Below are 55,839 nucleotides of genomic sequence, written 5' to 3' on the forward strand. Positions count from 1 at the left end.
AACTACCCGAAAATCGCGCATCTGCACTCCAATCCACACGACAGCAGTGACGTATTGGCGGACTACAGGGTTCGGATTGACAGGTTCAGGAAACTCATCAAAGACACCGGTAAAAAAACGACCTTCATCTACTATCGCAACGCGGCAGTGGCGGAAGAAAATTCGATAAACGACTTTCATGCAGAAGTTTCGCATCTGAAAAGCGAAACAACCCTTTTTGAAGAGATGATGGCGCGTCTTCATCCAGACAAAACATTTTCTCTGGTCAGTCTTCTTGCAATACCCGCGACCTGTTTTGACAATCACGCTCTCAGGGAAAATTTGCGACACACCTGCTCGTGCAACCGGTCTGCAAGAACGACATTCGAAATTGTCCCGATGCGTGACGATCGCTACCCGGAACAATTCAATGCATGGACAGACGAGTGGACTGCGGCGCTCAGACGAGCCAAGGCTGTTTCGCCACTGGACATAATGCGCGGAAAGATGTCGAAACGGAAAATTCGCACCCGGAAGAAACTGACCAGGCTTCTGCCCCGGGCTTCTGCCAGGCTGCTGGGTTAGGGAACGTTTTTCCTGAGGTGGTTCATCGCGCTACCAGAAAGTCTCAAACCCTTCTCGCATGATGATTGACTGGCCTGCCGCCGTCTGCAGGAACAGATCCAGTTCCCGTCTTCCCCTTCATAATTCAGCCGCAGTCCTCTGGTGCGATGGACATTCTTCAACTTGGCCGGGTATCGGAGAAGTGCCATAGCCGAGCTCGCCCCTCCGACGCATCTGACACGGTTTGTCGCGGAAAGGTTTCCGTGGATCTGTGCGCTCTGGCTGCACCTTGCGCTCTATGCGTTGTTGAGCGATGCGGCGCTGTGGCGGACGATCCTGCCAGAACCGCCCGAGCCTGTCTCCGTCGAGATCATTCCCGAATACCTGCCGCCAAGTCTGCCGGAAACCGCGCTGGAAGAAACCGACGAGAGCCAGTCGCAAACTGCGGCAATCTCCCCGCAATCCAGTGCTGATCCGTTGTCAGGTTCGAACGCGTCTTCGGAACAGATGCCTTCTTCGAATGCCACCTTGCCCGCGCCGACGGACCCATCTTCTTCGAGGACCAGGCCCGATCAGGAATGGGTTACTGCAAATGCCTATTTTGCCAATGATGTCCTGAACGACCCACGTTCCGCACAGGCACGCGAGTTTCTGCCAACCTTGACCAGTGAAGACGGACGCGAACAGATTTGCGCGCTGGAGGCAATGGAGCAAGTTCGTCATGCGCGGCCGGGATTCAAGCCGACACGGCTTGCGCCACATGCTTTCCGCAATTCATTTCAGAAGGAAGATATGATTGTCGTGCCCGCCGGAGCCCTCAGAAGCAACCGGGTCTGGTACGAGATCGCCTATCGATGCCGGCTGGACGCCAGCGGCAAGATCGTCAGCGGGTTCGAATATGCCCTTGGTGCACCAATCGACCGCTCGATCTGGGATGAGTACGGTCTGGCGCCGATCCATTGACTGGAGCGGTCCCGGCAAGGGGCCGGAAACTGGACGCGGCAGAAAACTGTGCTGCCGCGTCAGGTTGTGGATACCGGTTCAGGTGCCGTTCGGCCGGCAGCCTTGATCCGGTTCAATGCATCGACAGCCATTCACGAGCCGACCGCTGAGCTTCGGCGATTTCGGAAGTGGACATTTCACCGGAAATTTCCTTGCGGTAGCGAGCTGCGTCCTTGTTGCCTTTGAGGGCGGCAATGTTGAACCACTTGTGCGCTGTGATGAGATCGGTCATGCCGTGACGGCCGCAAGCGCTATCCAGACCCATCTGGAACAGGATGTCCGCGGTAACCGGCTTTTCGCCCATGATGGCCATATCGGCCGAGTGCATTTCAAAACGAGCCATAACGCTCCCCTTTCTTCTGTCTGACTTCTGCGGAACAGCTCCGATCCTTCTGGATCCACCGTTCCGGTTCCCTACTGCCAACCGGTCACTTTGCTGAACACAATGGCTTGGCAAGGACCGATCTAAGAAACACAAGCTTTCGTGAAGCTTTCCCCGTTGTTTCTTGACGTCTACTTCATCAGCAGCAGTTAAAAGGGGCGTTAAAAGACAGGTTTAACGTAATGCGAACAAAATTTTAAATAAGTCTGAAATTCATATTGCGGTAAGTATATGATTGCGATTTTCCCTTTTTAATCAGTCACATTCTCCGAAAATTTGACAAGGCCCATCAACCTTCTGTTCACCATGGATTCGTTTCCACAATTCTTTGTCCGGCTTTATTTCGTTCCCTTCCCTTCACAAAACCAGACTTTACCTCCCTTCGGCGTTCAGGAGGATTTTCGGACGACCTGACGTTGGGTGACGGCTTTTCAGCACGTTTCCCGGGCTATACATTCCCTTTCCGTAAACGGAAGGCATTCCGCTTTGGGAGGAACTTATGCTGAAAACCATTCTGTCGTCCGCACTTCTTGCGGGCGCCATCATCACCGCATCCGCAACAATGTCTCTCGCAGGCGATGCCAAGGGAGACTGGGTCCGTCCGAACGGGGCATCCAAGATCCGGATAAGCTCCTGCGGCAGCTCCTTGTGCGGCAAGCTGATATGGCTGCGGGAGCCGCGAAACGACACCAGGAACCCGGACGCGGCCAAGCGGGACCGCCCGCTGCTGGGAGTACAGATCGTTCAGGCCATGAAACCCACCGACAAGGAAAACCAGTGGAAGGGCAAGGTCTATAACGCCGAGGACGGCAAGACCTATACCGGCTTCATCGAGCTGACGTCCGCCAACGCGTTGAAACTGGAGGGCTGCGTGATGGGCGGCCTCATCTGCAAGGGCGAAACCTGGAAACGGGAACAATAAACGGCTGAACAAAGTCCGAAATCGCCAGATCCTGTCGATTTGGCCTTTCCTCCGTCGCAATTGCCGGTCAGAGATTGTGGCGCAGTCGTCACCAGCATTGCGACGGGGGATAATCGTGGTTCCTGTTTCTTTCTTTGTTTCTGCGTTTCCGACTTCCAGACTGTTATCGAAAGCCGGTCTGTTCGCTCTCCTGCTTGCAGGCACGGGGGGCCAAGCCATTGCAGCCCCGGACATCAACGGCAAATGGCTGACACCGGCAGGTGCCGTCATCCAGATTCAAAAATGCGGCAAGGTGCCCTGCGGCAAGATTGTCCGGTTTCCGGCCCCCAAAGGCTATTCAATGGAAAACACGCCGGATCTCAAAAACAAGGACGAAAGCAAGCGCAAACGGAAGGTGCTCGGCCTGACCGTGCTCTGGCGCATGGCACCGCAGAAAGATGGCTGGAAAGGACGGGTCTATGATCCGCGTCGCGGCTTCAGCGCGGATGCCACTCTGCGCCCGAAGAACGCCTCCGCCCTGGAAGTACAGGGCTGCGTCCGCGTCGTTTTCAATGTCTGCGAAAAGGAAACCTGGCGACGGGTCGACTGACATCGCCGGTTTACCAGGTCAGCCCGGATCCATGTCTGACACGTGCCTCACGCCCGACGATATCGAAACGCTCACCAGACTGGAGGAAAGCCTGTGGCGAGCGGAAACGCAGTACGATCCGGTCCTGATGGACCGGATCTTTGCGGATGGCTTTTTTGAGTTCGGCCGATCCGGCCGTATCTATCCGCGTGAAGACCTGATCCTGCCCGCGCGTGCCGCACGACCTATCGACGTACGCCTGCCCCTGCCCGGCCTCAAGTTCACCGTGATCGACACGAATTCGGTTCTCGTGACCTATGTCAGTGAGGTCAGGCGTGAGCTTGGTAACGTTGAAAGGGCAAACCGCAGTTCGATCTGGAGCAGACGAGACGGAGCCTGGCAGTTACGGTTCCATCAAGGCACAGCGCGCCAGACACCGACTGATAAATGATGGCTCAGACGAACATCTTCTTGTAGCCGTGATGGCTCTGGTCGTAGCCAAGCCGCTTGTAAAAGTGATGTGAGCCTTCGCGTTCCTTGTTCGACGTCAGCTGCACCATGCAGGCGTTGCCCTGCCGTGCCAGGTCTTCAGCCCTTGCCATCATCAGTCGCCCGACACCGGACCCACGCTGGTCTGCCCGCACGTGAACGCTTTCCAGTTCAACCCTCGGACGCCCCTGGAAGGCGAGCCCCTTCATGAAATGGATCTGGAAGGTGCCGACCACTTCTCCGCTTTCGGCAAGCGCGACGTAGATATCGCACTCGGGTGCGGCGACAAGTGCGTCAAATGCCGGGCGGTAGTCCTGCCAGTCGGCAAATTCCCTGTCCTTGCGGACACTGGTCGCCCCCGCATTGATGATGGCGACGATCTCGCGAAGGTGCTCCGGGCGGGCTTTTTCGATGGAAACGGTCGAGGCAATTGTGACCGGCATCTTCGGTTCGCGCCTTTGGTCAGGAAAGATTACGGTCAGCGGCAGATTGGGCTCTCGGGCGGGAGCTTGGCTACGCCCCACCAGCTTGTCCGCCAGCCAGGCGGCTTCCACAAATGCGGCCAAGCGCCGGTGAGGTAGGTTGCCTCAAGCGCCTCGCCGGCATCCCAGAAGGCGACCTGACTGAAGCGCTCCATTGCAGACGTGTCCGGCTCCTTGTCCCCCTCTTCCCAGATGAAGAAGCAGCTTTGTCGCGGTGGCGTTCTGGCCGGAATGGCCTTGGTCACCAGCCGGGCATCGGGAAACAAAACCCTCAGATTGCCGCCTGTATAGCCATCATCGGCAATCAGTGTGGCGTCTGCTGCACCCAGGTCAGCCAGAGGTGCCTTCAGGTCCACGTAAGGCTTCATGTGCCGGCACTTGCCACCGCACCATGTCTTGTCCGGCGCGACCAACCCTGGTACCCGGGCGAGAAAGGCAACCGCGACAACCGCCAGAACAACGGCCGTCAGCCAGCGCCATTGCTTTTCAAATCCAAAGCGTTCCAGGTCGGCGAACAGCCACACCGGCAGCAGCAGAAGCAGCGGGTGCATGTGCCGTTCCTTGACGTAGGTCGCACCTGTGATCGCAATCATCAGCGCCGTCAGCAGGATCATCAGGAGAACCGTGCGCCCGCACAGGCGCGCTGCGTCACTCACGGCAGGTGTTTCGGGCTTTTTGCGGCCAAGATAGCGCGGCCAGAACAGCAGGAGCAGCAGCGGGACCAGCGGAACCGAGAAACCGACAAGTCCGAAGGCAAGTTTCCCGAGCCCCTCGCCTGCGCGCATCAGATGCGATGTTTCAGCACTGACACCCATGGTGTCGGAAACCGATGCCAGCAGCTTCAGTCCTTCGCTGAAGATCCAATAGGCATAGGGGCTGTAGATCAGTGCCATCGCGAAAGGCACCAGCAACAGGCCCGAAAGGCGCAGCCGGGTGCGCCATGCCGGGTCGCTGGCCGCCGCCAGGATCAGGGCAAGTACAAAAATCGGGTAGGAATGCTTGCCCAGCAGTCCAGCCCCCGCCGCCATGCCAAACAGCACGTAGTAGCCGAGCCGCTGTGTCTCCAGCGCCTTCAGGAAGAAGAAGGCGCTCATGGCGCAGGCTGTAGTCAACACCACCGTGTGGGTGACGCCTTCATGAAGGTTCCAGCCGAACTGGTAGAAGAGCGAATAGGAAAAGACACACAGGGCTGCAAGGCGCGTGTCGTGAATGGCCTTGCGTGCGATCAGAAACAGAAACAGCGCGGCAACCGAGATCAGGGTATATTTGACGAAAAGCGCTGCCCAGATTGTAGGGCCGAACAATTGCTGCGCAGACCAGAGCAGCCACTCGTAAAGCGGCGGCTGACGCAGCATGTAACCGGGCTCCAGTGTCTGCACCAGAACGTTCTCGAACATATCGTCCGTACCAAGGACGGGCGTGTTCAACGCCCTCAGCAGGATATGCGCGAGCCCCCAAAGGGCGACGACGCCCCAGACCCCGAGGGGCGTGGCATAAAACGGAGCCGGCCCTGTACCGGCGGTCGAACTGCGAAACATCATGGCAGGGGGATACTAGATTTTCAGAAGCCTGTAACCTCGCATTTTCCCTTGCGAAAACAAAAACGCGCGGCTCGACGCCGCGCGCTTCAAGCGTTCAGCCGGCAGGCCTTAAAGTGCAGGCAAAGGCGGCAACGGCGTCTTCAGCCACTTCTCTGACAGCTCGCCCAGCTTGCCGTTCAGCTTCTTGTGCAGAACGAAAACGTTGACCCATTGCAGAAGGTCGATGTTGCCCGTCTTCACACCGATGAAAGACGGCGAATTGGCGATGATGAACTTGTTTTCCAGATTGAAGTCCGGGTTGTCATTGGAAATGCCCAAAGCCACCATGTTGCCGGTCACGATAACGTCGGCCTGGCCGGAAACATAAGCCGCAATGGTGGCCGCGTTGTCGCCAAACCTGATGATTTCCGCATCTTCCGGTGCATCCGCCGTGATTGCCAGATCTTCAAGTGTGCCGCTGGTCACCGCTATTTTCTTGCCGGAAAAATCCGCGATGGTGGATACGGCCACGTCAGGCTTGGCAAAGGCTCCGGAAAAGAACGGAGCATAGGCGTGAGAGAACCAGATCGACTTTGCGCGTTCCGGATTGGCACCGAGTGTTGCAATCACGAGATCAGCCTTGTCGGTTTCCAGAAACGGAATGCGCTGCTTGGAAGTGACGGGCACCAGCTCCAGCTCCACGCCAAGGTCTTCCGCGATCATCTTTGCGACGTCGATATCGTAGCCTTCATATTCGCCTTCGCTGCCCAGCGAGCCAAAAGGCGGAAAATTCTCCGGCGTAGCGATCTTGATCTTGCCGGCTTCCAGAATGTCCTTCAGCTCTGCAGATGCAGGACTAGCAATCATCAATGCGGCAGAAACTGCCAAGCCTGTCAGCCCCAAAATTTTTTTCAACATTACGCGACCCTCCTTCGGTTGTTCTTGAAGCGCGATTTGTCAGGCGGCGGCGGCAGCCCCGCCCTTGGACGATGTGGATCCGAGGCGCTTTTCAAGGCGCCGCGACCACACAGACAACGGAAAACAAAGAGAAAAATAGATCATCGCCATCAGCGGATAGATGACAAAGGGTTGGGTGCCCGGCACGGGCGCGTTCGCCCAGCGCTTGCCGACCGTCATCAGGTCGTGAAAGCCGATGATATAGGCAAGCGACGTGCCCTTGATGATCTGCACCATGAAGCCGACCGTGGGCGCAATGGCCAGGCGAAACGCCTGTGGCAGAATGATCAGGAACATGATCTGGGCGAAGGTCATGCCCAGCGCCTTGCCGCCTTCATGCTGGCCTGCCGGTATGGCCGTCAGTGCCCCGCGCCAGACTTCGGCCAGATAGGCACTGGTATAAAGCGTCAGGGCAATGCCGGCCGCTCGCCACGGGTCAATCTGGATTTCGAAAAGATGCGGAATACCCAGCCCGAGCAGAAACAGCAGCATCAGCAAGGGCACTGACTGGAACAGCCAGGTGTAGGCGGTGAAGATCTTCCGCAATATCTTGACCGGTGAGACCCGCGAAGCGGTTACGCATGCGCCGATCAAGCCCCCACCGATGAAAGCGATCAGAGACAGATAGATCGTGTATTGGGTGGCTTCCAGAAGCTGGAACAGGACGATGCCGAATGGTTTGCCAAGGATGGCCACGAAGGCGTCTTTCATCGAACCACCTTCCATTTGAACAACCGGTCATGCAGCAGCGCCAGAAGGGTTTTGAACCCCAGCGACATCAACAGGTAGATCACCGTCAGGGTGAAGAAGATCTCGAACGAGCGAAAATTCCGGCTGTCGATGAAGAGACCTGCCCATGTCAGGTCCGTCACGCCGATTTCCGAAATGATGCCGGTTGTCAGGAACAGGAAGATGAACTGGCTGTTGAGCGAAGGATACATGGCGGCAACGGCCTGCGGCAGGCACACTTTCACGAAGCTGAGCCAGCGCGGCAGACCGAGTGCATCGGCGGCTTCCGTTTGCCCCGCGCCGAGGGACGCCAGGCCCGCGCGCAGGATCTCCGCAAAATAGGCGGAAAAATTGATGGAGAGTGCCAGCAGCGCATGGGCCCAGAAGGGCCATTGGTACCCAAGAAGCAGCGGTAAACCGAAGGCGACGAAAAACATCTGCACGATCAATGGCGTGTTGCGGATGAATTCAACATAGGCTGCCGCCAGTTGGGCAAGAACCGGCACCCTGTAGTGGCGGACTGCCGCCAGCAGCACGGCGAGGAGAAACCCCAGGATGCCGCCGCCGATTGTCAGCGCAGCGCTGATCAATGCGCCCTTGGCGAGCAGCCACAAATATTCCGGATTCCGGTAGATCTCGAAAAATCTAAGGTTGGACATTGATACCAACCAGAGAAACAAGGCCGTGCTTCATCAAAAACTTCCAATGGTTCAAACCAGAGTTGGAAGAGCAAGGCTTGTGCCAAAGGAAAGAATTGCAGGCGTTCGCCATGAACCTGCAGCTGAACTTCAATGATGCGCGAACAACGGAGGCACTTGCCTCGATATTGGGCAAAATAACAAGGCAGTCCGACCTGACAACCAGGCATGACTGGTGGTCACGCAGATACCGTGCTGCCTGGAACAACTGATCAAGCACCGGGTTGAGGCTGTGCATCGTGCAGCTATTACATCTTCAAAGCCCCTGGGAATGTAGGGATGCTCAATCTGTAACGCTTGCCTGACGGACACTGCCTCGATGGATGCGACAGGCTTGCTGGATCGCTGTTATCGGGGCCGGTTTGCCATTGCCCTGAAAGCCTCGACACATTGGTCGGCTGCAGCAAGCAAGGCGTCCTCGCACACGCCATCACGGGCCAGAACCGACATTCCCGTTTGCATCGAGAAGAGCATCGTTGCCGCGGCTGCGGTATCGAAGTCACCGGGAAGTTCACCTTCCTCCTTTGCCTGCTCGATGCGTGCCTGCAGTTGGAGAAGATTGTTCTTCCGCATCTTACTCAAGCCCGCCGGAACGGACTGGTCCTCGGTGCAACTGTGTTGAGCTCCCAGTACGACCATGCAGCCAGGTGGTTGTCCGGTCATGCAATAGGCTTCTGCAGAGCGTGTCAGGAAGAACCGGACCGCATCGAAAATTGAGGGGGCCTCGTCCAAACCGGTCCAGATACCGTTGTGATAGTTCTCGACGTAGTGAGCCAGGGCTTCGCGGAAAAGCTCCTGCTTGCTGCCGAAGGCAGCGTAAAGGCTGGGTGTGTTTATTCCCATGGCCGATGTCAGATCGCTCAGCGATGTTCCCTCGTAGGTCTTCGACCAGAAAACACGCATCGCCCGTTCAAGAGCCTCTTCCCGGTCAAATTTTCTTGGACGGCCTCTCGTTGCCATTCAAACCCTTTCTGTATCGATCGATAAATAAATCACTTGACCCTTGAACACAAGCAGTCCATCTAATTTTGTATCAATCACTACAAAAAAGGAATCGACGATGACATTGATTGGAAAAACAGCCTTCGTGACAGGGGGAAGCCGGGGCATCGGTGCAGCAATCGCCCGCAAGCTCGCCGAGGATGGAGCTGATGTAGCGATCAGTTATGCATCAAACGAGGACGCGGCCGCAGGGACGGTTGCGGCGATCGAAAAGACGGGCCGCAAGGCACTGGCCATTCGTGCCGACAACAGCAAGGCCAATGAGTTGCAGGGCGCGATCAACAAGGCTGCATCCACCTTCGGAAAGATCGATATTCTGGTGAACAACGCCGGCGTCTTTCTCGTTGGCCCGGTCGACCAACTGTCCCTGGAGGACTTCGACACATCCCTGGCAGTCAATCTTCGTGCTGTGTTCGTTGCATCAAAAGCCGCGGTCACGCACATGCCGGACGGAGGCAGGATCATCTCGATCGGCAGTAATCTTGCAGCTCAGGCGCCCATGGCCGGACTGGTGGCCTATAGCGCAACCAAGGCAGGTGTCACCGGATTGACCCATGCGCTTGCGCGTGATCTCGGCTCCCGGCGGATAACGGTAAACGCCGTGCATCCGGGCTCCACAGATACGGACATGAACCCTGCCGACGGTCCGTTTGCCGACGGGCAACGGGCCCTCATGGCACGGCAAGCCTATGCACAGCCTGAAGAAATTGCCAATGTTGTCGCTTTTCTCGCCTCGGACGCTGCACAGTCTGTTACAGGAGCAGACTGGTTGATCGACAATGGTGCCAACGCTTGATGACAAGAGGTTCTTCCAAAGCCACAGCCCTGACAATCGGGCTGTCGGCACTGGTGCTGGTGGCGACGGAATTCGTCGTCATCGGCCTTGCGCCTGCAATGTCGGCGCAGCTGGACATGACACCCTCGCAATCCGGCTGGCTGGTGACGTGGTTTGCCATTGGCTCCGCCCTCGCCGCGCCGTTCCTTTCCGCGTATCTGTCTGATACATCTCCGGCGAAGGTGCTCGGCTGGATGATGCTGCCCAACTCCGCCAACCTGATATTGATCGTATTGCCGAATTTCGAGCTTGCCGCCGCTCTCCGGGTCGCTCAGGGAGCGGCATTGCCGGTCTACATCAGTTTCGCAAGCTCTCACCTCTCCCAGGTGTATGGCGCCGGCAAAGGCGTCGCGAAAGTTTACATCGGCGTTACGCTCGGTGTCGTCCTGGCGCCGTCTTGCGGAACATTCTTTGCAGAACGGTTTGGCTGGCAAACCCCTGTCGCAGGCCTTGGTTTGTTGTCAGTGGTCCTGCTGTTCGCCAATCTGAGGCTTCATTTGCCACCTTTCCAGGCAAAGACAGCCAGCGCACTTTCCCTGCTTCGCCGTCCATCGTTTCTCTGTCAGCTTTTCCTGTCTGTCTGCGTTTTCTCGGCAATGTTCGCTGGCTATTCGTATCTCACCAGCCTGTTGGCCAACGCCGGGCTTGAAGGAGATCAGATGTCCATCGCGCTGCTGGTTTTCGGTGCAGCCGGCCTCGCCGGGAACTGGGTCGGAGGAAGGACTGCCGACCATGCGTTGGCCGGCGCCATTGTCGTTCCATTGCTTGTTTCAGGCGGAGCCATGGCCTTCGGCCTTCTGGCGACTGCTCCCATCCTGCTTTTGACAGTCGTCCTGATTGCCTGGGGCATGGCCCACGCTGCCGGCTTCGTGCTGTCGCAGGTGCGCGTGATGACGGCAGGGCCTGATCACAAGAGTTTCGCGGCATCCATGAACATTGCAGCCGCCAATGTCGGCATTGCACTTGGTACCTTCGTGGGCGGATGGATGCTTGAAACGGGTGGCGTAGCCTCAATGAGCGCAACCGCAGCTCTGTTTGCATTACTATGTGTCGCAACGGTCATGTTGCTCGCAGCACTGCCCAAGCGGTTTCGCTCACCTGCCCCGGAGGCCGCAGACCGGATCTGAACCAAGCGCACCAACTGAACGTCACCGAGAACCTGTTGTCTGCTGAACAGTTATGTCCACTGAGCTTCAGTGGAAATTGTCCTGAAAGCTTGAAACAGGCAGTTGGCAGCGAGGTCTTTCCGCTCAAGGCCGGAATGTAGCCAGTTTGTAGGCTGCGAAGGAGAAGAAGACGCCCAGCGTTGCACTTATCCAGCGCTGACTGCGCCGATAGAAGCGGATGACGGGTGCGCTTGAAAACGTTACTGCATAGGCGACATGCCCGATGATGGAAATTGCCGTACTCAGGCCAATCAGCAGCAGACCGCCCCATAGCGGCGTATCAGCGCCCAGGCCTATCCCGACAATCGCGATCCAATGCAGTGCCGCCTTCGGGTTGGTCATCTGTATAGCGAGCCCCTGCAGGAACAGATTGCGTCCCCTTGCACCGGTCACATGCATTGCGTTGGCCGGCCTTGAAGCCGCACGGAATGCCTTGAATGCCAACCACAACAGGTAGGCCGCCCCGAAAATCTTCAGAACGGTAACGGCCTGGGCATAAGCGGCAATCAGTGCAGTCAGTCCGGCAACCGTGAAGGTTGCCCATAGACCGGAGCCTGCGCCTACACCCAACGCGAGCTGGGTGCCGGACTTGCGACCACGTTCCATCGACGTCCCGATGATGGCGAGGATGTTTGGTCCAATGCTGATGAAACCAAGAGAGAAGATGCCGAGAGCCAGAAAAAGGCTCGCAAGATGATCGTTCATTGCCCCTCCCGGGTGTGGATGGCATTACGTGCGCAACAGCGCTTCGGCCCGATCAGAGCACTCAACGTGCCTTCAGTCCAGAAAGGTCCAGCTATCCGCGCCATCGAAGTGACGCAGCCCGATGGCCTCGATGGTTCCAGGAGGCGCTAGCCGGAGGTTGACTGCCAACCGATCGGGAAACTCAGCCGACAGGCTTTGCCAGTGGGTGGTGCAGCCGCAAGTGCTGCAGGTGTGGAAAGCCAGTCCCTTGTCGCCCCAGACGTAGCTGAGTGTTGCTCCGGGGGCCGCCTTGATCTCGATATCGCCAGCTTCGCCATGCCCCCAGACGGTGCCCAGTCGGCGGCAGATGGAGCAGTTGCATTCGACGGCTTGTCGAGGCGGTGTCTTCATTTCGTAATACACCGCCCCGCAATGGCAGGAACCGGTGATGGGCAGCTCAACTTTCGGCGCTGTCCCCTCACCGCTCATGGTCTTACTCCAGACCGATCTTCTGCTTCAGCATGTCGCTGACGGCCTGCGGGTTGGCCTTGCCCTGGGACTGTTTCATCACCTGGCCGACGAACCACCCGAGAAGACCCGGCTTGGCGATTGCCTGCTGAACCTTGTCCGGGTTTGCGGCAATGATTTCGTCGACGATGGCTTCAATCGCACCAAGGTCGGTCACCTGCTTCATGCCACGTTCTTCGACGATCTTCGCCGGGTCGCCACCTTCGGTCCACACGATCTCGAACAGGTCCTTGGCGATCTTGCCGGAGATGACGCCGTCCTTGATCAGATCGACGATACCGCCAAGCTGCGCCGCGGAAACCGGGCTGGTCGAAAGGTCCTTGCCTTCCTTGTTCAGGCGGCCGAAGAGCTCGTTGATCACCCAGTTGGCAGCCAGTTTGGCGTCGCGGCCCTTGGCGACTTCCTCGAAGAAATCGGCAGAAGCTTTTTCGGCAATCAGGATCTCGGCGTCATAGGCGGTGAGGCCATAGTCGCCCATGAAGCGGTTCTTCTTGTCGTCCGGCAGTTCCGGCAGGTGCTGTGCCAGTTCGTCGACGAACGCCTGCGTGAACTCCAGCGGCAGCAGGTCGGGATCCGGGAAATAGCGGTAGTCATGCGCTTCTTCCTTGGACCGCATGGACCGTGTTTCGCCCTTCACAGCATCGAACAGGCGGGTTTCCTGATCGACGGAGCCGCCGTCTTCAAGAAGTGCTACCTGGCGACGTGCTTCATATTCAATGGCCTGGCCGACAAAGCGGATCGAGTTGACGTTCTTGATCTCGCAGCGCGTACCGAATTCACCGCCCGGACGGCGGACGGAAACGTTGACATCGGCGCGCATGGACCCCTGGTCCATGTTGCCGTCGCAGGTGCCGAGATAGCGCAGGATAGTGCGCAACTTGGTCAGATAGGCTTTTGCCTCGTCGGAAGACCGCAGGTCCGGCTTGGAGACGATTTCCATCAGCGCCACGCCGGAACGGTTCAAGTCAACGAATGACATGGTCGGATGCTGGTCGTGCAGAGACTTGCCGGCGTCCTGCTCAAGGTGCAGGCGCTCCACACCGATCTCGACCTGTTCGTCCGGCATGTCGAGAAGGATCTTGCCTTCTCCGACAATCGGCTGCTTGAACTGGGAGATCTGGTAGCCCTGCGGCAAATCCGGATAGAAATAGTTCTTGCGGTCGAACACGGACTTCAGATTGATCTCGGCCTTGAGACCGAGGCCGGTGCGGATCGCCTGACGCACGCATTCCTCGTTGATCACCGGCAGCATGCCCGGCATGGCCGCGTCCACGAGGCTGACGTTATCGTTGGGGTCCTTGCCGAATTCCGTTGAGGCGCCGGAAAAGAGCTTGGCTTCGGACGTGACCTGGGCATGGACTTCCATACCGATCACGATTTCCCAATCGCCCGTCGCGCCCTTGATGAATTTCTTCGGATCGGGTGTGCGTACGTCGACAATCGTCATAGTCGTCAAAAATCCTGTTCGTTTTGATTTCGCGTCTGGTCAACCAGCTGGAAAGACATGCTGCGGCGCGAATTTGTAGCCGTTTGATGACCTAGTCGGGAATTGTCCTGGCTGCAAGGTTTTCCTTGCCTGAAGCGTCAGCTTTCGCACAGCAGGACGCGCCTTTCCTGTCTGCTTGCCTGGCAATCGCGCATTGCGAAGCGTTGCAACAAGCATCCGTGTCGCCACGGACGAGCGGAATGCCCCCCCGGCCTGATCATTTCCAGAGCCAGGAAACACGACCAACATGCGTGCAACGGAAGGTCACAGTGGCAATTGCTTTGTCAGCGCGACAAGACTCAGCCTTGCGCCATCATTCCTGCGGCGGGTGCTTGGCCTGGCCAGTCCGCATGATGAAGCCGATCAGCACGGCGACCGCCTGATAAAGCTCGATCGGAATTTCCTGGTCGACCTCAATCTGCGACAGGGCCTCAGCCATCATCGGGTTCTGTTCAATCGGCACGCCAGCTTCCCGCGCAAGACGTTCGATCTGTTCAGCCATGGAGCCCGCGCCTTTGGCGGTAACAACGGGAGCGCCCTCGTTCTCATATTGCAGTGCGACCGCAAGCTTCTTCCCGGATTTGTCCTTTTCACTCATTGCCGGTTCCGTCTCACGATTGCCTGTCGATCAATGCGCCGTATTTGGCCGCTGTTCTGGGTGGGAGCCCCCGGATCAGCCGCAGTTCCTGAAGATCCAGCCCCGCATCGGCAAAAGCGGCTTCCATGGTTTCGCGAACAGCGTTCAGGCTGTCGAAGGTTTCCTTGCGATCCACCCACAAGCTGGCATAGGTACCGCCGCCGCGCAGACTGATGGCAGCTTCCAGCGGTCCTGTCGCGGTCAGATCGAGTGCAAACCGCAGCCGCCAGGCGGGTTCCCCCTCATCATCTTCCTGGTTTCCGGCCCCATCGCGGCCGACCTGCATTTGCATCACGGCCGTTTCATTGCCAAACGCGAGCGGCAGCTCAACCACAAGATCCATCGGACGGGACGCTGCGCGCGGTCCATCGTCCCTGGACAGTTTCGTATTGCTGAGCTGCGTCAGCCGCAGGCGCGCCAGGGCCGAATCCGTTTCCTTCAGAAGTGCCTGCAGATTTTGCGAAGCAGCTCCTGCCCAGAACCCGCTGCTGGTCTGTTGCGCCTGGCCTTGTGGTGCACCATGCCGGGATGGCGCCGGAGGCTGTCCTGCGGGGTGGGTGATTTCAGAGCGGGCACCCAACTGCTGAAGCAGTGCCTTGAACGACAAAAGGGCGGATTTCAAATCCGGCAGCGCGACTTGACCCTGCGGCTGCGCTCCGGAAGGCAGGGACAATTGTGCTTCGCGAAACTGTCCGGACAATCTTACAGCCTGTTGCAGATCCTGCGCGGTCGGTGCCTGGGCCGACGACAAGCGTAGACCAAGAATCTGCTGCATTGCCTTGACCACGGGATCCGGCAAAGAAACGTTCCCGCTGTTCTGCGCGGACATCAGGCTTCCTATCTGGGCGAAAAGGCTCCCAAGGCCGGCCTGCTGCTCACTGAGCGGTTGCTTCAGCAATTCGGCAATCTTATTGGCAGGCTGCTGCCCCACCCCTGAAGCCTGCGCGGTTGGGTTCGGGGCTCCCGCAGTCGGCACGGATGCACCAACGGATGCAGGATAAGTCTGAGGGATCGCCGTTCGCGTCAGGACTACGGGCTGTCCTCCAACTGTCTGAAATGCGCCGTTTGACTGCCCTGTAGCTTGATTGGGCACGCCTGTGCCAGGCAGGCTTGCAGCTGGAGGAGAAGCGGAGTTGGCACCCGCCCCCGCGGCGGTTGATGCGAATTGCGAGCCCTGGACAGGCGTTGATCCAGGCGGCCCCCCCGACTGGGTATTTGCCTGCACCGTGCTTGATACCGGCGCTCCGGCCCCTGCACCTGCCGGAACCTGACCGGGCGCTTTTCCGGGGACTGCACTTTGCACACCAGCGGCGCTTGTGGCAGGTGCAGGCGCGTTTCCTGAAGCAGCCCCCACTGGAGCTGCCGGATTACCTTGTAAAGGCGGCGGTGCTGGCGTTGCCAGCGTGCCCGCAGAAACCGTGGATGGTGGTGCCTGAACAGAACCAGCGGCAGGTGAAACTGCGGCAGCGTTCGCTACGGGCTGGTTCACCGATGTTCCGGGTTGCGTGGGCATGCCTGTAACCGTTGAGGCAACTGCTGCCGGCTGCGAAACCGGTTGTCCACCGGTCAGGTTCGACAGGCTCGCCGCACCTTGTCCGGTAGCAGCCGTAACAGGTACGCCTCCCCCCGACGGCACTTGCCCAGCCGCAGACCCTGCCGGAGGTGCAGGCTGTCCCGGTTGAGAGATCCCGGAAGATGGCGTGCCCACCGGTGGCGCGGTAGCGACTTGCGGCTGCGCGGGCCCACCCGAAAGGCCATTTGGCGCAGGTGCGGAACCCTGGGACGGGGCAGCAGCTGGCTGCGTCGACGCCGAGTTCTGCGTAGAAGCCCCTGCCGGAGGTGTCACTCCAGCGATTGTTTGTCCAGATGCTCCTGTCGGCGGAAGAGGCTGACCGGTTGCGACGTTTCCTGAAGCCGGAGGCTGCGCGGCGCCGGCCGCCGGCGGAGCGCTGGTTGGCGAAGACGCCCCCGGCAGAGGTGTTTGCGGCAAGGTCTGGGGATTGCCGGCAGTCTGGCCCGGAGCCGTGTTGACCGAAAGGACCTGAACCAGATGCGCCAGAACCGGCGACGGCCGCGGATAGGCGGTTGCCGTTGAAGGTTGCGGTTGCAGGGGCGCTCCGGATTCGGATTGCCCAGGAGCCTGGCCGGTCTGGCCCTTTGACGCCTGTACTTGGGGTGCTTGAGCTTGGGATGCTTGGGCTTGGGATGCTTGGGCTTGAGAAGCTGTCGCCGGCGCGGAAGGTTGCTGCTGCGGCTGCTCCTTGCCCACAGTGATCAGGATCGCAGGTTGCTGTTTGGAGCCGCTGACGGTAACTGTAACCTCGCCGCCTTCAGGAAGTGGTGCGGGAACACGCAGCTCCAGTTTTGCGTCGGGTGTCGCAAGGCGCACCACACCACCCGGCAGGTTTGCCTCAACCTTGGCCTTGAGTTCCGTTCCCGGCACAAGTCCCTGAGTTACTGTGCCATTGCCGGTTGCCTGGGGCAGCGGCGAGGCGCTTACCGTTTCAACCATCCCACCGTCTCCAGGTGTTGCGGCGCTCCGATTTGCAGGAGGCGGCCTGGCAGGGGTTCAGAATCATGAACCTGCAGTATGGCTGGTTTCGCAATGCTTGCCCAGAGTTGACCCTGATCAAGGTAACGCAGGTGTTTCTGCTGCATTGTGTCCTTCATAACCGGTGCCGGAAACCAGAGCGGCATCAAGAGACAGAAGGCCTTGGCAGACAATGTCTGCACATGTCCCGTCGGAAGGAGAAACGGCTTGAACTGGATGGATCGCCTCAACGAACGCGCGGAACTGATGGGCAGGATGCTGGACACAATCGGCGCGATGAACCACGTCCCGACCGGTGTGCACACGGGTGCGGCGTTAAGGTCTGCCGCCTATCGATGCATCAACTGCAGCGAAACCGAAGCCTGTCGTGCCTGGCTTGAACGCCATCCCGATGGCGCGGATGAAGCCCTGCCGAACTGTCCCAACGCTCCCCTGTTCAACAGCTGGATCGACAGCTGAAAACGCGGCAGCACCGGCTTCAGGCGCGCTTCACGCGGCGGCTGAGCCAATAGGTCACGGCAGACGCAATCAAACCGCCGACAAAGCGGAACGGAAAGACAGCCAGCGCACCGGCATCATGCGCAAAAGGCTGCGGCACGGGCAGCGCGCCAATCGCCACATCCAGAATGAGCGTCAGCGCTGCCGCCGCGAATCCCGCGATCCAGAGCTTTTGCAGCCGGTCGGCCTTCCACCCCAGATACCCGCCGATCAGCAGCGCAAACGGGTTGAGCAGGCCAGCAAGGCCGAAGAGGTCGTACCAGGTTTCTGAAAGCGTCATCATGGCTTCCTCATAGCCTTGTGCGGGACAAAATGCGAGCCGGTTTCCAAGTTTAAGGACATAAGTCCGGCGGCAAATTGCTGCAGTCTCGTCTCAGCAGTTGGGCGTAAAGCCATGTAATTGAATGAAACAGTCCCATTTTCCTGGCATAACGCGGGGACATGACCCTCAGCTCACCTAAATTTAGACGGTTTTGTACAGCAAAACTCTGTGCTACTTTTGTGAATGCAAGTATTTGACATGCATTGCCTCTGGCAGCTCCCATTCCTTAAATTAAGTTTTAAAGGCCATGACTTTACTCTCATCTATTGAAACAGACGACCCAACAGTCGACACGCTCTTCAAGACCGACCGACGCCTTGCCATATTGTGCAATCACTGTGGCCGGTTCCGTTACATGAACTTTTCACGGTTCACCGGAGACCAGAAAGTCTCGTCCTTGAGCGAAACACTTACTTGCGCTTCCTGCGGCTCGCGGGATGTCGAGGCCATTGCGGTTTCCCGCAACCCGGACAACGGCTACTGGCCGGCTGAACACAGCTGAAGCGTTTTCACCCGGTCGAACCAGGAAATCGAAATCCTGCGTTTCCAGATCGCAGCAGATTTGCAACAGCCTCTGCAAATCTCCCAGCCTCACCGCTGCATTGAGCCTCGGCGCGTTGTCGCGTTTGGCAGCGTGTGCTAAGGGCCTTCCCTCCAACTGAGAGGTTTTATGCGCGGATTGCAACAGTCCCGGTAGACCCCGGCTGACGTCAGTCGGGGCCAGTCACATCAGCACTGCAGGCGATTAGCTGCGGTGACTGAAGATCTGTGCATACTTTCAGGCAAATTCAAATCAATGGACATTTCCAAAGCCGAGCAGCGGGTCCTCCACCTGCTGGCTCAAGGCGGCTATATCCTTCTGGAAAAGGATGAGGATGGCCGTGTCATCAAACATGAAACCGTCACCCGTGAAGGCTGGTTCTGGAGCGGCTGCTCACCACAGCTTTTCCATAAGCTGAAATACAAACGGCTGATCGCCTCCAGGAACAGCGGCCCTTATCGGATCACGCCGCTGGGTCTGAAACGTGTAAGGGCTCAACTGGACAACAGGTGAAATCAGGAGCCGGGACAGCCTATTGGCGTCCCGGCAACTTTTCCAAAGCCGCTTGTGAGTCAGTCCCTGGCGAAATCCGGACGATCGCCAAGGAGAAAGCGGGGGCCACGTCCCTTGCTGGCCGCTGCGTCTCCTGCGTTGTAGAGCTGGCAAGTTTTCATAGACAGGCATCCGCAGCCGATGCAGCCATCAAGCTTGTTGCGCAAGGCGGTCATCCGTTCGATTTTCCGATCAAGGTGAGATCGGAAATCTCTGCTGATCCTTGTCCAGTCCGCCTTGGTCGGTGCCCGCCCCTCCGGCAACCTTTGGAGCTGCGCCGCGATCTCCGCAATCGAGAACCCGAATTCCTGTGCGACCAGTACAAAGGACAGGCGCCTGATGTCGGCCCTTAAGAATCGCCGCTGGCCGCCAGCGTTCCGGCTTGGGTGCACCAGTCCCTTCTCTTCGTAAAACCGGATCGCCGAAACGGACAGTCCCGTCCGCTCGGACAGATCCCCGATGGTTAGAAGATCGGTGCCTTTCATAACCTTCGTCAAAATATCGCCTCGTCTCTCTTGACCTCAACTAAGGTTGAGGAATTATGTCTGGTGTCCACAAAAGGTCAAACCCTGAAAGGACACCGAGATGAGCAGTGCATTCCTGGAACATGTGAACGTCACGGTCAGTGACCCGGAAGCGACCGCCAAACGTCTGGAAAGCTGGTTCGGCTGGAAGGTTCGCTGGAAAGGTGCAAGCCTTGGCGGCGGCACGACGTATCACATCGGCAACGAAACCAGCTACGTGGCGGCCTATTCACCGCCTGGTACAACCAGCAAGGTTGCCGGAGACAGCTACAGCCACCACGGTGGGCTCAACCACATCGCGGTCGTCGTCGACGACATCGACGCAACCGAAGCAGTGATCAAGGCCGATGGCTATCACACGCACAATCACGGCGACTACGAGCCGGGTCGCAGGTTCTATTTCGACGATGACGATGGCATCGAGTTTGAAGTGGTCAGCTACAAGAAGTGAATGATACGCACCCCGTCAGGACGGTTTCCCACCGTCCCGCCGGGATGTTTTTGTTCTAGTGGCCCGTCAGCACCAGCGTCTGGATCGGGAACAGCAGCGCCTGAAGCCGAATGATCATGGCATGGACGAGACCGACCGTGTCGACCACGTGCAGGAAGATGAACTCACCGGTTCCAATCGGTTCGCCCGACGACAGACGGTCATGATTGCTGGTGTAAGCGTTGACCGTGCAAATTGCGCCCGGTGGCAAGTCAGCCAGGCCGTCTTCGTAAAGCGGTTCCAGCAAGGTGGTGATCGTTGCCGGTTTCACACTTTGAGCGGCATCAAAAAGCTGGCCTGAGGTTGTTATCTGCCCGGAAGCGATCTGCGACTGCACTTCTGTCACGACCAGCGGAATAATGGTGAAAGGTACGGCTCCGCAGAACGCTTCCGCCACCATTCCTTCCTTGAGAACCTGGGCCTCGATCTGGCCGAAACCCGCAACGATTCGCTCTCGCTGTGCATCCGTGGGAATTAGCACGCCTGCAGGCCGCATCATCGGGTTGACGATGTCACCTGGGCGCAGGATGAACTGGCTCATGGTGCCGTCCACACCGGCGTAGACGGTCATCTTCTCCAGTTCCACTTGCGCCTCGTGCAATCTGGCCTCCGCGCTTTTCAGGCGCGCGGGCAGATATACCGTGATCTTGGTCTGGATGAGTTCCTGATTCGACTGCGCCGCGCGCAGTGCGCCGGTTCGCGCATCCACCGTGTTCTGCAGCTTTTCGATGTCCCGTTCACTCACGACATTGGCATTGCGGGTGAAGAGTTCCTGCCTCGTGTCGAGCTCGTCCTGCGCCTGCTTCAGTGCAGCCTGCGCCTGCTCGGTCTGGGCATTGGCAACAGCCAGTTCGCTCTGGGCCAGCGCAAGCTCTCCCTGGATTTCGACCAATTGCTGTTGCGCGGTCACGACATCCGCTTCCTGGCGCGTGCTGTCGAGCTTGAAAATCGGGTCACCTGCCTTGATGGCCACTTCAAGCTCACGCGGCACGAAGGTTTCGACGACCCTGCCGGAACTTTCCGGCAGTATCGGAATGGTCCGGAATGTCGAAACCGCCGTGGTTGCCGTTGGATGATAATAGAAAATCAGCGTGATCAGGGACACGGTCAGCATCAGGCAGAGCACGATGCCGTAGCGCAGCTCGAACCAGACCGAATAGAGCGTAATTTCCCGGCCGATGCGCTTTCCCTGCACATATCTGCGGATCAGATAGTCGGGCAATATGGTGAGAAGAGAACAGAACAGAAGCTCAAACATGTTTGTTCTCCTGTTCGGCTGTCGATGCAGTGGAAAGACCGGTTGGCGTTGGCGGTGGTTCGTGAGGCGCTCCCTCCGACGCACTCGTGCCGGCCTCCAGCTCCTGCTCTTCCTGCTCAAGATCATGCTCGACCAAGGTTTCGGACGAAACACCACCCGTTCCGGCCAGACGACTCAGGGAATGGGCCATCGATTCCAGCGGTGTCCAGAAATCGGGAAGCTGAATGAAGGCGAGCAGAAGCGCTGCAACCCAGAAGATGTTGTTGTGAGTGAAAAGAGCCAGAAGGCCGAGGACCGCAACAAGCTCGAACTGCATGCGCCCATGTTTGTGAGCAAGCCGTTCGGGGATCGAATGCAGGTGCAGATAGAACACCCCGACAAGGATCCCGCCGAAAATCAGCACGACCAGCATCACGGTAAAAAGCCAATCACCACCGTCCGCAGCCGGTATGAAAGGCGGCAGATGATGCGGAGCAAGCTCGTGCATATTTTCCGCCATCGGAATTCCCCCTTACGCCCCTCGCTCCGCCCGATATGGCGGAAGCAGTAGCGTAACCTTAAAAGGGATTTCCGGTCATGCGTATGAAAAAGTGTGACTTTGGAGGACTTTGACACAACCTATCCGGCCGCAACCCTTCAGCCACCAACCGGATAGATCTGTTCTTCTTGCCGCTCTGGCAGCCCCCGCAAACAGCGGTGTTAGCGGGGTGCCATGCGGATTGCGCCGTCGAGACGAATGGTTTCGCCGTTCAGCATGTCGTTTTCGCAGATGGATTTGACCAGCTTCGCATATTCGGTCGCCTTGCCGAGGCGCGAAGGGAACGGAACTTGTTGGCCAAGCGAATCCTGGACCTCCTGTGACAGACCCAACAGCATGGGCGTCTCGAAGATGCCCGGTGCGATCGTCATGACACGAATGCCGGACTTGGAAAGGTCACGGGCGACAGGCAACGTCATTCCTGCAACCCCTGCCTTGGAGGCTGCATAGGCCACCTGACCGATCTGGCCATCGAAGGCAGCAACCGAAGCCGTGGAAACAATCACACCACGTCCACCGTCGGCCGTGACAGGCTCCAGTGCGGCCATGCCCGTTGCTGCAATCGACAGGCACCGGAAAGACCCGATCAGGTTGACGGAAATCACCTTCTCGAACATGTCCATCGGGTGAGGTTCGCCGCGAGACGTCGTCTTCGCCACCGGTGCAATACCCGCGCAATTGACCAGAATCCGCTCCTGGCCGTGAGCTGCGCGTGCCTTTTCGAAACCGGCTTCGACGCTTGCCTGGTCAGTCACATCGACATCGGCAAAGACACCGCCAATCTCTGCGGCGACCTCTTCCCCCTGACCGGCATTGCGATCGAACAGCGTCACCTTGACGCCTTCGGCCGCAAGCATGCGCGCGGTGGCGGCTCCGAGCCCGGATGCACCGCCTGTCACGATGGCTGAAAGTGTTGAGTCCAGTTTCACAGAAACCTCCAAACGGATGCAATTCATTGAAATCAATGAATTTAATCTACTCAATTGACGATTAGGTCAATTTTGAAGGCAAATTGGCCCAGATTGACAGTTCGGTCAAGTGTTTCAGTATTGACCAAAAAGGCAGTTCGGCGGCCCTCCAACGGCCTATCTGGCCAGAACCACCAGGTCCACAGGACGCTTGATACCTTGGACCGCCGCATCCGACCTTGCTTCGATCAAGGGCAGATCATGGCCCTGTGCAACGGCCAGATCAAATGTCGCCTTGTCTGTCAGCGCCTTGGTTCCCTGGCTCTTGTTGGCGTCTTCCAGCTTGGCAGCGCAGTTGACAGCGTCACCAATGACCGTGAATTCCAGGCGCTCCCTGGAACCGATCACACCGACCGTGACCGGCCCGGCGGCAGCCGCTGTTCCAATGCGCAATTGTCCCGGCCAGCCGGCGTCCCGAAAACGCTGCTGTTCCCGCTCCACGGTTTCCACCAGACGTTTGGCCGCTCGTAGCGCATCGGCGGCGTAGGTCGTTGAGGGATAGACAGCGCCGAAGGTTGCCAGGATGCCGTCACCCAGAAACTTGTCTACCCGTCCTCCTTCCTCAACGATCACGTCAACCGCCAGGTTCTGGTACTCGGCCAGGACCGCCAGCACAGTTTCCGGAGGCAAAGTGGCGGAGGTGGAAGTAAAGGAACGGATGTCGGCATAAAGAATGGCGGCATCGCGCAAGCTTCCTTCGCCGGCCTGCAACTCCGTGTCTGCTCCGGTGATAGAGGCCGCAACTTCCGGCGAGAAGAAGCGGCTCAGGTCCATTGCAGCCGCGTGGTCTTTCGAAGCCTCGAACAGCATCGACCGTCCCCTGTAGAGGGCAACGGACAGAATGACCGTCACGGCCAGGATAACCATGGTCTTGTCCAGTTCGGCACCAATCAGGATGGTGTTGCCCGTCAGGTAGTCGACATAGTTACGGGTCACGCGCATGTGGTCCATGTCTGCGAACACCGCATAAAACACCAGTCCGAGCCAGCCAGTGACCGCCACAAGGCCTGTGGTCAATACGAAGCGAGGATCGAACCGCAAAGCCCTGAGCCCGATGAAGAGGAAGACATACATCAAGGTTGGGGTCTTCAAATAGAACGTCGGATGCTGGCCGTATTGAATGTGAAACGAAAAGATCAACCCGACCAGGAGGGCCATGTCGACACCGATCGACACAAATAGATACCAGCGCGGCAATTCAAACCTGTACGACAGCACAAGCCGAAGGACGGTGAACAGAAAGTAGGCTGCAAGGGCAATAGGCACGAAGTTGAAACCAGCCGATCCCTCAGCCCTTGGTGCAATGGCGTAAAGCAGTGAGAAAAACAGCACGAGCCCAAGCTGGACCCAGCCTATCAGGCGCTCGGAGGACGCTTCTCGGGCACGGATTTCGGCCCTGACCCGTTCCGGAATGCCGGTATCCGGAGGTCCGCCTTGCAGGATGTAACGCAGTGTCTGAGATATGGTGGTCATCTCGCCGCCGATAAGACGTTGCTCGTGCGCGGATTTTCCACCGGCACCGCGAATTGCGCAAGCGACCCCGCGGTAAAGTGAGTGGACGTGAGCAGGCCCTTACCGGTTGCCTTGCAAACGCAATTGCTCAACACTGCGCACAAGTTCGGCTTGACGTCGCGACCCGGTCTTGGAGAGCGCAGCCTTGATCTGGTTGCGCACGGTATAAATGCTGATCTCGCGGTCCTGGGCTATTTCCGCCGGTGTCCGGCCGTCTGCGAGCTTCAGGACCGTTGCCGCTTCTGCCGGGCTGAGACCAAGCTTCTTCTGCATTTCAGCCAGGAACCTATCGCTGCCGGCTTCGGGCCTGACCGCCAGAAGTACTGCAGAGACCGCCTTGTTCATGAAAACACCGAAGGGCGTCTTGTCCAGATCCCCCAGTTGCAAACCTATTGAGCGACAGGTCCAGTTCCTGCCTCTGCCATCCCTTGCCTGCCAGTTTCGAAACACATCGAAACCACCCATGGATTGAAGCTGCACGAAACCAGCGAACCTGCCTTGATCCTCTTCGGACCGGAAATGCAGACGCCTGTCGAAACCACAACCGACAAGAGAGCCTGAGGCCAGGAGCTTTTGCGCCTCCGCGCAGGCATAGTGGATCCGCATCGCGGTATCGATCACAAAAATCGCCGTTCCAGATCCCATGAGATGCTGTTCGGCAGCCCATTTCTCGAAGGTCAGTCCGGAGATGGTCCGATTGATTTCCAGTGACTGGCGGATGACCGGGGCGAGTTGCGCGCACAGGCGAAGCCAGTCGTCTTCGTATTTGTCGCGATCCTTCGAGCGCATGTTGCCACCGAGCAGGAACATGCGATCGCCATCCAGCGCCAGCATCGACCCACCGCCACCGGTAATATCTTCAAGCGGCAACAAAAGGTCGGCGTAGAACTGGGTCTTTTTCAGCGTTTCAGGTCGGCACAGCTGATGGGTTGATACGACGTCTCCCACCTTGCAGGTGGCAAAGTTGGCAGCAAACGGGTTCTTGTCCGCGTAGTGCTCGTCATAAAGTTCCAGAATGTACGGGTCGTATCCTGACGAAAAGGTGAGCGGTGTGGCTTTGGTCAGGTCGTCGTAGCCGATCAGCTGCGTGCATACGCGCGTACCAAGGCTGCAGCTCAGCGTGTCGAGAAAAACCTGCCACCGCCCAGGATCCAGCGCCGCCGATACAGCGAGGTTCGACAGCCTAATCAATTCTTCTGCTGCGACAGCCAACCCTTCCCCCCGGGAGTTCTTGCGGCATCACGCCAGTAAACGAAGTCGGGCAGACCAGATTGACGCTTCAGCTTCCGCTAAGCCCGCTCCGCCTTGACGCTCCACCTCAATACATATGCAAAAAACGGAGGCAGCGCGTTAACATTGATCAAGTTCCGACCATTTCGTCATTGCGCCAGTCTTGCAGAGGCCGGCACACTTCCAATTACTGGCCAACTATCCGCCCTTCCCCAGCTGCGGAAAATACATATTTATAGTCCAAATGGACCATGCAAGTAATTCCTACACCCTGTAAACAACTATTGATCGTATCCGGCAGGCACGTGTGACGGCGTTTCAAGTCACAAGTGTTTGTTTTCCGGCGGCAATCTCGGGATTCCCGCATTCCAGCAACCGGCGATCGATCTATTTTTAAGCCTTATTGATTTTTTGGGCGGCTATTTGAGCCGCCCTTTTTTTATTATTGAAACGAGGCTTGTCTGGCAGGGCGGTGCTTATGGCTTGAGGGTCATGCCTTCGCTGGCGACCAGTGTTCCGGGATAAGCGTTTTGAGCGGCGAGACCGATTTCATCAAGCTCGTCGTCGGACCTGCGCGGATCATGATGGAAGAGAACGGGGGTCTTTACGTTGCCGGCCTTTGCCAGCTCGACAGCCTTCTGCCAGGTGGAGTGTCCCCAACCCTTGTAGGTGTCGTATTCGTCGTCAGTGAACATGGCGTCATAGATCATGACGTCGGAATTGCGCACGAAATCAGGTAGAGCTGCATCAATTTCCGGATCGCCATGTTCGTGATCCGTGATGATGCAAATCGATTTGCCCTTAAATTCGAAGCGGTAACCACACGCTCCACCGGGGTGGTTAAGCCGCGTGGTGCGGATGACGAGATCATCGGTACGCGGGATCAGGTCTCCGGCATTGAAGGACTTGAACTCAACCGCCTTCAACGTCTTGGCCGCCACTGGAAAGATCGGCGGCGACATGATCCGGCTAACGATGTCAACGAGGCTGGTTTCGTCCTGAAAGTGTCCGGCCCAGGCAGTGACGGAGAAGCTCGGATCATAGGCAGGTTTAAAAAAGGGAAGACCGCAGATGTGGTCGAGATGGGTATGGGTGAAGAGCAAATCGAAGGTTCGTGTCTTGCACCTGCAGATTTCCATGCCCAGATTTCGGGCGCCGGAACCGCAATCGACCAGAACCAGTGCGTCGCCGGCCCGGATCTCGAAACACGACGTTTCGCCGCCATAGCGGAGTGTGCTCGACCCCGGCGTCGGGGTGGACCCTCTGACGCCCCAGCAACGAAGCGAAAATTCCTCAGCCACGTGTTACTCCCTAACCGCTGGCAGCCCCTCGACGTGCGTCGGCAAGATCCCGGGTCGTCCGTTCAAGCCGCAGCGCCAGTGTCCGCATCACCTCCAGCGAGATATCCGGAAATTCTTTCAATAGTTTCAAGAAATCGTCTTTCGAAACAGTGAGAACATCCATGTCATTCGCTGCGACCAGTGTCGCGGTTCTTGGTACGTCGCACAGAATAGCGATTTCGCCAACAATTGAATTTTCCGAAACCTGCGCTACCTTTTTTTCTCCCTCAGGCGTGTCGACCAGAACATCCGCATCGCCGGACAGGATGATGAAGGCGCAATCACCTTCTTCTCCCTGGGAGCAAAGACGTTCGCCGGAGGGGTACTCGGTCCGATCACTGATGAAGGCCAGAAGCCTCAGCTTGGTCTCGTCGATCCCGCGGAACAATGGCACCTTGCGGAGTGCCTCGACTTCGGTTTCAAGTGTCATCTTCTTCTCCCGCGCCCGTTGTTTTTTCGTTCCGACCGAACCGAATCGCCCGGCCGGTCTCCGCAGACCGGTTGCCCACCTATTGTCACACCCACCGTCTTACCCTTTTTCTGAAAGCCGTCCTTGATCCAGAATGAAGCGCTGATCGAATTCAGCTGCTATTTCGGCATTGGACGTGCCGAACAGGAATGTTTTGCCGGACAGGATTTGCCTCAAGCCTTCGCGAAGCGTCTTGTCCTCGTCCGTCATACCGGTGGCGATATCGTCCAATATGGTGATTTTTGCGTTTTTCAGAAGACCGCGGACCAGTGCGATCTTGCGGCGCTGGCCGGCAGACAGGCGCGAACCGGACACTCCGACGTGATATCCGAAGCCCGCATAGATGATCGGGCGCCGTAAACCGGTTTCCTCGACAATGGTGCGGATAACATCGTCGATACGCCGCCGGGCATCCCGGCGGTCGACGCGTGCACGCCCGAACAGGAGGTTGTCCTCGATGGTAAGCGGCGGCAGATAGACATCCGGATCAAAGGCAACGAAGTTGTCGCTGTTCTTGACGACCTCTTCCAGGAACGTCTGGCGGGCGCTGATGATATCGCGCTTCAATTCGTCGGTCATGACACCCAGACGATGCCGGGCGGGGACCAGCTTGAAGGCCAGCCCGGTCAGACGTGACCGATCGGCGTCTGTCAGGCCCGGGCGTGGCTGATCGGACTTGGCGATACGGACAATGCGCTCGAAATCCGGAATCTCATCCAGCGTGATGAAGGAGTAAGCGCCGAGCAGACCGCTGTCGCCGGAAACATTGGAGAACAGTTCCAGCATGGTTTCGGCAATCTTGAGGCCGATTTGCTGAAGCTTCTGATCGAAGCCCGTTTCCGCCAGGAAGGCCTTGACCTCATCGAGGTCCGGCACCTGGTCCATGGTGATTTCCGGATCGGCCGGCACGGCAAAGAACAGGTTGTCCGCCAGGCTGGCACTCGCATTGAAGCGATCGCGATGCCACAGCTCGACCAGGCCACCGAGTTCGGGTTCGTGGGCAATGCGCTCGGCGAGTGCCTTGCGCACGTTCAGGATCTTGTCGGCAAAGCCATCGTCCATGGTCGGATCGAACCGCGACTGCAGACCGAGCCGATAGATGTCCTTGTCGATCTTGACGGTCTCGAGCAGTTCAAGCGCCCTAGTGTCGAGTTCTTTCTCGTTACCGACACCCGCGGCAGCGAAATCGTCCCAATCGGCGGCAAGGTCATACGTTGGGTTGCGTGTTTCCTTGGCTTCGGCAAGCCGCCGCTTGTAGTTCTTCAGGCTTTCCCCCTCCCGCTGGGGCGGAACGAGCGGACGGTGGCGCAGACCGTAATAGAGGTTGTCCCGGATCGTACCCGTCCAGACATGCACTGCCCCGCCGACATAAGCGATTTGCCGGCCGAGAGTGGCGTCCGTCAACTTGTCGAGATCGTGGCTGCCGATGCAGACCTTGCCGGAGACGGCCGCAACGAGCCCGGCGGCAAGCTGCAGGACCTCCGACCTTCCGGATCCGTCCGGACCAACAATCGCGCAAGCACTGCCGGACGGAACGGTCAGCGAAACGTCGACAACCTCCTGTCCGGCCGCGCCGCCGGAGAAATTGACATTCTCGAGCTTGACGTCGCCGGAAAGGTCGACCGTATCGTCCGAGGTCAGGCGCTCCTTGTCATAGATATCCGACGGGTCGAAGTTTTCGACAACAGTCTGATACTTGACGCTGACGTCCGCAGTCATCTGGTAGAAGGAAAGCAGCTCTTTCCAGGGGCCAGCCAGATCCTTGTAGGCCGCGATGACCGCCAGCAGGGCACCGATGCTCAGATTGCCCTGAATGACCAGATACCCGCCGATCAGGTAGAAGAAGAACGGCGTCAGCTGGTTCATGAAGTTGTTCAGGAACTTGATCAGGAATTTCCGGTTGAAGATGTCATACCGGATCTTGAAGTTCTCGTAGAGGCGGTCGGAGATATCCGCCGAATGCCAGGCCGCCGCGTCGTTGGCATGGATTTCGGCAACGCCCGTGATGCTCTCGCCAACCTTGTCGGCAATGACGCGGATGTTGCGCACCCGCTGCCGGGACAACAGCACCACCTTGCGCTGCAAAAGCGGGATCACATAGCCCTGGATGGGATAGGAACTGATGGCAGCAAGCCCCAGTAGCGGGTCCTGCATGAAGATGAAGCCGATCTGAACGATCAGCATGCCGCCCTGGTAGGCCGGCAGCGCAAAGGCTTCACCAATGTAACCGCCGACATCCTCCACTTCCGACGTGATCATCGGAATGATTTCGCCTGAACTGACCTTTCTGAAATGCGGCAAGCGGAAGCGAAGCACCCGCTGGAACAGCTCGAACCGCAGGCGCCGGAGCATGCGTTCGCCGAGACGTCCCTTGTAGACGTTGAGATAGAATTTCAGCCCGTTCGAAACCACGACCAGAAACAGGAAGGCAAAACACAGAAGAAGAAGATATGGAACTTGATCGAAATCGACGCCAAGGATCGTCCGCGGAAAATTATCTCCCTGGACGGCATCATTGACAATCAGTTTTGGCAGTTCGAGAAGGACATAGACCACCGGGTATGTGAGTACGGTGACCATGAGAATGAAGATTTGCTGTCTGGCGCTGTATTTCCAAATAAAACCGAAAAGGCTCTTTTCCATAAGCTCATCCAAACAGACAAGGATCAAATATGTGCAAGCAGATCATATTTGGTATATTAGCGATCCGAGTTAGTTGCGCCAGCCGGGATTAACATTTGCCACAACCGCTTTAAAAGGGTCCGCAGACCGTTCCTTGTCGAAAGTCCCCTGTCAAGAAATATCCGCACGTGACAAGGGCCAATCAATTGAGACATAAGCCTTTCGGGGCAGTTTTACAAATTTAGGGGCAGTATGAGTTCCAAGACGCCGAAGATCCTCATTTACAGCCACGATTCCTTCGGGTTGGGCCATCTCAGACGCTGCCGGGCCATTGCGCAATCCCTGGTCGGGGACTTCGATACGCTGTCTGTCCTGATCCTGTCCGGCTCCCCGATCATCGGCAGTTTCGAGTTTCGCTCCCGTGTCGATTTCGTTCGCATTCCCGGCGTGATCAAGCTGCGCAACGGCGAGTACACGCCGTTGTCGCTGCATATCAACATCGACCAGACGTTGGCGATCAGGTCATCAATCATCGAACACACCGCAAAGGTGTTCGATCCGGACATTTTCATCGTCGACAAGGAACCGCTTGGCCTGCGTGGGGAAGTGCTGCGGACGCTGGAAGCCCTGAAGGATACCGACACCCAGCTCGTACTCGGCCTGCGCGATGTCATGGACGACCCGAAGGTGCTGAAGGAAGAGTGGGACCGCAAGAACGTCTATCCGGCCCTGCGCGACCTTTACGACGAGATCTGGATCTACGGACCGGAAGATATCTGTGATCCGCTGGAAGGCATCGACCTGCCGCAATCGGTGCGCGACAAGCTGCGCTATACCGGTTACCTGCGCCGCGAGCTACCGAAATCGGCGCTTGAAAATCCCGCACCCGCGCCGTTTGACGAAGAACCCTATATCCTGGTGACGCCAGGCGGCGGTGGCGATGGCGTTGAAATGGTCGACTGGGTGATGCGCGCCTACGAAGCCCGGCAACGTCCGCTTTTCCCGGCCCTGATCGTGCTTGGCCCCTTCATGCCGGCGGCCGCCGCAACCCAGTTCAGCGAGCGTGCCGAACACCTGCGCGACGTCGAGATCATCCGCTTCACACCGCAGATCGAACCCTATCTTGCCAATGCCACTGCCATTGTCGGCATGGGGGGTTACAATACGTTCTGCGAGATCCTGTCCTTCGACAAGCCAACCCTGATGGTACCGCGTGTCATTCCGCGCCGGGAACAGGCTATCCGGGCTGAGCGAGCCGAACAAAGCGGCCTCTTGAAGGTGTTGCCGATCGACCAGTATCCGGATCCCGACCTGATGGCTACGGCCTTGTCCGAACTTCCGGGCATGGCTTCGCCTTCGGCAGCCGGCGTCGACAACCTGCTTGGCGGTCTGGATATCATCTCCAACCGCGTTGGAGAAATCTTCGACGAACAGCAGGCAGCCAGCCGGAAGCTGGTCAACTTCTGACCATCGCCACCCGCAAATCGCATTCTTTCAAGGGCTGACCGATGTCCCGTATCGCCGTTGTGGTCAAAGGCTATCCTCGCCTGTCCGAAACCTTTATCGCCCAGGAAATGCTTGGTCTGGAGCGGCGAGGTATCGAGATCCTGATCGTCGCCCTGCGCAAGCCGTACGACCCGTACATTCACGATCTGCACCGGCAGATTTCAGCAGAAGTCATGTATCTGCCGGAATACGTGAAAGACGACCCGGCCCGGGTTGCCCGCGCCAAACGCTGGGCGGAGAAACAGCCGACCTTCGAGGCTGCCAAGGCTCTGTTCGATGCCGATTTCGCGCATCAACCCAACGCCGACCGGCGACGCCGGTGGGCCCAGGGTTGCGTCTTCGCCCATGAACTGCCGGAAGACGTGACCTGGATCTACACCCACTATCTGCACACCCCCTGCTCCACCTCGCGTTATGCGGCGCATCTATCCGGCCGCAAATGGTCTTTCTCCGCACACGCCAAGGACATCTGGACCAGCCCCGACTGGGATCTGAAAACCAAGATCAACGATGCGGCCTGGGGCGTGACCTGTACCGCGGTCAATGCCGAACACCTGAAAGGCCTTGCCGAGGATCCGGACAAGATCGAGCTGCTTTATCACGGCCTCGACTTTTCCGGCTTTCCGGAGCCCAAGACCAAAGCCACGACGCGTGATGGCAGCGGTGAGCCCGTGCGCCTGGTTTCCGTTGGCCGGGCCGTGGAAAAGAAAGGCTATGACGACCTTCTGGATGCTCTTGCAAAACTGCCTGCGGCTCTCAACTGGCACTTCACCCATATCGGCGGCGGAGACCTTTCCGAGCACCTGAAGGCACAGGCGGATGCGCTTGCACTGTCGGACAGAATCACCTGGCGGGGGGCGCAGCCGCGCGAGGAGGTGATCGCCACCTGCCGCGAAGCGGATCTCTTCGTCCTGCCATCGAAGCTCGCGAAATCCGGTGACCGCGACGGCCTGCCCAATGTCCTGATGGAAGCCCAGTCCATGGGCATCTGCTGCCTGTCCACCAAGGTTTCGGCGATACCCGAACTGATCCTCGACGGTGAAACCGGTGTGCTTGTTACCCCTGGCGCACCAAAGGAACTGGCCGAGGCCATGCAGCGCCTTATTACCGCCCCCGAGACCCGTCACGGTCTCGGCCTTGCCGCGGCCACGAGGGTCAGAACAACGTTCTCGACAGACCCCGGCCTCGACCGCCTTGCAGACAAGTTCCGCAAAGTCCTTTAGGCAGAACCCCAGGAAAACCATGAAAATTGCCTTCACTGCCCCGATGAAGCCCCTGGATCATCCGGTCCCGTCCGGTGACCGGACCATGGGACGGTTGATCGTGAAGGCTCTGGAAAGTCTGGGGCACGAAGTGACGATTGCCAGCCGTTTCAGGTCCTGGCGCAAGGATGGCAGCGACGGCATTCAGTCAGAGGTACGGAATGAGGCGCTGGCAGAGGCAGACCGGATAAGCGCCGACTGGCAACAATCAGGCTATCGGCCGGATCTGTTCCTGACCTATCATCTCTATCACAAGGCGCCGGACTGGATCGGCCCGGCGCTTGCCGACCGGTTCGACCTTCCCTATGCGATCGTTGAAGCCAGCCGTGCGCCGAAACGGCAGCAGGGCGACTGGGCCTTCGGGTTTGCCGCCGCGGATGAAGCCTTGAAGCGCGCCGATGCCGTTGCCGCCATCCACAACGCTGATGCCGAATGCCTTGCGGCGGTCGTGCCGCATCGTTGCCTGTCGGTCCTGCTGCCGTTTCTGGATGCCGATCCCTTTCTCGCCGCATCGACCAATGCCAAGCCGCTTGCGGCAAGTCCTTTGAAACTGCTCTCCGTGGGCATGATGCGCGAAGGTGACAAGCAGCGCTCTTACGAAGTGCTTGCCGCGGCACTGGGCGAACTTCGGGACCTGCCCTGGCATCTGACGCTCATCGGCGACGGCCCGATGCGCGAGCAGGTCCTTGGCCTGTTTCCACCCGAACGGATCACCTGGCTCGGCGCCCTTGCCGGTGAAGACCTGCCAGCTCAATACGCGCGGCACGACCTCTTCGTCTGGCCCGCAATCCGGGAAGCATTTGGTCTCGTGTTTCTGGAAGCGCAGGCAGCAGGCGTCGGCGTGATTGCCGGTGACACATTCGGAGTTCCCGACATTGTCCGTGATGGCGAAACGGGTTTGCTGTCCCCCGAGGGCGATATATCCGCACTTGCCGCCAACCTCAGCCGTGCCATGCGGGAACCGGCGCTTGTGGACAGGCTTGGCCTGGCAGCCCGCCACCACATCCTTCATTTCCATACGCTTTCGGCAGGCGCTGCCCGGCTGGAAACACTTGCCGAAAAGGCCATGCGGAACCACTTGAGCCGCCGGGAGACGAAAGACGCATGAGCTTCAAGGCCCTCATACATGTTCAGCATCTGCTCGGGACAGGCCATGTCGTGCGGGCCGCTGCCATCGGCAAGGCACTGGCCGCCGAAGGCGTTGAGGTGACACTTGCCAGCGGCAACACCATACCGCCGACACTCGACACCGGATCACTGAATATCGTCGAACTGCCAGCCTGCAGAAGTCCGGACGCGACCTTCAAGCGTCTTGTGACTTTGGACAATGAAGATATTGACGATGCTTGGAAAATCGCTCGCGTTAAAGCATCGATTCAAGTTCTTGAGGCCGACGACTTCGACCTGCTCCTGACCGAGACCTACCCCTTCGGTCGTCGCCAGCTTGACTTCGAACTGGCCCCTCTTCTGGAAACCGCAAAGGCGAGCAGCAAGGTCCCGCTGATTGCCACTTCCATTCGCGACATTCTGGTGCGCAAGAAGCAGCTCTGGAAAGAACGCTGGATGGCCGACCAGGCGCTGAAATTCTACGACCGGATCCTGATCCATTCCGATCCGGACTTCATCCGCCTTGCAGACAGTTTCCCCTTTGCCGAGGAAGTCGACCACCTGGTTCGCTACACCGGTTATGTCGGCGGCGATCCACGGCCTGCTGTGGAAGGACCGGACGGCGAGGACGAGGTGATCATTTCCTGCGGTGGCGGCGCCGTTGCCGAAAGCCTGCTGTCGGCGGCATTGGAAGCCAGACCGCTGTCGCGCCGTGCGGAAGACACGCCGTGGCGGGTGCTGATCGGTCACGACATTTCCGACGACGCCTTTGCCATTTACCGGCAAAGCGCGGTGGATGGCGTCATTGTCGAGCGCGCCCGGCGCGACTTTCCGGACCTTTTGAAACGGGCACGCCTTTCCGTCAGCCAGGCAGGCTACAACACCGTGCTCGACATTCTTCAGGCCGGTGTTCCGGCTGTCTTCGTGCCCTTTGCCCAGATCAACGAGACCGAACAGACACAGCGCGCGGAAGCGCTTGCCGGCCATGGACGGGCAATCGTTACGCCGGAAGCAGGCCTCACACCAGAGCGGCTTGCCGCTGCTATTGACGATGCGCTGGCTCTTCCGCGCAGCAAGCACACCGTCCGCCTGGGTGGTGCGGAGGAAAGCGCCCGTGTCCTCCTTCAAGACCTGAAAGACCGGATGTCATGACCACTGACCCGCAGCGCTTCCGGCAGGAGCTTACCGATCATCTCGACTGGTTTGCCGAACGCGGCCGCAAGGTCCGCTTCTGGTGGCGCGACGACGACGCCATCGAACCGACACCAGCCCTTGAACGCATGTTGTCTCTTGCCAACAATCATGACGTCGATGTGGCGTTCGCGGTCATCCCGAAGATGGCGACGAAAGCCCTTGCAGATCGGTTCGCCGATGAACGACATGCGCTGGTTCTGCAACACGGCTGGCAGCACAAGAATTTCCAGCGGAAGGACCTCGGCGAAAAAGCAGCCGAGCTTGGTTCCCGGCGGGATCCGGACGACCTGATGGCCGAGCTCAAGGCAGGTCATGACCGCCTGTGGGAACTCTTTGGCGACAAGTTCGTGAAGGCCATGGTGCCGCCCTGGAACCGGATCGATCCTGAAATCTCCCGCCGCCTGCCCGGTATCGGCCTGTCGGGTCTTTCTACCTTCACCTGGCACAACTTTCCGCGTGCGCATCAGCTCCAGTCGCACATCGACATCCTGAAATGGAAAAAGCAGGTGCGCTTCATCGGCTGGGAAAGCGCGCGGCTGCGCTTCGACCTGCAGCTCACCCGCCGGCGCAACACCGGCTCCGAGCCGGTTGGCCTCCTGACCCACCATCTGGTGCATGACGACGGCTGCTTCGAGTTTCTGGAGATCTTTCTGGAAATCGCCGCTCATCATGAAGGCGCTGAATGGCCGGAGGTGAAAAGCCTCTTTGGCGAGAACGGTTCCTAGCCGTTCGGATGAGAGCATCTGTCTGAGGTGAGAGGCGTCAGACGAGCACAAATTGTGCGTCTCCCCGGCCAAGCACCGCGCAGATTCGGAACTTACTCCCTACGGTCGCCCGGGGTGACCTTTTAGAGGTGATCTACTCCTGCGAGATGGTCTTCCTTACCAGAATGGATCAGGAGCTTGCAGCTTGGGCAGGTCTGCCGCATAGCTGCGCCAGATCCAAATCCGTTGAGTCGACGCAAAGGCCCAAGGCATGAAAGACACGCTCTACGTACTCGCCCCTGGATTTGAAGACCCCGCCTATCCCGGCAAGACATTCTACTGCTGGCATTGCGCGCTCATGGAAGGCGTGCTCGCCTCGTTTCCGGAGCTTGCGGACCGGCTTGACGTTCGCCGCATTGCCTGGCCGAAACCACGCAGGGACGTGGCCGAACTTCTGGGGGAAGACAATCAGTCCCTGCCTGTGCTGGTGCTCTCCGAAGGCGGCTTCATCAATGACAAGGACGCGATCCTTACCGCCCTCACCGAGCGCCACGGCTTTCCCCATCCTCATCCGTGACAGACAAACATCAGACCTGTTTACAGTCTTCGCTATTCCGCTGCTTCCAGTCGTTCCGGCTTCAGAGCAGCAACAAATTGTTTGCGCAGGAGGGCGAGCTTCGGGTCGATATAGGTCTTGCAGAACGGGCGTTCCGGCCCCTTGGCATAGTAGTTCCGGAACTGTTCGTCCGAGGCCTTGAACTCGGCAAGCGTCATTACACGCGTCACAAGCGGTTCGTCAAAGCGCTGCTGCAAGGCGCGCATCAGCCTTCCGACCTTCACACCTGTCCCGGCGTCATAGACGTAAACGGCACTGCGATACTTGCCGCGCATCTTGTGGTGGGAGGTGCTGGAGTGGGTGCGCAGATGGATCTCGAGCAGGACTTCCAGCGGCAGTGCGACCGGATCGAAGGTCACCACCACCGCTTCTGACCAGGCATTTTCTGGCGGATCGGAGCGGATGAAGCCCTGTTCCACCTTCGAAATGCCCGCAATTGCCTGAAAGACGGCCTCCGTGCACCAATGGCACCCGCCGCCCAGCCCGATTTTCACCCCGGCCTCCAATGTCATGATCGATGCTCCCAGTGTGACGTCAGGCATTTCGTTTGCAAAACGGCTTGGGGGAGATTCCCCCAGACGAGATCTTATGCCGACAATTGACAGGCTGCGCACAACATAAGATTGTGAGGCGTGATCAATCGCGCGACCCTTCATCTAACCGTGGTGCATATCGTCGTTCCCGCAGGGGACGCGAGGGGATCACTGTTGGCTGAAGACATCTAGCCGGATCGCATCGCAACCCTGCTTCGAAGAGCAGGGTTTGTCAGATGCCTGCTCTCTCGATCCAACGAATGAGAGCAAAATGAGCATTTCAGACATCCCCGCGGAATTTGCACCGGTCTCCAGGGCAGGTAACTGGCCCGAAGGCCTGATTATACGCGCCGAAAGACCGGACGACGTGGACGGTTTGACCGTCCTGCAAGGTCTGCCGAAGTTCCGGGCGGGTACCTTGCGCCTGCCCTACCCACGGCGCAAGGACATCGAGGCCCGTGTGAACCAGTCCTCACCGGATAAGGTGTCCCTTGTCGGCATTTTGGGCGGGACTCTGGTCGCCGCCGCCGGTTTTGCCCGTTCCGCCGGACGGCGCGGACATGCGGCCAGTCTGGGCATGGGCGTGCACGACGATTACACCGGACGCGGGATCGGCCGGGCGATGCTGACAGAGCTGATCGAGATTGCGGACAACTGGATGAACATCCGCCGTCTGGAATTGACCGTCTTCACCGACAATGAAGCCGCCGTCAGGCTCTATCAGACACTTGGCTTCGAAATAGAAGGCACCCACAAGGACTTTGCCTTCCGCTCCGGGTCGTTTGTCGACGCCTATGCGATGGCGCGGCTCAGGAGGTGAGTGAAAGGCGCCAGCTTCTGATCTCTTTCCTTGTCGTCCCGGTTTGCCGCGCAAGCGGCGAGACCGGGACCCAGTATCCGTGAGACCCGGCCGAAAACCACGGCGGGGTCAGCAGATTACTGGATCCCGGCCTTCGCTGGGATGACAAGTTCCTCGTGCCCGACGTTGCAGAAAATCAAGGGTTTTGAAGCCATCCGGACAACAGCCACGGCAATGCGAAGCACACGTGCTCCAACCCCTTCTGCCTCAGGCCGCTTCCCTTTTCTCTGCCGCCTTCGGATTGGCTGCAAAGTCGATGGCGGCTTTGAGGACATCCGGATCGCCGATCTGGTTGGCGAGGATGAGGATCAGCCTGGCATTCATGCAGTTTGCTTCCTCGTCACTCATATGGCGCTGACTGGAGACCAGATACTCATAAAAGCCGTCCGGATCGGGAAGGTTTCGTGTCAGGTTCAGCTTCAGATTTAGGGCCATGGTTCATGCGCCTCCCATCGCGGTTTTCAAGGCGGCTTCCACCTTGTTGTCGTTGAAATAGCGCCAGCGAGCGGCAATATGCTGGTCCGGGCGGATCAGGTAGACCGTGCCGGGAGCCGCGTCGTAACGGGCTGCAAGTGTTCCGTCCTTGTCCTGCAGGTCCTTGCCCACACGCAGGACACGGGCCTTGACATTGCCGGCTGACACATCTGTTGCGGCTTCATCACCAAAGACAAGCAAGGTGAACCCGTCGCCGATCTGGTTGAGGAACCAGGCCGCCTCGCCGTTCACTTTTACAGGCGCGTCGGCGCAACAGGTGCCCGGGGACATCTTGCCTGCGAAACTGGATTCGTCGGCCGTATTGAGCGCGCTTTCAACATAAGGTGTCGGCGCCGACAGACGTCCGGAGTTGACCAGTGGTTTGGCAAAGTCGGTCACCTCCGAAAGATCCAGAACCGCGTCCCGGAACCTGCGCGAGGCCTCGTTTTTCGGTGTGATGAAATCGGTGGAACGGGTCGAGTTCAACAGGTTGTCATCCGCCGCGAAGGCTCGCTCCGTGTGGTAGCTGTCGATGAGGCTTTCCGGGGCGTCTCCGTCCAGCACCAGTTTCAGCTTCCAGCCCAGATTGTCGATGTCCTGCACGCCGGTGTTGGCGCCGCGTGCGCCGAAGGGTGAAACCTGATGGGCAGCATCGCCCGCGAACAGTACCCGGCCATAACGGAAGTTATCGATCCGCCGGCAGGCAAACTGATAGACGGAGGCCCATTCCAGCTCGAACTCCTTGTCCTCTCCCAGCATCGCCTTGACGCGCGGAATGATGTTTTCCGGCTTTTTCTCCTCTTCCGGATCGGCCTCCCAGCCAAGCTGAAAATCCAGCCGCCAGACATCGTCGCACTGCTTGTGCAGAAGAGCAGACTGCCCCCGGTGGAACGGCGGGTCGAACCAGAACCAGCGCTCGGTCGGAAAATCGGCCTTCATGATGATGTCGGCGATCAGGAACCGATCCTGGAAGAACTGGCCGGAAAAGCCTGCCCCGACCATCTTGCGTGTGTCGGAGTTGGCGCCATCGCAGGCAACCACCCAGTCTGCTTCCATCTTGAAGACGCCGTCAGGCGTTTCGACGGTCAGCACGACATGATCGTCACCCTGCTGCAGGTTCAGGAGCTTGTGCTTCCAGCGCAAGTCGATGAGGTTCGATTTCTGAGCCTCGTCGACCATGTATTCCTCCAGATAATATTGCTGGAGGTTGATGAAGGCCGGGATCTTGTGGCCGTCTTCCGGCAGAAGGTCGAATGTGTAGGCAAGGTCGTCGCGGAAGAAGACCTTGCCGATCTTCCATTCGATACCCTTGTCGATCATGCGTGTGGCGCAGCCGAGCCTGTCCCAGATCTCCAGCGGGCGTTTGGCGTAACAGACCGCGCGCGAACCGATGGAAACGGTGTTGTTGTCGTCCAGAACAACGGTGGGGATGCCCCGCTGGGCGAAATCAAGCGCAGCCGTCAGTCCGATCGGCCCAGCCCCGATCACCACCACCTTGTGGCGCTTGACCGTACCTGTCTGCTGCTCCTCCGACTGACGATAACTGTATTGCGGATATTGATAGGTCTGAAACATCGGGCTCTCCTCCCAGATCCGCCAAGGCGGCATCAATCGAACGGCATTTGCCGCACTGGCGGCATGTGTCTTGCTCACACATCGGCCAGCTCTTTGGCGTGCAGCCATTCAGCGTGTTTCGGGGCCCTTTTGGTCTTCGACCATTCTTCCAGCATCTCCCACTTGACCTCGTCCAGGCGAGCCAGAAGCTGGTCTTCTTCGGGATCCGGGCAAGCCAGCTCGACACGGTGACCGTTGGGATCGAAGAAATAGATGGAGTGGAAGATTGAGTGGTCGGTCACACCCAGAACCTCGACACCGTTCTTTTCCAGGTGGTCCTTGAACGCAATCAGCTCGTCCCGATCCTTCACCTTGAAGGCGATATGCTGTACCCAGCGCGGCGTATTCGGGTCAAACCCCATCTCGGGTTTGGTCGGCAGTTCGAAGAACGCCAGGACGTTGCCGTTTCCGGCATCCAGGAAGACGTGCATGTAGGGATCGGGATCGTGGGTGGAGGGCACATGATCTTCGGCGATCGCCAGAACAAAATCCATGTTCAGCATCTTGCCGTACCATTCCACGGTTTCCTTGGCGTCCTTGCAACGATAGGCGACGTGATGCATCTGCTCGATTTTCATGGGACCGCTCCTCCAAATTAGTTACATATGTAACCATATAGCTCCACAGCCTATCCGCCTTGATCTAAGTCAAATTGGTTACATTCGCAACTAATTTAACGACCAATCCACGCAACACCGTCACCCCGGACAAATGCGACCAGGTCGAACACCGATCCGGGATGACAAACCCTCCTCAAAATCAGGCGACCAACCTCGTGTTGGAATTGACAGGCCATGACCTGCGTTCTCATATGAGGTACCTGCCAGCGAGGAGCTTTCCATGTCCGCTCACGAACACGATCATTCCCATGATCACGACCATTCCGAATTGAGCGAGATAGAGCTGCGTGTACGCGCTTTGGAAACGCTGCTGACGGAAAAGGGATATATCGATCCCCCTGCCCTGGACGAATTGATCGAGACTTACGAAACCAAGATCGGCCCCAAGAACGGCGCCCGCGTTGTTGCGCGGGCGTGGGCGGATGCAGACTACCGGGACCGGCTCCTGAAAGACGCGACCTCAGCGATTGCCGAGTTCGGCTTCACTGGCCGTCAGGGTGAACACATGGTGGCGGTCGAGAATACCGACCAGACCCACAACATGGTCGTTTGTACACTGTGCTCCTGTTATCCCTGGACAGTGCTGGGCTTGCCGCCTGTCTGGTACAAGTCTGCTCCCTATCGGTCCCGCGCCGTGCGCGACCCGCGAGGTGTTCTGGATGAATTTGGCGTAAAGCTGCCGGATGATACCGAAGTCCGCGTCTGGGATTCGACGGCTGAAATCCGCTATCTGGTGATCCCCAAACGCCCTGCGGGAACAGACGGATGGAGCGAGGAACGTCTGGCGGATCTCGTCACCCGCAACAGCATGATCGGTACCGGGCTGGCGCTCGATCCTTCCGAACTGGAGGATGCGGCATGAACGGCGCCCAGGATCTTGGCGGACAGATGGGCTTTGGCCCCATCGAACTGGAAGAAAACGAACCCAACTTCCATGCCAAATGGGAAGAACGCGCGTTTGCGGTAACGCTGGCCATGGGCGCAACCGGCTCCTGGACGCTTGATGCCTCACGCTTTGCCCGCGAATCCTTGCCGCAAGTTACCTACCTGACCTCCAGCTATTACGAGATCTGGACCAGAGGGCTTGAAAAACTTGTGCTGGCCAATGGCCTCGTTACGGAAGAGGAACTGAAACAAGGCCGGAAACTTGAAGCCGCGAAGCCGGTCAAGCGCGTGCTCTCGGCAGACGCTGTTGCCGGAGTTCTGTCCAAAGGCGCACCGGTCGACCGAGAAGAACATCAGCCCGCCCGTTTCCGCGTCGGTGACAAGGTCCATACGCGGCGCATGAACCCCGAACACCACACGCGCCTTCCCCGCTATGCCCGCGATGCTGTTGGCACGATCGAGGTCATTCACGGCGTTCATGTGTTCCCGGATACCAACGCGCACGGCGAGGGCGAACAGCCGACCTGGCTTTATGGTGTCCTCTTCAAGGGTACCGACATCTGGGGTCCTGACAGCGATCCCAAGCTTTCCCTGCGTATCGATCTCTGGGAGCCTTATCTTGACCTTGCCCGATAAGTTTCTCGAAACGCCGCGCCTGCCGCTGGATGAAGACGGCGGGCCGGTGTTCGGTGCTCCCTGGGAAGCCAGGGTTTTCGCCATGACGGTGAAAGCCCATGAAGCCGGAGTGTTTACCTGGGGCGAATGGGCTGAGGCTCTGGGCGCCGAGCTTGCCAAGGATGGCGACGGAAGCGGCGAGACCGAAGGCTATTACGACCGTTGGCTGGCGGCCTTCGAAGGTCTGCTCACAGCCAAGAACATTGCCGCAGCCGGACAACTTGCAGACCTGCGCAAGGCCTGGGACGACGCGGCCAGGGCCACGCCGCACGGCGCACCAATCGTTCTTCAGAGGTCCTGAGGGAGACCATGCGCCTGTTGCTTCCACCTCCGGTCGTCGTCGGGATCGGACTGCTTCTGCTGTATGCCGGCGCCAGGCTGTTCCCGGCGCTGAACCTCACCTTTTCAGGTCAGACTTCGATCGCCGCGGTGTTGCTCATTGCCGGACTGGCAATTGGCGGACACGCGCTTTTTCGCTTTGTCATGGCGGGAACGACCTTCAACCCCGTAACACCGGATAAAGCCAGAACTCTGGTGACCCGAGGTTTCTACAGGGTGTCGCGCAACCCGATGTATGTCGCCGACGTTCTGCTGCTATTGGCATTCGGCACCTACCTCGGTACGGCGACGGTTTTCGCCGTCGTTCCGGCTTTTGTCTGGTACCTGACCGAATTCCAGATCAGGCCTGAAGAAGAGCATCTGAAGCGCCTGTTCGGTCAGGAGTATCTCGACTATTGCGCGCGCGTTCGCCGCTGGATCTGACGGCTGGCAACGTCACTCAATTCCCGAGGTAGAGACTGCTCTTTTCCTTGAAGGCGTCGGCCGCAAAGCGAAGAAAGGTTCGGACCCTGGCGACGTTCTTCAGGTCCGGATGGGTCAGGATCCAGATATCGAAGTAACGGCTCGGTTCGACGCCCGGCAGGCGGATCAAGTCGGGATCAGGATCCCCCAGAAAGCAGGGCAAACGGCCGATGCCCATGCCGGCCCGAACGGCCGCATGCATCGTGATCATGTCGTCGGTGACCGTTGCCACCTCGCCATTGGGGTACCGATCGCGCATTTCCTTCGGCACCTTGTTTCCCCACCATTTGAAGGCGATGAAAGGCACCGCCTGCGATGTGACCGTTTCGAGCGCCGCGTCCCGGTATCGGCGGGCAAAGTCTCTCGACACGTAGAAACAGCGGTTCTGGCCTGTGGCAAGACGGCCAAACAGGCTTTCATCGGGCTTGTCGGTGACACGCACCGCGATATCGGCCTCGCGCCGGTGCAGGCTCAGAATTTCGTTGGCCGCATTCATGGTGACGTCGATGCCCGGGTGCCGCTCCTTGAAGCGCGCGACAATCTCGGCCAGTTGCACCTGGAAAATAAGCTGTGCCGCTGTAACCCGTAATGGGCCTTCGAGTTCGGTATCCTTGGCGGCAATGCGCATGTCCAGCGCAAGCACTTCCAATTCCATCCGGCGGGCGGCTTCAACCGCCTCTTCGCCGGCGGTGGTCGGCGTGAACCCTTCCGGAAGACGGTCGAACAGACGTGCGCCGATTTCCTCTTCCAGCGCCGACAGCCGCCGCGACACCGTAGAATGCGTCACACCAAGGCTGCGGGCGGCCTTGGTCAGGCTGCCGGCATTGGCAATGGCGAGCACGAATTTCAGATCATCCCAGCTATACATGGCACGTGCATTTTTGCACAGTTCGGTTACGAATTTGAAGAATTTTTCGCAAACCGCCTCTGCGATACGATTCTGGCATCTCAAGCAAAGGAGACCAAGAGATGTCCATTCAAGCGATTGCCATGATCACGGTGACGGATCGCGAAGCGCTCGGCGCCTATCGTGAAAAAGCTGCAGACGCTCTCGCCCGCCATGGCGGCAGCGTCATTGCAGCGGATCCCGAACCTCTGGTCCTGGAAGCGGCTATCGATGCGCCGAACATGGTTGCCCTGCTGTCCTTCCCCACGCCCGACGCCGCCAAGGCCTGGCATCGCGACCCGGACCTTGCCGATGTACACGCCCTTCGGAACAAGGGCGGCAAGTCGACGATTGTCGTGCTTCCGGGTTGATCACCTGTCACTGGGCAAATCGTCCTCTCGAGGAGGATCACCAAGTGCACTCCAAGAACAGGGGAGCCGCTGCCTGAGCACGCCTCCCCCTCTGGAAACAACACACCCCTGCCTCCTCAGGCTGAGGAGGCAGGGGTGTGTTCGCCATATTCAATGCTGTTTTTCGGGCTCTCCGGCGCTTACCGAACCGGCTTCACCAGGCGCATGCGCCAGGTGACGCCTTTCTTGTCGGAGACGAGACGATAGTCATCGAGCACTTCCCACTTGCTGGTATCGTCGGTTGCTTCCCAGAGCTTGTTGATCAGCTTGTTTGCACCTGACTCCGGCTTTTTCGGTGAATACATCGACAGGGCGATAACACCGTTTTCCTTCAGGAACGGGACGTAGCGGGCAACGACGGCAGCCGGGTCATCCGCGAAGTGAAGAACCTCGTTGAAGACAATGGCGGAGAACGTTTCACCTTCCTGCGCTTCGAAAGTGTGCATGTCGCCTGCCCGCAGGCTGGCGATGGCCGGGTCGACATTGGCGATCTGCAGGGAAGCCGGGGAAAGATCCATGCCGACATAGCGCTTGACGCCCATGGGCTGCAAACGCTCGTAGAGCAGGCCTTCGCCGCAGCCGATATCGAGAACGTCATCCATGGAGCCGGTCAGGCTCAGCCACATGCCGATAATGCCGTATCGGCCGCTTTCAGGCAGCGAGCGCAGGAAGGCCCAGCGACCGGCTTCATATTCCTCGTCCCAGCCAGCGGCGGTGGTGGCATTCTTCGACATTGTGACTTCCTAACAGCAAGACGGGCCAGAACGGCCCGCCGGTTCTTCAGATTTCAGATGCATCACTTATAGGGATCTGCCGCGTCGCGCAAACCATCGCCAAGGAAATTGAACGCCAGGACGACAATGATGATCGGCAGCACCGGAGCCATCAGCCAGGGATAGACGGTCACCACCGAAATATTCTGCGCTTCGTTCAAGAGAACACCCCAGGAAACCGCCGGCCGACGCAGACCGAGGTTAAGATAGGACAGCGCAGTCTCACCCAGGATCATGGACGGGATCGACAGCGTCGCCGACGCGATGATGTGGCTGGTGAAACCCGGCAGCAGATGCCGCGTGATGACGCGCTTCGGCTTGGCCCCCATCAGGACAGCTGCCTTGGCGTATTCCTCTTCACGCAGGGACAGCAGCTTCGACCTGACGGCACGGGCAAGCCCGGGCCAATCCAGCAGACCAAGGATGATCGTCAGTCCGAAATAGATCCAGACGGGGCTCCAGGTGACAGGCAGCGCCGCGGAGAGTGCCATCCAAAGAGGCAGTTCGGGAAGTGAGCGCAGGATCTCGATCGCCCGCTGGATCAGACTGTCGATCCAGCCGCCGAAATAGCCGGCTATCCCACCGAAGAAGAGCCCGAGAACGATTGAGATCACGACGCCGATCAGACCGACAGTGAGCGACAGCCGGGCCCCGTAGACCAGGCCCGAGAACTGATCGCGGCCAAGTCGGTCCGTCCCGAACAGGAACATCGTGCCGCCTTCCGCCGGACACACAAGGTGGAAGGAAGCGTCCCAGAGCCCCCAGAACTTGTATTTTGCGCCGCTGCAGAAGAAGCGGAGCGGCTGGACATTGTTCGGATCGTCCTTGAACACCCATTGCAGGGTTTCCATGTCGATTTCCGAGGTCATGCCGTAGACGAACGGACCGACAAGCTTGCCTTCGTGAAACAAGTGGATCGGTTGCGGCGGAGCATAAAGATGCATGCTGTCGCGGCTGTTGGCGCCATAGGGTGCAATTACTTCGGCAAAGGGAACGCAAAGATAGAACAGGATCAGGACCACGCCTGACCAGACCGCTATTTTGTGGCGCTTGAATTTCCACCACATGATCTTCCATTGGGAAGCCTGGTAGAAGCGCTCCTGCTCGGCGGTCATCTCCTCGGTGACAGCCGGGTTGAACGGCGTCGGATCGACGTAATGCTCGACTTCGCGCGTGGGCGTGTTCTTCACGTCCATGGTCATGACGAGGCCCTCCCGCCAAGACGAATGCGCGGATCGAGAACTGCCAGCAGCAGATCGGAGATCAGCATGCCGATCAGCGTCAACATGGCAACGAACAGCAGAATGAACCCTGACAGGAACTGATCCTGCGATTGTAACGCGGACACAAGAACCGGACCGACTGTCGGAAGGCTCATCACCACCGAAACGATCACCGAGCCAGAAACAAGCGACGGGATCAGGTTGCCAATGTCGGCGATGAACGGGTTGATGGCCATGCGCAGGGGATATTTGACCAGCAGGTGGTTTTCCTTCAGCCCCTTCGCCCGGCCCGTGGTGACATATTGCTTGTGAAGCTCGTCAAGCAGGTTGGCGCGCAGGCGCCGGATCATGGCCGCCGTGCCGGAGGTCCCGATCACGATGGTGGGCACGATCAGATGCGCCAGCACCGACATTGCCTTGTCGAAGCTCCAGGGCTGATCGATGTACTGAGGATCCATCAGGCCACCGACGGACAGGCCGAACCAGCGATTGAAGAAATAGAGGAGAATGAGCGCAAGCAGAAAGTTGGGGGTGGCAAGACCGATATAGCCCAGGAAAGTGAACCCGTAATCCCCCCAGGAATACTGGCGCGTTGCAGAGAAAATACCGATGGGGAACGACACCACGTAGACGAACAGGATCGTCGCGAAGTTCAGGACCACGGTCAAGGGAAGTGTCGGTCCTATGACCTGCTCCACCGGCTTGTCGAATTCGAACGACCAGCCCCAGTTGCCCTGGATCAACCCGTCGAAACCGTGAGGTCCCGGCCAGAGGCCAACCCAGATGAGGTAGCGCTCCATGAAGGGACGATCGAGAGAGAATTCCTTTCTCAGGAACTCGAGCTTGGCAACCGAGGAACTTTCACCGGAGGACTTCAGGGCAGCAATCTGGTTGGAAATGTAATCACCGGACGGCAACTCGATGATGAAGAAAGTCAGCAGACTGATCACCAGCAAGGTGGGACCCATCATCAAAATACGTCGGACAATGTAATAGAGCACCTAAACTCCCCTCAGCCCCGGCACTTTGCGCAAATCAGGCTCTGATTTCTGCACTTAAAGTCAAATTCGGTTTCGATAGTATGACGTTTTTCAACCAAGAGTCAGTCCCCGGAAAAACGACTGGCGGAACGGGCCGGATCAAGTCAGCCCGTCGCCTTTAAAGCGTTCGGTTCGGATAATCTTCCGAACCGAACGATATCCCTGACAGTTTCCCCGTCCGGTTGGTGTCAGAACCAGCCGGACCGGAAAACAAGCGGAACTGCTGCTTACTTGGCCATGTAGAATTCATCCATGCGGTGAATTCCGAAATGGGCGCCAGGATCCCAGCCGTAGATACCTTCAAGCGGTACGTTTTCAACGTTCTTGATCACAACCGGCTGACGAACGCCGGAAACCAGACCGATATGAATGGTTTCGTCAGCATGGATCTGGAGCATTTCTTCCCAGATCTCGGTGCGCTCTTCCGGCGTTCTGGAGCTCAACCATGCGGTATAGAGTTCCATCAGACGCTCGGCCGGGGCCCAGTCGGGTTTTTCACCGCCCTCACCCTGGGTTTCGAAATAGTCACCCCACTTGTGCCACGAAAGCGCGTCGCCACGCACAGGGGCAAAGTCTTCCGGCGGCATTTCGGACGTCGGAATGCCGTTCTCGAAGCCGGACCATACAGACATCAGCAGGTCACCGGTGATGGCGCGCTCGCGCATGTTGTCACGCTGGCTCGGCTTGGCAAACAGAGCGACGCCGATCTCTTTCCACATTTCCTTGACCAGCTCCAGGGCATCATCCTGGACCTGTTCCTCGCCAGCTGTCTCCACGATGATTTCCAGCGGACGGCCATCGGACATCAGACGAATGCCGTTTCCGTTGCGCTTGGTGAGGCCGATTTCGTCCAGAAGCGCGTTCGCCTGTTCCGGATCGTATTCCGCCCACTTGGTGGTGAACTCGGCTTTGTAAAGCGGGCTGGACGCCAGCACCGTGTCGTTGCCCGGTGTTCCCAGTCCGAAGAACAGGACCCGGTTGAGCAGGTTGCGGTCGATCCCGAGCGACAGGGCATGACGGAACTTCGTGTTGCGCATCAGTTCACGCCAAACCGGATCCTTGACCGTCAGGTTCGGCAGGATCGAGATCTCCGCACCCTTGGTGTTGGACCAGAGCGCGGTGACATAGTCATTGTCCTTTTCGCCCTTCTTCAGGACGGTAATGTCGGCGAAGTTGAGGTTACGTGCCTGCAGGTTGCTTTCACCAGCCTGTGCCTTGGCCGGGATCAGCTTGCCGTCGGCAACCGTCATGATGATTTCGTCGACATATGGAAGCTGCTGACCGGTGCTGTCGACCCGGTGATAGTATGGATTGCGTTCCAGAACGAAGCGCAGGTCGCTGTCATCGCGGTTGCGCACCCAAGGCTGCAACGACGGCATGTCGACGTTCTGCGCGTTGTACATGTCGTCTTTTTTGTTATGGAGCGGTGCCCAGTCCCGCGCCTTCACCTTTGCAGCTTCCTTGGCGATCACATCAGGATCGCCGTATTTCTCGTGGAACTGCTTCAGATAGTGGGCTGGGCGATAGATGAACGGCGGACGGGACTTTGCCAGTTCCGGCAGGAACAGCGGGTTCGGCGAATCCCAGGTAAAGCGGACGGTGGTTTCGTCCAGGACCTCGAACTTGGGGCCTTTGCCGTTGGCCAGCAGGTACGGCGGCAGACCTGACGGGGTCAGGCTTTCGTTGCTGACAATGTCCTCGAAAAAGTAGCGGAAATCCTCGGCACCGAAGGGATGGCCATCAGACCACTTGTGGCCGGCACGCGTGTGAAGCGTGAAAATGCGGCCATCTTCAACATCGACGTTCGCCAGGATATCGGGAACCAGTTCCAGTTGCTCGTTGTAGCCAACGAGGCGGGCATAGCCCCAAACGTTGATCAGTCGGACATCCTTTGCCCGGCCGATCAGGGTGTCGATCTTGCCTCCCGGCTTGCCGACGGTTCGACCCTTGGCTTCAAGATCAACGATCAGAGGGTCGGAAGGAACCCGTTCCGCCACGGGTGGCAGAGACGGATCAAGGCCCGGTGTTTCCTTCAACTCCAGCGCGGCCAGTGGCCCCGCTATCAGAGCTACGGTCAGGAAAAGACCGGCCCTTACGGAATTCAAAAACTTCATGCTGCAGTCCCCTCAAGCGCCCCGGCATTCTTCAGGCCAGGTGCGCAGACAAAGTGATCCGGTTCCATTTCCACCAGCGACGGCGCCTGGCCGTCGGTCAATCGGAAAGGTTCCGGCCAAGATTGCGGCTCCGATGCTCTGTTGGCATCTAGGGCGGCAAAATCCAGTGGTGCCGACAGGTCCGGCTCAGGCACGGCCGAAAGCAATGCTTTCGTGTACGGGTGCAGCGGATTGCCGACGACAGTTCGTGTTTCGCCCATCTCGACCAGTCGTCCACGGCACATGACCGCGATCCGGTCGGCAACATAGTCGACCACGGCCAGGTTATGGCTGACAAAGAGATAGGTCAGGTTCAGGTCGCGCTTGAGATCCTGCAGAAGGTTCAGGATCTGCGCCTGTACCGAGACGTCGAGCGCCGAGGTCGGTTCGTCGCACAACAGGAATTCCGGGTTCAGCGCGAGAGCTCGTGCGATCCCGATGCGCTGGCGTTGACCGCCGGAGAACGAATGCGGATAGCGGCGCAGGAAACGCGGGTCGAGCCCCACCAGGTTCATCAGATTGCGCGCGCGCTCGGCCCGCTCCTGAGGGGTGCCGATGCCGTGCACCTCAAGGGGTTCCATCAGCGTGTCGTTGATGGTCATGCGCGGGTTGAGCGAGGAGAACGGATCCTGGAAAATAAGCTGTACGCGGCGGCGATAGTCCATCAGTTCCGCGCCCTTGAGCTTGGAGATGTCTTCCAGCCCCTTGCCGCGATTGTAGAGGACGTTGCCGCCCTCGATACCGATTGCCCTCAGGATGGCCTTTGCTGCGGTGGTCTTGCCGGAACCCGATTCCCCTACGAGACCGAGACACTCGCCACGGCGGATCGTCAGGTTGATGCTGTCGAGCGCGGTCATGGTCTTGACCTTGCCACCTAGGAAAGACCCCTTGCGCAGGGTGAACCGTTTGGTGACATCGCGCATTTCGACCAGTGGCTCGCCCGGCTTGACGTCGCAATGCGGGCGATTGGCCGTCAGTTCCTCAGAGCGGACCTTGATGGGCCGGATCGGCACTAGCCGCTCGTCCCGGTCCATGTGGAAGCTCGGGACCGCGTTGAGCAGAGCCTTCAGATAGTCGTGCTTCGGATTGGAGAAGAGCTGCTGGGCAGTGCCCTTTTCCATGATGCGGCCATGATAGATCACCGCGATTTCGTCGGCCATGTTGGCAACCACGCCAAAGTCGTGGGTGATCATCAGGACGGACATGCGCAGTTCGGCCTGAACTTCGCGAATGAGTTTCAGGATTTCCGCTTGAATTGTGACGTCGAGCGCGGTGGTAGGCTCGTCCGCGATCAACAGCGCGGGGCGGCAGATCATGGCCATCGCGATCATCGCGCGCTGGCGGAGCCCGCCTGACAGTTCGAACGGATAGGTGTCGAGAGCGCGCTCGGGATCAGGGAACTGGACCAGGCTCAGCATGGTCTTGGTCAGTTCACGTGCCTCGGCACTGGAAACATTGCGGTGAAGAAGTGCGGCTTCGCCGATCTGGTCGCCGATGGTATGCAGCGGCGACAGTGACGTCATCGGCTCCTGGAAAATGATCGCAACCCGGTTACCGCGCAGGTGCCGCATCTGCGGTCCCTTGCGCTCAAGCGCTGCAATATCGACAGGCGGCTCCGCGCCGGTCGGATCCGCCAGGATCACTTTCCCGGATGTAATGGATGCAGCCTGGGGCAGAAGACCCATGATCGTCTGCGATATGACCGTCTTGCCCGACCCGGATTCGCCCACCAGCGCGACAGTCCGGTTCTCGGGTACGACAAATGACACATTGTCGACCGCCCGGACCTGACCTTCCGCCGTATTAAAATCAACCGTCAGTCCCTCAATCGAGAGAACATTCACCGCGCATTTCCTCCCAGGCAAGGATTGTCTGACAGAGGCTTACTAAGCCCTCATTGCATTTGAAAGACAACCAAATTCGCCAGTGGATAGCAATGCAGGATTCATGAAAACAAACTGTGATGTTCGTCACAGTTTGCAAGAGCAGACCCGTTCCGCCACTCGATTAACGGGTGCAACCGAACGTTAAACTGCAATTGTCGAACGAGCCTGAAATCATTTTTTCTGCGTTCATCTGAACACGAAACAGACTAGCTGGAAGCCTGGCCGGCGGTCCAACGGTCCGGAAGGAATCACTCCGCGGCAGACACCGGCCGCACCACGGGCCTGTGTACAGGCTTTGACTGCGGAAAGGGATCGAGCCAATAGACTTCCATCTGCCCGCTTCGGCCGCGCAGGTGATGCGCGCCGACCGGCCGCTGGTGCCGCTCACCAGGCAGATGCGCAACAGTGTCCGCACTCGCCAGGATGACAACTTCCGGGTTTTCGGGAACTTCCTTGCCAAGCGTCTGCAGGCGTTCGGCCGCGTTCACGGTGTCGCCGACAACGGTATAGTTCCAGCGATCAAGCGCGCCGACGTTGCCGACAACCGCCGGGCCGGTGTGAATACCGATCCGAAGCGCCATCGGCGGACGCCCCTGGGTAACCGCGTTCAGATTCGACTGATGCAGCGCAGCTGCAATCCGGCGTGCGGTTCTGACAGCAGCCTCCGCATGGTCCGGGCGGGCATCGGGCGCGCCCCAGAAGGCCAGCATGCCATCCCCCAGGAACTTGTCGACCGTGCCGCCCTCGCCTTCGACAGCCTCGACCAGGATAGCGAAATGGTCATTCAGCAGGCTGGCGGTCTCTTCCGCACTCAGGTGCTCCGACAAGGCCGTGAACCCGACTATATCGGTAAAGAGGATCGTGAGTTCGGCACCACGCGCCTGCGCTGCATTCCCGCCTCCCAGACGCATCAGCTTGATGAACAGCGAGCGCGGCACATAGGTGTTCATGGCCTTGAGGCCTTCAACCATGGAATTGAAGGCGAGCGCCACCTGATCGATCTCCGCAACGCGGCTGCGCGGCAGGGGCTCTACTTCGTTGAGCGACAGGCTGCCGATGCGCTTGGACTGAACCGCAAGGTACCGCAACGGGCGAGCGACACGCCGCCCCATCCAGAATGCGATCAGCACCGACACCACCAGTGCGCCGAAGCCGACAAACATGGAGCCTGCAAGACGCCGCAACTCGCGGGAGACCGTCGCGCTGAGGTAATACTGCCCGACAGTCCAGGGCCGGTCGCTGAAACCATCCAGCTGGGCCTTCATGACGATATATTCTTCGTTGTTTGCATCAACGGTTGAAACGTCGATGCCGAGTTCCGCGGCTTTCTTGAATTCGTCCAGCTTTTCTTCATTTACCATGGCAGCCAGAACGGGGTCGCCGATCGTCTGCCAGGAACCCGGCAACTTGTCCTGAATGTTGCCACCGGTCTGGAGCCAGGGAGCGTCCGAATGCAGGATCACCTGATCACCGTCCGCGATGATGAAAACGGTATTGTCGCCACCCTCGTCCTGAGCAGAAACGATGTGGGCAAGTTCTTCCATGGACGTCGCAGCCGTCAGCATGCCGGCAACCTTGCCGTCCCGCACCAACGGCACCGAAACATTCGCGAAAAGACCGACCTCGTGTTTGACGAGCGGGCCCCAGGTCGGCGGACTGTCGGCGCTCAATTGCGGCATTTCCTGCATGTTCATGCCGGGTGGCGGTGCGTCGGTTTCAATCCGCCACAGTTTGCCGGTCGGTGCCCGATAGATCCCCAGCTTGCTTCTGTCGGTCGAAGTCACCACCAGTGTGGTGATGTCGTGATTGGATTTCAGCGCGATCGAGAGATCCTGCAGCGTCCTTTCCGTATCGTCGAAGCCGAGCGTGCCGTCGTCGAAATAGGGCTTCAGGCCGATGATCGCGTTTTCGACAGACACGAAATGCGTCCGCAACTGCGTCTCGAGCGCCTGGGTGCTCAGGATCGTCTTGTCATTCAGCAGGGAAAACGTGTTGCGAAAGTTGGCCGAGACAGACAAGCCCAGCACAAGACCGATCGCAATCGCAACGAACGCACCGAACCCCAGCCCGACGATAGTCGTCAGGGGCAGCATTATGCGCCGGCCGGTGCGTTTCGATTTTTTCATTGGGCGGTGACCCTTGTTGCGAACAGGCAGCTTACCTGCATGACGGTTTCCGTCAAATTAAGGCAAGCTTTCGACTTTCCACCGCAAAGGACTGCCACCGCGATGTCTTTTGCCTTTAGCCGGTCAATCGACGCAGGGCCAGTTCCTGCAGCAAGATTATGGTTTTTGCGTCCATGATTTCACCGGAGCGGATCATCTCGAGCGCCTCGTCGAGGGGAACGTGCATCACCTCGATATCCTCCCCCTCGGTTTCCTTGCCGCCACCTTCGGCGACCTTGTCCTTCAGATGGTATGTCCCGCGGAAGAATGCCACATATTCGGTTACGGATCCCGGACTGCTGAATGCATCGAAGAGATGTTCCAGGTCCGAAACCTCAAATCCTGTTTCCTCGATCAGCTCCGCGCGCATGCGATCCTCCGGATGCGCACCTTCCAGAAGACCGGCGGGTGCTTCGATCAACATCGGGTCTCGGCCGGCAGCCCAGACTGGCAGCCGGAACTGGCGCGTCAGCAGCACGCAATTGCGTTCCGGATCGTAGAGCAGGCAGGTTGCTCCATGTCCCTTTTCGTAGACTTCACGCACCTGCGCCTGCCAGTCGCCGTCCCGGCGCCTGTACTCGATCCGGTGGCGGGTCAGCGTTCCCCAGGAATTGGACAGAACTTCGCTATCGGAGACCTTGAGGTAATCCGGGGTACTCATGGCAGTGCTTTCTTCGTTCAGGAGTTCGGGTCAGACGTGATGCCCAGTTCCTTCAGGATTTCTTCCGTGTGCTCGCCAAGTGCCGGTGCGGCGCGGTCCAGCACGAGTGTCCCGTTCCGAAACCTGATGGGCGTGCGGACGGAGGCAACGGAGCCGCCTTCGACACCGGTCGCCGGCAGGTCGACCTTCATATCCCGGTGCAACACCTGTTTGTCGTTGAAGACATCTTCCACGGAATTGATCGGTCCAGCCGGAACACCCTCGCCTTCAAGCGCGGCCAGGAGATCGTCGCGGGCTCTCGTCGACGTTTCCGCCGTCAGGATCGGTACAAGGTCTGAACGTGCGGCAACTCGCGCTGCGTTGGTGGCGTAGCGGGGATTGTCGGCAAGTTCCGGCAGGCCAAGAACAGCACAAAGGCGCCTGAACTGGCCATCATTGCCGACCGCGATGATCAGATGCCCGTCGCTGGCCGGAAAGACCTGGTAGGGAACGATGTTGGGATGCGCATTGCCCAGACGTTTCGGCGCCTTGCCCGAAACAAAGTAATTGAGCGCCTGGTTGGCCAGCACACCGACCTGTGCATCGAGCAATGCCATGTCGACCCATTCGCCTTCACCGGTTTCATCGCGGCGGCGCAAGGCGGCAAGAACGCCGACGACACCGTAAAGCCCGGTAAAGATATCCGCGAACGCCACCCCGATTTTCTGCGGGTCGCCTTCCGGGTCCCCGGTCAGATCCATGATGCCGCCCATGCCCTGGATCATGAAATCATAGCCGGCCCGATGAGCGTAGGGACCGTCCTGACCGAACCCGGTGATCGAACAATAGATCAGCTTCGGATTGACCTTGGAAAGGCTGTCGTAGTCGAGGCCGTATTTAGCGAGCCCACCGACCTTGAAGTTCTCGACCAGAATGTCGGCATCCGCCACCAGGCGGCGAACGAGGTCCTGACCTTCCTGTGTGCGAAAGTCGACCGCAATGGAACGCTTGCCGCGGTTACAGGCATGAAAATAGGCGGCATCCCGGTCCGCGCCCGCCTCGTCCTTGACAAATGGCGGTCCCCAGCCCCGGGTATCATCGCCTTGCGGGCTTTCCACCTTGATGACGTCTGCCCCCAGGTCCGCCAGGGTCTGGCCCGTCCAGGGCCCGGCCAGAATGCGGGCCAGTTCGACAACCTTGATGCCTTTGAGCGGCGCGGTCATGTGTCTCTTCCTGAATAGTGCCGACGGTCAGGCTTCTGATGTCTTGCGATAGATATGATAGCGACCCCGGTGAATGCCATCCGGCTTTTTCAGGGTCTCGTAATTCGGCAGGTTGAGTTCGAGCGCGCACAGGATAATTCCGCCAACGGCCATGTGGGCATCTATTGAAGGAGCCAGCCAGGAAGCTGTCGCAAGGTCATTTGTAGGATCAGCCGAACCGATGTCGATATGGGCGAACGACGCCTTCGCCCCGATCCGCGGCCCGCAGAAAACAAGCGTGTCGCGAATGTTGCCGAGGATCATGTGATGCGCGTCCGGAGCGCAGCTCGGGTGGCAGTCCATGGCGAAATCGAATACGAAAATTTCCTTGTTCGGATAAATCTCGCGCAGGTGGTCATAGGTTCTGCCATTGCCCAACCCGAGTTCCAGGATAGGTCCGTCGACTTCGTTGACCTTGTCGACCAGAAATTCGAGCAATGTTTTCTGGGATGTCATTCGACGAATAAAACTGTCCAAACGGCTCATTAAAAAAATTCCCTGCAACT

The 55,839-nt window shown here is 58.6% G+C and carries 58 protein-coding genes (1 of these 58 only partly in view); 22 read left to right on the top strand and 36 right to left on the bottom strand.

All coding sequences use genetic code 11. From position 1 onward, the window contains the following. Both B0E33_RS02710 and B0E33_RS02715 read left to right on the top strand, forming a co-directional pair. Positions 1–564: the 3' portion of a DUF1796 family putative cysteine peptidase gene (locus B0E33_RS02710; protein WP_077290349.1), read on the top strand. The gene continues 231 nt to the left of window position 1, outside the view; only the last 564 of its 795 coding nucleotides appear in the window; its start codon lies off the left edge, out of view; it ends in the stop codon at positions 562–564. 162 nt (positions 565–726) lie between these two features. Continuing rightward, positions 727–1,506, top strand: a complete 780-nt coding sequence (locus tag B0E33_RS02715; RefSeq protein WP_077290350.1) for a DUF930 domain-containing protein — start codon at positions 727–729, stop codon at positions 1,504–1,506. A 112-nt stretch (positions 1,507–1,618) separates the two neighbouring features. Here the strand turns inward: B0E33_RS02715 and B0E33_RS02720 are convergent, their stop codons facing one another. Continuing rightward, positions 1,619–1,858 (bottom strand): hypothetical protein, encoded by a 240-nt coding sequence (locus B0E33_RS02720; RefSeq protein ID WP_031268084.1) that lies wholly within the window; start codon positions 1,856–1,858, stop codon positions 1,619–1,621. Between the two features lie 568 nt (positions 1,859–2,426). Between B0E33_RS02720 and B0E33_RS02725 the strand changes: the two genes are divergently transcribed. From B0E33_RS02725 to B0E33_RS02735, 3 genes are all read left to right on the top strand, one after another. Continuing rightward, the gene (locus tag B0E33_RS02725; RefSeq protein WP_077290351.1) at positions 2,427–2,849 is read left to right on the top strand and encodes a DUF2147 domain-containing protein; all 423 of its coding nucleotides are present in this window, start codon (positions 2,427–2,429) and stop codon (positions 2,847–2,849) included. Between the two features lie 115 nt (positions 2,850–2,964). Next, on the top strand, positions 2,965–3,438 hold the full coding sequence (locus B0E33_RS02730) for a DUF2147 domain-containing protein (protein ID WP_022997755.1): 474 nt from the start codon (positions 2,965–2,967) through the stop codon (positions 3,436–3,438). A 31-nt stretch (positions 3,439–3,469) separates the two neighbouring features. Continuing rightward, positions 3,470–3,868 carry a nuclear transport factor 2 family protein gene (locus tag B0E33_RS02735; RefSeq protein WP_167579481.1) on the top strand — a complete coding sequence of 133 codons (399 nt, stop codon included), beginning with the start codon at positions 3,470–3,472 and terminating at the stop codon, positions 3,866–3,868. Positions 3,869–3,872: 4 nt separating this feature from the next. On the opposite strand, the gene B0E33_RS02740 is transcribed toward B0E33_RS02735, so the two are convergent. From B0E33_RS02740 to B0E33_RS02770, 6 genes are all read right to left on the bottom strand, one after another. Further along, a complete protein-coding gene (locus tag B0E33_RS02740; RefSeq protein ID WP_077290353.1) occupies positions 3,873–4,349 on the bottom strand; it encodes a GNAT family N-acetyltransferase in 477 nt (158 codons plus the stop codon). A gap of 35 nt (positions 4,350–4,384) precedes the next feature. Beyond that, positions 4,385–5,929, bottom strand: a complete 1,545-nt coding sequence (locus B0E33_RS02745; protein WP_077290354.1) for a glycosyltransferase family 39 protein — start codon at positions 5,927–5,929, stop codon at positions 4,385–4,387. A 108-nt stretch (positions 5,930–6,037) separates the two neighbouring features. Beyond that, positions 6,038–6,826: a transporter substrate-binding domain-containing protein gene (locus B0E33_RS02750; protein ID WP_022997759.1), complete on the bottom strand. Its 789-nt coding sequence runs from the start codon at positions 6,824–6,826 to the stop codon at positions 6,038–6,040. 39 nt (positions 6,827–6,865) lie between these two features. Then, positions 6,866–7,576, bottom strand: coding sequence for an amino acid ABC transporter permease (locus B0E33_RS02755; protein WP_055659542.1), 711 nt, complete (start codon positions 7,574–7,576; stop codon positions 6,866–6,868). Beyond that, positions 7,573–8,253 carry an amino acid ABC transporter permease gene (locus B0E33_RS02760; protein WP_062489369.1) on the bottom strand — a complete coding sequence of 227 codons (681 nt, stop codon included), beginning with the start codon at positions 8,251–8,253 and terminating at the stop codon, positions 7,573–7,575. The genes B0E33_RS02755 and B0E33_RS02760 overlap by 4 nt, the downstream gene beginning before the upstream one ends. Positions 8,254–8,640: 387 nt before the next feature. After that, on the bottom strand, positions 8,641–9,252 hold the full coding sequence (locus B0E33_RS02770) for a TetR/AcrR family transcriptional regulator (RefSeq protein ID WP_077290357.1): 612 nt from the start codon (positions 9,250–9,252) through the stop codon (positions 8,641–8,643). Positions 9,253–9,352: 100 nt separating this feature from the next. Between B0E33_RS02770 and B0E33_RS02775 the strand changes: the two genes are divergently transcribed. Together B0E33_RS02775 and B0E33_RS02780 are read left to right on the top strand one after the other, a co-directional pair. Continuing rightward, a complete protein-coding gene (locus B0E33_RS02775) occupies positions 9,353–10,090 on the top strand; it encodes an SDR family oxidoreductase (RefSeq protein ID WP_077290358.1) in 738 nt (245 codons plus the stop codon). Then, complete coding sequence (locus B0E33_RS02780) at positions 10,090–11,256, top strand: MFS transporter (RefSeq protein WP_077290359.1); 1,167 nt, start codon at positions 10,090–10,092, stop codon at positions 11,254–11,256. Before B0E33_RS02775 ends, B0E33_RS02780 begins: the two co-directional genes overlap by 1 nt. A gap of 123 nt (positions 11,257–11,379) precedes the next feature. Here B0E33_RS02780 and B0E33_RS02785 read toward each other — a convergent pair whose 3' ends face one another. From B0E33_RS02785 to fliK, 5 genes are all read right to left on the bottom strand, one after another. Next, positions 11,380–12,000, bottom strand: coding sequence for a LysE family translocator (locus B0E33_RS02785; protein WP_077290360.1), 621 nt, complete (start codon positions 11,998–12,000; stop codon positions 11,380–11,382). 72 nt (positions 12,001–12,072) lie between these two features. Further along, positions 12,073–12,468: a GFA family protein gene (locus tag B0E33_RS02790; RefSeq protein WP_077290361.1), complete on the bottom strand. Its 396-nt coding sequence runs from the start codon at positions 12,466–12,468 to the stop codon at positions 12,073–12,075. Positions 12,469–12,472: 4 nt separating this feature from the next. Then, a complete protein-coding gene (gene gatB / locus B0E33_RS02795; protein WP_022997767.1) occupies positions 12,473–13,954 on the bottom strand; it encodes an Asp-tRNA(Asn)/Glu-tRNA(Gln) amidotransferase subunit GatB in 1,482 nt (493 codons plus the stop codon). 352 nt (positions 13,955–14,306) lie between these two features. After that, on the bottom strand, positions 14,307–14,591 hold the full coding sequence (locus tag B0E33_RS02800; RefSeq protein ID WP_022997768.1) for an EscU/YscU/HrcU family type III secretion system export apparatus switch protein: 285 nt from the start codon (positions 14,589–14,591) through the stop codon (positions 14,307–14,309). A 13-nt stretch (positions 14,592–14,604) separates the two neighbouring features. After that, on the bottom strand, positions 14,605–15,459 hold the full coding sequence (gene fliK / locus B0E33_RS30805; protein WP_156912333.1) for a flagellar hook-length control protein FliK: 855 nt from the start codon (positions 15,457–15,459) through the stop codon (positions 14,605–14,607). A 1,938-nt stretch (positions 15,460–17,397) separates the two neighbouring features. Between fliK and B0E33_RS02815 the strand changes: the two genes are divergently transcribed. Next, positions 17,398–17,640, top strand: a complete 243-nt coding sequence (locus tag B0E33_RS02815; RefSeq protein WP_062489387.1) for a DUF6455 family protein — start codon at positions 17,398–17,400, stop codon at positions 17,638–17,640. 19 nt (positions 17,641–17,659) lie between these two features. Here B0E33_RS02815 and B0E33_RS02820 read toward each other — a convergent pair whose 3' ends face one another. Then, positions 17,660–17,962 carry a hypothetical protein gene (locus B0E33_RS02820; protein WP_022997774.1) on the bottom strand — a complete coding sequence of 101 codons (303 nt, stop codon included), beginning with the start codon at positions 17,960–17,962 and terminating at the stop codon, positions 17,660–17,662. Between the two features lie 835 nt (positions 17,963–18,797). On the opposite strand from B0E33_RS02820, the gene B0E33_RS02825 reads away from it, so the two are divergent. Further along, the gene (locus tag B0E33_RS02825; RefSeq protein WP_077290363.1) at positions 18,798–19,055 is read left to right on the top strand and encodes a YjhX family toxin; all 258 of its coding nucleotides are present in this window, start codon (positions 18,798–18,800) and stop codon (positions 19,053–19,055) included. Positions 19,056–19,114: 59 nt separating this feature from the next. Here B0E33_RS02825 and soxR read toward each other — a convergent pair whose 3' ends face one another. Next, positions 19,115–19,579 (bottom strand): redox-sensitive transcriptional activator SoxR, encoded by a 465-nt coding sequence (gene soxR / locus B0E33_RS02830; RefSeq protein WP_055658778.1) that lies wholly within the window; start codon positions 19,577–19,579, stop codon positions 19,115–19,117. Positions 19,580–19,679: 100 nt separating this feature from the next. On the opposite strand from soxR, the gene B0E33_RS02835 reads away from it, so the two are divergent. Further along, positions 19,680–20,069, top strand: a complete 390-nt coding sequence (locus B0E33_RS02835) for a VOC family protein (protein WP_077290364.1) — start codon at positions 19,680–19,682, stop codon at positions 20,067–20,069. A 55-nt stretch (positions 20,070–20,124) separates the two neighbouring features. Here the strand turns inward: B0E33_RS02835 and B0E33_RS02840 are convergent, their stop codons facing one another. From B0E33_RS02840 to B0E33_RS02875, 8 genes are all read right to left on the bottom strand, one after another. Continuing rightward, positions 20,125–21,366 carry an HlyD family secretion protein gene (locus B0E33_RS02840; protein WP_077290365.1) on the bottom strand — a complete coding sequence of 414 codons (1,242 nt, stop codon included), beginning with the start codon at positions 21,364–21,366 and terminating at the stop codon, positions 20,125–20,127. Continuing rightward, complete coding sequence (locus tag B0E33_RS02845; protein WP_156912334.1) at positions 21,359–21,865, bottom strand: hypothetical protein; 507 nt, start codon at positions 21,863–21,865, stop codon at positions 21,359–21,361. The genes B0E33_RS02840 and B0E33_RS02845 overlap by 8 nt, the downstream gene beginning before the upstream one ends. A gap of 200 nt (positions 21,866–22,065) precedes the next feature. Then, the gene (locus B0E33_RS02850; RefSeq protein WP_370200568.1) at positions 22,066–22,860 is read right to left on the bottom strand and encodes an SDR family NAD(P)-dependent oxidoreductase; all 795 of its coding nucleotides are present in this window, start codon (positions 22,858–22,860) and stop codon (positions 22,066–22,068) included. Positions 22,861–22,989: 129 nt separating this feature from the next. Next, on the bottom strand, positions 22,990–24,345 hold the full coding sequence (locus B0E33_RS02855) for an adenylate/guanylate cyclase domain-containing protein (RefSeq protein ID WP_077290366.1): 1,356 nt from the start codon (positions 24,343–24,345) through the stop codon (positions 22,990–22,992). Between the two features lie 99 nt (positions 24,346–24,444). Continuing rightward, a complete protein-coding gene (locus B0E33_RS02860) occupies positions 24,445–25,596 on the bottom strand; it encodes a helix-turn-helix transcriptional regulator (RefSeq protein WP_077290367.1) in 1,152 nt (383 codons plus the stop codon). Between the two features lie 494 nt (positions 25,597–26,090). Next, positions 26,091–26,915 carry an MBL fold metallo-hydrolase gene (locus B0E33_RS02865; protein ID WP_077290368.1) on the bottom strand — a complete coding sequence of 275 codons (825 nt, stop codon included), beginning with the start codon at positions 26,913–26,915 and terminating at the stop codon, positions 26,091–26,093. A 10-nt stretch (positions 26,916–26,925) separates the two neighbouring features. Beyond that, positions 26,926–27,384, bottom strand: coding sequence for a cyclic nucleotide-binding domain-containing protein (locus B0E33_RS02870; protein ID WP_006931293.1), 459 nt, complete (start codon positions 27,382–27,384; stop codon positions 26,926–26,928). Positions 27,385–27,483: 99 nt separating this feature from the next. Then, on the bottom strand, positions 27,484–30,066 hold the full coding sequence (locus B0E33_RS02875) for an ABC transporter ATP-binding protein/permease (RefSeq protein WP_022997786.1): 2,583 nt from the start codon (positions 30,064–30,066) through the stop codon (positions 27,484–27,486). A 231-nt stretch (positions 30,067–30,297) separates the two neighbouring features. Between B0E33_RS02875 and B0E33_RS02880 the strand changes: the two genes are divergently transcribed. From B0E33_RS02880 to B0E33_RS02905, 6 genes are all read left to right on the top strand, one after another. Then, complete coding sequence (locus B0E33_RS02880) at positions 30,298–31,512, top strand: glycosyltransferase family protein (RefSeq protein ID WP_077290369.1); 1,215 nt, start codon at positions 30,298–30,300, stop codon at positions 31,510–31,512. A 41-nt stretch (positions 31,513–31,553) separates the two neighbouring features. After that, positions 31,554–32,774, top strand: a complete 1,221-nt coding sequence (locus B0E33_RS02885; protein ID WP_077290370.1) for a glycosyltransferase family 4 protein — start codon at positions 31,554–31,556, stop codon at positions 32,772–32,774. Between the two features lie 19 nt (positions 32,775–32,793). Beyond that, positions 32,794–33,921: a glycosyltransferase family 4 protein gene (locus B0E33_RS02890; RefSeq protein WP_077290371.1), complete on the top strand. Its 1,128-nt coding sequence runs from the start codon at positions 32,794–32,796 to the stop codon at positions 33,919–33,921. Further along, positions 33,918–35,072, top strand: coding sequence for a glycosyltransferase family protein (locus B0E33_RS02895; protein ID WP_077290372.1), 1,155 nt, complete (start codon positions 33,918–33,920; stop codon positions 35,070–35,072). The genes B0E33_RS02890 and B0E33_RS02895 overlap by 4 nt, the downstream gene beginning before the upstream one ends. After that, positions 35,069–35,839, top strand: coding sequence for a polysaccharide deacetylase family protein (locus tag B0E33_RS02900; RefSeq protein WP_077290373.1), 771 nt, complete (start codon positions 35,069–35,071; stop codon positions 35,837–35,839). The genes B0E33_RS02895 and B0E33_RS02900 overlap by 4 nt, the downstream gene beginning before the upstream one ends. Positions 35,840–36,089: 250 nt before the next feature. Then, entirely contained in the window at positions 36,090–36,395 is a 306-nt protein-coding gene (locus B0E33_RS02905) for a DUF3088 domain-containing protein (RefSeq protein ID WP_077290374.1), read from the top strand. 32 nt (positions 36,396–36,427) lie between these two features. On the opposite strand, the gene B0E33_RS02910 is transcribed toward B0E33_RS02905, so the two are convergent. Further along, the gene (locus B0E33_RS02910; protein WP_077293119.1) at positions 36,428–36,946 is read right to left on the bottom strand and encodes a peptide-methionine (S)-S-oxide reductase; all 519 of its coding nucleotides are present in this window, start codon (positions 36,944–36,946) and stop codon (positions 36,428–36,430) included. A 292-nt stretch (positions 36,947–37,238) separates the two neighbouring features. Between B0E33_RS02910 and B0E33_RS02915 the strand changes: the two genes are divergently transcribed. Next, positions 37,239–37,787 carry a GNAT family N-acetyltransferase gene (locus tag B0E33_RS02915; protein ID WP_077290375.1) on the top strand — a complete coding sequence of 183 codons (549 nt, stop codon included), beginning with the start codon at positions 37,239–37,241 and terminating at the stop codon, positions 37,785–37,787. A 246-nt stretch (positions 37,788–38,033) separates the two neighbouring features. On the opposite strand, the gene B0E33_RS02920 is transcribed toward B0E33_RS02915, so the two are convergent. The 3 genes from B0E33_RS02920 to B0E33_RS02930 form a co-directional block, all read right to left on the bottom strand. Then, positions 38,034–38,261: a DUF2783 domain-containing protein gene (locus tag B0E33_RS02920; RefSeq protein WP_075282037.1), complete on the bottom strand. Its 228-nt coding sequence runs from the start codon at positions 38,259–38,261 to the stop codon at positions 38,034–38,036. A 3-nt stretch (positions 38,262–38,264) separates the two neighbouring features. Then, the gene (locus tag B0E33_RS02925) at positions 38,265–39,875 is read right to left on the bottom strand and encodes an FAD-dependent oxidoreductase (protein WP_077290376.1); all 1,611 of its coding nucleotides are present in this window, start codon (positions 39,873–39,875) and stop codon (positions 38,265–38,267) included. Positions 39,876–39,949: 74 nt separating this feature from the next. Next, entirely contained in the window at positions 39,950–40,492 is a 543-nt protein-coding gene (locus B0E33_RS02930) for a VOC family protein (protein WP_077290377.1), read from the bottom strand. 262 nt (positions 40,493–40,754) lie between these two features. Between B0E33_RS02930 and nthA the strand changes: the two genes are divergently transcribed. Genes nthA through B0E33_RS02950 form a run of 4 tightly spaced genes read left to right on the top strand, consistent with a single transcriptional unit; the run spans position 40,755 to position 42,856 of the window. Beyond that, positions 40,755–41,396: a nitrile hydratase subunit alpha gene (nthA, locus tag B0E33_RS02935; protein WP_055658742.1), complete on the top strand. Its 642-nt coding sequence runs from the start codon at positions 40,755–40,757 to the stop codon at positions 41,394–41,396. Next, complete coding sequence (gene nthB / locus B0E33_RS02940) at positions 41,393–42,055, top strand: nitrile hydratase subunit beta (protein ID WP_077290378.1); 663 nt, start codon at positions 41,393–41,395, stop codon at positions 42,053–42,055. Before nthA ends, nthB begins: the two co-directional genes overlap by 4 nt. After that, positions 42,039–42,395, top strand: coding sequence for a nitrile hydratase accessory protein (locus B0E33_RS02945; protein WP_022997801.1), 357 nt, complete (start codon positions 42,039–42,041; stop codon positions 42,393–42,395). Before nthB ends, B0E33_RS02945 begins: the two co-directional genes overlap by 17 nt. Positions 42,396–42,403: 8 nt before the next feature. Continuing rightward, entirely contained in the window at positions 42,404–42,856 is a 453-nt protein-coding gene (locus B0E33_RS02950; RefSeq protein ID WP_077290379.1) for a methyltransferase family protein, read from the top strand. 16 nt (positions 42,857–42,872) lie between these two features. Here the strand turns inward: B0E33_RS02950 and B0E33_RS02955 are convergent, their stop codons facing one another. Next, positions 42,873–43,763: a LysR family transcriptional regulator gene (locus tag B0E33_RS02955; RefSeq protein ID WP_077290380.1), complete on the bottom strand. Its 891-nt coding sequence runs from the start codon at positions 43,761–43,763 to the stop codon at positions 42,873–42,875. A gap of 101 nt (positions 43,764–43,864) precedes the next feature. Between B0E33_RS02955 and B0E33_RS02960 the strand changes: the two genes are divergently transcribed. Continuing rightward, entirely contained in the window at positions 43,865–44,152 is a 288-nt protein-coding gene (locus B0E33_RS02960) for a DUF1330 domain-containing protein (RefSeq protein ID WP_055658736.1), read from the top strand. Between the two features lie 179 nt (positions 44,153–44,331). Here B0E33_RS02960 and B0E33_RS02965 read toward each other — a convergent pair whose 3' ends face one another. The 9 genes from B0E33_RS02965 to B0E33_RS03005 form a co-directional block, all read right to left on the bottom strand. Then, entirely contained in the window at positions 44,332–44,925 is a 594-nt protein-coding gene (locus B0E33_RS02965; RefSeq protein ID WP_022997805.1) for a class I SAM-dependent methyltransferase, read from the bottom strand. A 62-nt stretch (positions 44,926–44,987) separates the two neighbouring features. Continuing rightward, positions 44,988–46,166: an ABC transporter permease gene (locus tag B0E33_RS02970; protein ID WP_022997806.1), complete on the bottom strand. Its 1,179-nt coding sequence runs from the start codon at positions 46,164–46,166 to the stop codon at positions 44,988–44,990. Beyond that, on the bottom strand, positions 46,163–47,188 hold the full coding sequence (locus tag B0E33_RS02975; RefSeq protein WP_031268102.1) for an ABC transporter permease: 1,026 nt from the start codon (positions 47,186–47,188) through the stop codon (positions 46,163–46,165). The genes B0E33_RS02970 and B0E33_RS02975 overlap by 4 nt, the downstream gene beginning before the upstream one ends. 266 nt (positions 47,189–47,454) lie before the next feature. Then, entirely contained in the window at positions 47,455–49,341 is a 1,887-nt protein-coding gene (locus B0E33_RS02980) for an ABC transporter substrate-binding protein (protein WP_077290381.1), read from the bottom strand. Then, complete coding sequence (locus B0E33_RS02985) at positions 49,338–51,224, bottom strand: ABC transporter ATP-binding protein (RefSeq protein ID WP_055658730.1); 1,887 nt, start codon at positions 51,222–51,224, stop codon at positions 49,338–49,340. Before B0E33_RS02985 ends, B0E33_RS02980 begins: the two co-directional genes overlap by 4 nt. Before the next feature lie 290 nt (positions 51,225–51,514). Then, positions 51,515–53,392, bottom strand: a complete 1,878-nt coding sequence (locus B0E33_RS02990) for an adenylate/guanylate cyclase domain-containing protein (RefSeq protein WP_208997750.1) — start codon at positions 53,390–53,392, stop codon at positions 51,515–51,517. 115 nt (positions 53,393–53,507) lie between these two features. Further along, complete coding sequence (locus B0E33_RS02995; protein WP_077290383.1) at positions 53,508–54,092, bottom strand: NUDIX domain-containing protein; 585 nt, start codon at positions 54,090–54,092, stop codon at positions 53,508–53,510. A 17-nt stretch (positions 54,093–54,109) separates the two neighbouring features. Beyond that, positions 54,110–55,294: a CaiB/BaiF CoA transferase family protein gene (locus B0E33_RS03000; protein WP_055658728.1), complete on the bottom strand. Its 1,185-nt coding sequence runs from the start codon at positions 55,292–55,294 to the stop codon at positions 54,110–54,112. 27 nt (positions 55,295–55,321) lie between these two features. Continuing rightward, positions 55,322–55,789, bottom strand: coding sequence for a class I SAM-dependent methyltransferase (locus tag B0E33_RS03005; RefSeq protein WP_022997813.1), 468 nt, complete (start codon positions 55,787–55,789; stop codon positions 55,322–55,324). Between the last annotated feature and the right edge of the window lie 50 nt (positions 55,790–55,839).

Origin of the sequence: Roseibium algicola, from assembly GCF_001999245.1 — a bacterium.
GTDB lineage: Bacteria > Pseudomonadota > Alphaproteobacteria > Rhizobiales > Stappiaceae > Roseibium > Roseibium algicola.

Coding starts and splice junctions, on each gene's coding strand:
- B0E33_RS02720 (WP_031268084.1), bottom strand. CDS start 1,858: ATGGCCATCATGGGCGAAAAGCCGGTTACCGCGGACATCCTGTTCCAG.
- B0E33_RS02725 (WP_077290351.1), top strand. CDS start 2,427: ATGCTGAAAACCATTCTGTCGTCCGCACTTCTTGCGGGCGCCATCATC.
- B0E33_RS02735 (WP_167579481.1), top strand. CDS start 3,470: ATGTCTGACACGTGCCTCACGCCCGACGATATCGAAACGCTCACCAGA.
- B0E33_RS02740 (WP_077290353.1), bottom strand. CDS start 4,349: ATGCCGGTCACAATTGCCTCGACCGTTTCCATCGAAAAAGCCCGCCCG.
- B0E33_RS02745 (WP_077290354.1), bottom strand. CDS start 5,929: ATGATGTTTCGCAGTTCGACCGCCGGTACAGGGCCGGCTCCGTTTTAT.
- B0E33_RS02750 (WP_022997759.1), bottom strand. CDS start 6,826: ATGTTGAAAAAAATTTTGGGGCTGACAGGCTTGGCAGTTTCTGCCGCA.
- B0E33_RS02755 (WP_055659542.1), bottom strand. CDS start 7,576: ATGAAAGACGCCTTCGTGGCCATCCTTGGCAAACCATTCGGCATCGTC.
- B0E33_RS02760 (WP_062489369.1), bottom strand. CDS start 8,253: ATGTCCAACCTTAGATTTTTCGAGATCTACCGGAATCCGGAATATTTG.
- B0E33_RS02770 (WP_077290357.1), bottom strand. CDS start 9,252: ATGGCAACGAGAGGCCGTCCAAGAAAATTTGACCGGGAAGAGGCTCTT.
- B0E33_RS02775 (WP_077290358.1), top strand. CDS start 9,353: ATGACATTGATTGGAAAAACAGCCTTCGTGACAGGGGGAAGCCGGGGC.
- B0E33_RS02780 (WP_077290359.1), top strand. CDS start 10,090: ATGACAAGAGGTTCTTCCAAAGCCACAGCCCTGACAATCGGGCTGTCG.
- B0E33_RS02785 (WP_077290360.1), bottom strand. CDS start 12,000: ATGAACGATCATCTTGCGAGCCTTTTTCTGGCTCTCGGCATCTTCTCT.
- B0E33_RS02790 (WP_077290361.1), bottom strand. CDS start 12,468: ATGAGCGGTGAGGGGACAGCGCCGAAAGTTGAGCTGCCCATCACCGGT.
- gatB (WP_022997767.1), bottom strand. CDS start 13,954: ATGACGATTGTCGACGTACGCACACCCGATCCGAAGAAATTCATCAAG.
- B0E33_RS02800 (WP_022997768.1), bottom strand. CDS start 14,591: ATGAGTGAAAAGGACAAATCCGGGAAGAAGCTTGCGGTCGCACTGCAA.
- fliK (WP_156912333.1), bottom strand. CDS start 15,459: ATGTCCGCGCAGAACAGCGGGAACGTTTCTTTGCCGGATCCCGTGGTC.
- B0E33_RS02815 (WP_062489387.1), top strand. CDS start 17,398: ATGGATCGCCTCAACGAACGCGCGGAACTGATGGGCAGGATGCTGGAC.
- B0E33_RS02820 (WP_022997774.1), bottom strand. CDS start 17,962: ATGATGACGCTTTCAGAAACCTGGTACGACCTCTTCGGCCTTGCTGGC.
- B0E33_RS02825 (WP_077290363.1), top strand. CDS start 18,798: ATGGACATTTCCAAAGCCGAGCAGCGGGTCCTCCACCTGCTGGCTCAA.
- soxR (WP_055658778.1), bottom strand. CDS start 19,579: ATGAAAGGCACCGATCTTCTAACCATCGGGGATCTGTCCGAGCGGACG.
- B0E33_RS02835 (WP_077290364.1), top strand. CDS start 19,680: ATGAGCAGTGCATTCCTGGAACATGTGAACGTCACGGTCAGTGACCCG.
- B0E33_RS02840 (WP_077290365.1), bottom strand. CDS start 21,366: ATGTTTGAGCTTCTGTTCTGTTCTCTTCTCACCATATTGCCCGACTAT.
- B0E33_RS02845 (WP_156912334.1), bottom strand. CDS start 21,865: ATGGCGGAAAATATGCACGAGCTTGCTCCGCATCATCTGCCGCCTTTC.
- B0E33_RS02850 (WP_370200568.1), bottom strand. CDS start 22,860: ATGAATTGCATCCGTTTGGAGGTTTCTGTGAAACTGGACTCAACACTT.
- B0E33_RS02855 (WP_077290366.1), bottom strand. CDS start 24,345: ATGACCACCATATCTCAGACACTGCGTTACATCCTGCAAGGCGGACCT.
- B0E33_RS02870 (WP_006931293.1), bottom strand. CDS start 27,384: ATGACACTTGAAACCGAAGTCGAGGCACTCCGCAAGGTGCCATTGTTC.
- B0E33_RS02875 (WP_022997786.1), bottom strand. CDS start 30,066: ATGGAAAAGAGCCTTTTCGGTTTTATTTGGAAATACAGCGCCAGACAG.
- B0E33_RS02880 (WP_077290369.1), top strand. CDS start 30,298: ATGAGTTCCAAGACGCCGAAGATCCTCATTTACAGCCACGATTCCTTC.
- B0E33_RS02885 (WP_077290370.1), top strand. CDS start 31,554: ATGTCCCGTATCGCCGTTGTGGTCAAAGGCTATCCTCGCCTGTCCGAA.
- B0E33_RS02890 (WP_077290371.1), top strand. CDS start 32,794: ATGAAAATTGCCTTCACTGCCCCGATGAAGCCCCTGGATCATCCGGTC.
- B0E33_RS02895 (WP_077290372.1), top strand. CDS start 33,918: ATGAGCTTCAAGGCCCTCATACATGTTCAGCATCTGCTCGGGACAGGC.
- B0E33_RS02900 (WP_077290373.1), top strand. CDS start 35,069: ATGACCACTGACCCGCAGCGCTTCCGGCAGGAGCTTACCGATCATCTC.
- B0E33_RS02905 (WP_077290374.1), top strand. CDS start 36,090: ATGAAAGACACGCTCTACGTACTCGCCCCTGGATTTGAAGACCCCGCC.
- B0E33_RS02910 (WP_077293119.1), bottom strand. CDS start 36,946: ATGACATTGGAGGCCGGGGTGAAAATCGGGCTGGGCGGCGGGTGCCAT.
- B0E33_RS02915 (WP_077290375.1), top strand. CDS start 37,239: ATGAGCATTTCAGACATCCCCGCGGAATTTGCACCGGTCTCCAGGGCA.
- B0E33_RS02920 (WP_075282037.1), bottom strand. CDS start 38,261: ATGGCCCTAAATCTGAAGCTGAACCTGACACGAAACCTTCCCGATCCG.
- B0E33_RS02925 (WP_077290376.1), bottom strand. CDS start 39,875: ATGTTTCAGACCTATCAATATCCGCAATACAGTTATCGTCAGTCGGAG.
- B0E33_RS02930 (WP_077290377.1), bottom strand. CDS start 40,492: ATGAAAATCGAGCAGATGCATCACGTCGCCTATCGTTGCAAGGACGCC.
- nthA (WP_055658742.1), top strand. CDS start 40,755: ATGTCCGCTCACGAACACGATCATTCCCATGATCACGACCATTCCGAA.
- nthB (WP_077290378.1), top strand. CDS start 41,393: ATGAACGGCGCCCAGGATCTTGGCGGACAGATGGGCTTTGGCCCCATC.
- B0E33_RS02950 (WP_077290379.1), top strand. CDS start 42,404: ATGCGCCTGTTGCTTCCACCTCCGGTCGTCGTCGGGATCGGACTGCTT.
- B0E33_RS02955 (WP_077290380.1), bottom strand. CDS start 43,763: ATGTATAGCTGGGATGATCTGAAATTCGTGCTCGCCATTGCCAATGCC.
- B0E33_RS02960 (WP_055658736.1), top strand. CDS start 43,865: ATGTCCATTCAAGCGATTGCCATGATCACGGTGACGGATCGCGAAGCG.
- B0E33_RS02965 (WP_022997805.1), bottom strand. CDS start 44,925: ATGTCGAAGAATGCCACCACCGCCGCTGGCTGGGACGAGGAATATGAA.
- B0E33_RS02970 (WP_022997806.1), bottom strand. CDS start 46,166: ATGACCATGGACGTGAAGAACACGCCCACGCGCGAAGTCGAGCATTAC.
- B0E33_RS02980 (WP_077290381.1), bottom strand. CDS start 49,341: ATGAAGTTTTTGAATTCCGTAAGGGCCGGTCTTTTCCTGACCGTAGCT.
- B0E33_RS02990 (WP_208997750.1), bottom strand. CDS start 53,392: ATGAAAAAATCGAAACGCACCGGCCGGCGCATAATGCTGCCCCTGACG.
- B0E33_RS02995 (WP_077290383.1), bottom strand. CDS start 54,092: ATGAGTACCCCGGATTACCTCAAGGTCTCCGATAGCGAAGTTCTGTCC.
- B0E33_RS03000 (WP_055658728.1), bottom strand. CDS start 55,294: ATGACCGCGCCGCTCAAAGGCATCAAGGTTGTCGAACTGGCCCGCATT.
- B0E33_RS03005 (WP_022997813.1), bottom strand. CDS start 55,789: ATGACATCCCAGAAAACATTGCTCGAATTTCTGGTCGACAAGGTCAAC.